The 53,958-nt window shown below is 65.6% G+C and carries 55 protein-coding genes (1 of these 55 cut by a window edge); 29 read left to right on the forward strand and 26 right to left on the reverse strand.

The window, feature by feature from the left end; genetic code table 11:
- Positions 1 to 919: the final stretch of a sensor domain-containing protein gene (locus tag ACFFJK_RS08270; protein ID WP_379678703.1), read on the forward strand. Its footprint begins 1,517 nt before the window's first position; only the last 919 of its 2,436 coding nucleotides appear in the window; its start codon lies off the left edge, out of view; its stop codon occupies positions 917 to 919.
- 24 nt (positions 920 to 943) lie between these two features.
- Here ACFFJK_RS08270 and ACFFJK_RS08275 read toward each other — a convergent pair whose 3' ends face one another.
- Positions 944 to 1,183: a hypothetical protein gene (locus ACFFJK_RS08275; protein WP_379678704.1), complete on the reverse strand. Its 240-nt coding sequence runs from the start codon at positions 1,181 to 1,183 to the stop codon at positions 944 to 946.
- 251 nt (positions 1,184 to 1,434) lie between these two features.
- On the opposite strand from ACFFJK_RS08275, the gene ACFFJK_RS08280 reads away from it, so the two are divergent.
- Positions 1,435 to 1,704: a hypothetical protein gene (locus ACFFJK_RS08280; protein WP_379678705.1), complete on the forward strand. Its 270-nt coding sequence runs from the start codon at positions 1,435 to 1,437 to the stop codon at positions 1,702 to 1,704.
- 74 nt (positions 1,705 to 1,778) lie between these two features.
- Here the strand turns inward: ACFFJK_RS08280 and ACFFJK_RS08285 are convergent, their stop codons facing one another.
- Positions 1,779 to 3,443, reverse strand: a complete 1,665-nt coding sequence (locus tag ACFFJK_RS08285; protein ID WP_379678706.1) for a tetratricopeptide repeat protein — start codon at positions 3,441 to 3,443, stop codon at positions 1,779 to 1,781.
- Positions 3,444 to 3,647: 204 nt separating this feature from the next.
- Here ACFFJK_RS08285 and purL point away from each other — a divergent pair, with 204 nt between their 5' ends.
- Positions 3,648 to 7,673 carry a phosphoribosylformylglycinamidine synthase gene (gene purL, locus ACFFJK_RS08290; protein WP_379678707.1) on the forward strand — a complete coding sequence of 1,342 codons (4,026 nt, stop codon included), beginning with the start codon at positions 3,648 to 3,650 and terminating at the stop codon, positions 7,671 to 7,673.
- Between the two features lie 256 nt (positions 7,674 to 7,929).
- Here purL and ACFFJK_RS08295 read toward each other — a convergent pair whose 3' ends face one another.
- The 8 genes from ACFFJK_RS08295 to ACFFJK_RS08330 all read right to left on the reverse strand — a co-directional run bounded on the left by ACFFJK_RS08295 (position 7,930) and on the right by ACFFJK_RS08330 (position 13,599).
- Positions 7,930 to 8,187, reverse strand: coding sequence for a hypothetical protein (locus tag ACFFJK_RS08295; protein WP_379678708.1), 258 nt, complete (start codon positions 8,185 to 8,187; stop codon positions 7,930 to 7,932).
- 34 nt (positions 8,188 to 8,221) lie between these two features.
- Complete coding sequence (locus ACFFJK_RS08300; protein ID WP_379678709.1) at positions 8,222 to 8,701, reverse strand: hypothetical protein; 480 nt, start codon at positions 8,699 to 8,701, stop codon at positions 8,222 to 8,224.
- Positions 8,702 to 8,874: 173 nt separating this feature from the next.
- Complete coding sequence (locus ACFFJK_RS08305; protein WP_379678710.1) at positions 8,875 to 9,663, reverse strand: peptidylprolyl isomerase; 789 nt, start codon at positions 9,661 to 9,663, stop codon at positions 8,875 to 8,877.
- 84 nt (positions 9,664 to 9,747) lie between these two features.
- Positions 9,748 to 10,527 carry a peptidylprolyl isomerase gene (locus tag ACFFJK_RS08310; RefSeq protein WP_379678711.1) on the reverse strand — a complete coding sequence of 260 codons (780 nt, stop codon included), beginning with the start codon at positions 10,525 to 10,527 and terminating at the stop codon, positions 9,748 to 9,750.
- Positions 10,528 to 10,712: 185 nt separating this feature from the next.
- A complete protein-coding gene (locus tag ACFFJK_RS08315) occupies positions 10,713 to 11,003 on the reverse strand; it encodes a BolA family protein (RefSeq protein ID WP_379678712.1) in 291 nt (96 codons plus the stop codon).
- On the reverse strand, positions 10,984 to 11,637 hold the full coding sequence (locus ACFFJK_RS08320; RefSeq protein WP_379678996.1) for a septation protein A: 654 nt from the start codon (positions 11,635 to 11,637) through the stop codon (positions 10,984 to 10,986). Before ACFFJK_RS08320 ends, ACFFJK_RS08315 begins: the two co-directional genes overlap by 20 nt.
- A gap of 22 nt (positions 11,638 to 11,659) precedes the next feature.
- On the reverse strand, positions 11,660 to 12,055 hold the full coding sequence (msrB, locus tag ACFFJK_RS08325) for a peptide-methionine (R)-S-oxide reductase MsrB (protein ID WP_379678713.1): 396 nt from the start codon (positions 12,053 to 12,055) through the stop codon (positions 11,660 to 11,662).
- Between the two features lie 35 nt (positions 12,056 to 12,090).
- Positions 12,091 to 13,599 (reverse strand): protein adenylyltransferase SelO, encoded by a 1,509-nt coding sequence (locus ACFFJK_RS08330; protein WP_379678714.1) that lies wholly within the window; start codon positions 13,597 to 13,599, stop codon positions 12,091 to 12,093.
- A gap of 211 nt (positions 13,600 to 13,810) precedes the next feature.
- Between ACFFJK_RS08330 and ACFFJK_RS08335 the strand changes: the two genes are divergently transcribed.
- Complete coding sequence (locus ACFFJK_RS08335) at positions 13,811 to 15,463, forward strand: 3-(methylthio)propionyl-CoA ligase (protein WP_379678715.1); 1,653 nt, start codon at positions 13,811 to 13,813, stop codon at positions 15,461 to 15,463.
- 2 nt (positions 15,464 to 15,465) lie between these two features.
- Here ACFFJK_RS08335 and ACFFJK_RS08340 read toward each other — a convergent pair whose 3' ends face one another.
- Positions 15,466 to 15,861 carry an EAL domain-containing protein gene (locus ACFFJK_RS08340; RefSeq protein ID WP_379678716.1) on the reverse strand — a complete coding sequence of 132 codons (396 nt, stop codon included), beginning with the start codon at positions 15,859 to 15,861 and terminating at the stop codon, positions 15,466 to 15,468.
- 103 nt (positions 15,862 to 15,964) lie between these two features.
- Here ACFFJK_RS08340 and ACFFJK_RS08345 point away from each other — a divergent pair, with 103 nt between their 5' ends.
- Complete coding sequence (locus tag ACFFJK_RS08345; protein ID WP_379678717.1) at positions 15,965 to 16,870, forward strand: mechanosensitive ion channel domain-containing protein; 906 nt, start codon at positions 15,965 to 15,967, stop codon at positions 16,868 to 16,870.
- A 343-nt stretch (positions 16,871 to 17,213) separates the two neighbouring features.
- On the opposite strand, the gene ACFFJK_RS08350 is transcribed toward ACFFJK_RS08345, so the two are convergent.
- Positions 17,214 to 17,978 (reverse strand): hypothetical protein, encoded by a 765-nt coding sequence (locus tag ACFFJK_RS08350; protein WP_379678718.1) that lies wholly within the window; start codon positions 17,976 to 17,978, stop codon positions 17,214 to 17,216.
- 150 nt (positions 17,979 to 18,128) lie between these two features.
- On the opposite strand from ACFFJK_RS08350, the gene ACFFJK_RS08355 reads away from it, so the two are divergent.
- From ACFFJK_RS08355 to ACFFJK_RS08365, 3 genes are all read left to right on the forward strand, one after another.
- Complete coding sequence (locus ACFFJK_RS08355; protein ID WP_379678719.1) at positions 18,129 to 20,216, forward strand: 3-hydroxyacyl-CoA dehydrogenase NAD-binding domain-containing protein; 2,088 nt, start codon at positions 18,129 to 18,131, stop codon at positions 20,214 to 20,216.
- 16 nt (positions 20,217 to 20,232) lie between these two features.
- On the forward strand, positions 20,233 to 20,784 hold the full coding sequence (locus tag ACFFJK_RS08360; protein ID WP_379678720.1) for a DUF2939 domain-containing protein: 552 nt from the start codon (positions 20,233 to 20,235) through the stop codon (positions 20,782 to 20,784).
- A 126-nt stretch (positions 20,785 to 20,910) separates the two neighbouring features.
- Positions 20,911 to 21,168, forward strand: a complete 258-nt coding sequence (locus ACFFJK_RS08365; protein WP_379678721.1) for a hypothetical protein — start codon at positions 20,911 to 20,913, stop codon at positions 21,166 to 21,168.
- A 9-nt stretch (positions 21,169 to 21,177) separates the two neighbouring features.
- Here ACFFJK_RS08365 and ACFFJK_RS08370 read toward each other — a convergent pair whose 3' ends face one another.
- Complete coding sequence (locus ACFFJK_RS08370) at positions 21,178 to 21,399, reverse strand: hypothetical protein (RefSeq protein ID WP_379678722.1); 222 nt, start codon at positions 21,397 to 21,399, stop codon at positions 21,178 to 21,180.
- 254 nt (positions 21,400 to 21,653) lie between these two features.
- Positions 21,654 to 23,354 carry an MFS transporter gene (locus ACFFJK_RS08375; RefSeq protein WP_379678723.1) on the reverse strand — a complete coding sequence of 567 codons (1,701 nt, stop codon included), beginning with the start codon at positions 23,352 to 23,354 and terminating at the stop codon, positions 21,654 to 21,656.
- 318 nt (positions 23,355 to 23,672) lie between these two features.
- Between ACFFJK_RS08375 and ACFFJK_RS08380 the strand changes: the two genes are divergently transcribed.
- From ACFFJK_RS08380 to ACFFJK_RS08390, 3 genes are all read left to right on the forward strand, one after another.
- Positions 23,673 to 23,975 (forward strand): Dabb family protein, encoded by a 303-nt coding sequence (locus tag ACFFJK_RS08380; RefSeq protein WP_379678724.1) that lies wholly within the window; start codon positions 23,673 to 23,675, stop codon positions 23,973 to 23,975.
- A 188-nt stretch (positions 23,976 to 24,163) separates the two neighbouring features.
- Complete coding sequence (locus tag ACFFJK_RS08385; protein WP_379678725.1) at positions 24,164 to 24,946, forward strand: SDR family oxidoreductase; 783 nt, start codon at positions 24,164 to 24,166, stop codon at positions 24,944 to 24,946.
- A gap of 21 nt (positions 24,947 to 24,967) precedes the next feature.
- Positions 24,968 to 25,876, forward strand: coding sequence for an SDR family oxidoreductase (locus tag ACFFJK_RS08390; protein WP_379678726.1), 909 nt, complete (start codon positions 24,968 to 24,970; stop codon positions 25,874 to 25,876).
- Between the two features lie 27 nt (positions 25,877 to 25,903).
- On the opposite strand, the gene ACFFJK_RS08395 is transcribed toward ACFFJK_RS08390, so the two are convergent.
- From ACFFJK_RS08395 to ygfZ, 3 genes are read right to left on the reverse strand one after another with little or no spacing between them, the layout of a single operon-like run.
- Entirely contained in the window at positions 25,904 to 26,665 is a 762-nt protein-coding gene (locus ACFFJK_RS08395; protein ID WP_379678727.1) for an NRDE family protein, read from the reverse strand.
- Positions 26,656 to 26,949: a DUF4936 family protein gene (locus tag ACFFJK_RS08400; RefSeq protein WP_379678997.1), complete on the reverse strand. Its 294-nt coding sequence runs from the start codon at positions 26,947 to 26,949 to the stop codon at positions 26,656 to 26,658. The genes ACFFJK_RS08395 and ACFFJK_RS08400 overlap by 10 nt, the downstream gene beginning before the upstream one ends.
- A 2-nt stretch (positions 26,950 to 26,951) precedes the next feature.
- On the reverse strand, positions 26,952 to 28,022 hold the full coding sequence (ygfZ, locus tag ACFFJK_RS08405; RefSeq protein WP_379678728.1) for a CAF17-like 4Fe-4S cluster assembly/insertion protein YgfZ: 1,071 nt from the start codon (positions 28,020 to 28,022) through the stop codon (positions 26,952 to 26,954).
- A 136-nt stretch (positions 28,023 to 28,158) separates the two neighbouring features.
- Between ygfZ and mltG the strand changes: the two genes are divergently transcribed.
- The 6 genes from mltG (at position 28,159) to ACFFJK_RS08435 (ending at position 32,878) form a co-directional block, all read left to right on the forward strand.
- Positions 28,159 to 29,184, forward strand: a complete 1,026-nt coding sequence (gene mltG, locus ACFFJK_RS08410; protein WP_379678729.1) for an endolytic transglycosylase MltG — start codon at positions 28,159 to 28,161, stop codon at positions 29,182 to 29,184.
- Positions 29,184 to 29,807 (forward strand): dTMP kinase, encoded by a 624-nt coding sequence (tmk, locus tag ACFFJK_RS08415; RefSeq protein ID WP_379678998.1) that lies wholly within the window; start codon positions 29,184 to 29,186, stop codon positions 29,805 to 29,807. The genes mltG and tmk overlap by 1 nt, the downstream gene beginning before the upstream one ends.
- Positions 29,808 to 29,809: 2 nt before the next feature.
- Positions 29,810 to 30,829 (forward strand): DNA polymerase III subunit delta', encoded by a 1,020-nt coding sequence (locus ACFFJK_RS08420; protein ID WP_379678999.1) that lies wholly within the window; start codon positions 29,810 to 29,812, stop codon positions 30,827 to 30,829.
- Between the two features lie 10 nt (positions 30,830 to 30,839).
- On the forward strand, positions 30,840 to 31,217 hold the full coding sequence (locus tag ACFFJK_RS08425) for a PilZ domain-containing protein (RefSeq protein WP_379678730.1): 378 nt from the start codon (positions 30,840 to 30,842) through the stop codon (positions 31,215 to 31,217).
- Positions 31,218 to 31,284: 67 nt separating this feature from the next.
- On the forward strand, positions 31,285 to 31,803 hold the full coding sequence (locus tag ACFFJK_RS08430) for a GNAT family N-acetyltransferase (RefSeq protein ID WP_379678731.1): 519 nt from the start codon (positions 31,285 to 31,287) through the stop codon (positions 31,801 to 31,803).
- Between the two features lie 556 nt (positions 31,804 to 32,359).
- Positions 32,360 to 32,878 (forward strand): hypothetical protein, encoded by a 519-nt coding sequence (locus ACFFJK_RS08435; protein WP_379678732.1) that lies wholly within the window; start codon positions 32,360 to 32,362, stop codon positions 32,876 to 32,878.
- A gap of 330 nt (positions 32,879 to 33,208) precedes the next feature.
- Here ACFFJK_RS08435 and ACFFJK_RS08440 read toward each other — a convergent pair whose 3' ends face one another.
- Complete coding sequence (locus ACFFJK_RS08440; RefSeq protein ID WP_379678733.1) at positions 33,209 to 33,511, reverse strand: hypothetical protein; 303 nt, start codon at positions 33,509 to 33,511, stop codon at positions 33,209 to 33,211.
- 68 nt (positions 33,512 to 33,579) lie between these two features.
- Between ACFFJK_RS08440 and ACFFJK_RS08445 the strand changes: the two genes are divergently transcribed.
- Positions 33,580 to 34,980 carry an aminotransferase-like domain-containing protein gene (locus ACFFJK_RS08445; RefSeq protein WP_379678734.1) on the forward strand — a complete coding sequence of 467 codons (1,401 nt, stop codon included), beginning with the start codon at positions 33,580 to 33,582 and terminating at the stop codon, positions 34,978 to 34,980.
- A 291-nt stretch (positions 34,981 to 35,271) separates the two neighbouring features.
- Positions 35,272 to 36,573 (forward strand): YihY/virulence factor BrkB family protein, encoded by a 1,302-nt coding sequence (locus ACFFJK_RS08450; RefSeq protein WP_379678735.1) that lies wholly within the window; start codon positions 35,272 to 35,274, stop codon positions 36,571 to 36,573.
- 96 nt (positions 36,574 to 36,669) lie between these two features.
- Here the strand turns inward: ACFFJK_RS08450 and ACFFJK_RS08455 are convergent, their stop codons facing one another.
- Both ACFFJK_RS08455 and ACFFJK_RS08460 read right to left on the reverse strand, forming a co-directional pair.
- Positions 36,670 to 37,467: a ferritin-like domain-containing protein gene (locus ACFFJK_RS08455; protein ID WP_379678736.1), complete on the reverse strand. Its 798-nt coding sequence runs from the start codon at positions 37,465 to 37,467 to the stop codon at positions 36,670 to 36,672.
- A 30-nt stretch (positions 37,468 to 37,497) separates the two neighbouring features.
- The gene (locus tag ACFFJK_RS08460; RefSeq protein WP_379678737.1) at positions 37,498 to 38,736 is read right to left on the reverse strand and encodes a hypothetical protein; all 1,239 of its coding nucleotides are present in this window, start codon (positions 38,734 to 38,736) and stop codon (positions 37,498 to 37,500) included.
- A gap of 166 nt (positions 38,737 to 38,902) precedes the next feature.
- Between ACFFJK_RS08460 and ACFFJK_RS08465 the strand changes: the two genes are divergently transcribed.
- The 3 genes from ACFFJK_RS08465 (at position 38,903) to ACFFJK_RS08475 (ending at position 41,416) form a co-directional block, all read left to right on the forward strand.
- Entirely contained in the window at positions 38,903 to 39,685 is a 783-nt protein-coding gene (locus tag ACFFJK_RS08465; RefSeq protein ID WP_379678738.1) for a TatD family hydrolase, read from the forward strand.
- Positions 39,686 to 39,688: 3 nt separating this feature from the next.
- Entirely contained in the window at positions 39,689 to 40,378 is a 690-nt protein-coding gene (locus tag ACFFJK_RS08470) for an ankyrin repeat domain-containing protein (RefSeq protein ID WP_379678739.1), read from the forward strand.
- Positions 40,379 to 40,501: 123 nt separating this feature from the next.
- Positions 40,502 to 41,416 carry a class I SAM-dependent methyltransferase gene (locus ACFFJK_RS08475; protein WP_379678740.1) on the forward strand — a complete coding sequence of 305 codons (915 nt, stop codon included), beginning with the start codon at positions 40,502 to 40,504 and terminating at the stop codon, positions 41,414 to 41,416.
- A 70-nt stretch (positions 41,417 to 41,486) separates the two neighbouring features.
- On the opposite strand, the gene ACFFJK_RS08480 is transcribed toward ACFFJK_RS08475, so the two are convergent.
- Positions 41,487 to 42,074 (reverse strand): hypothetical protein, encoded by a 588-nt coding sequence (locus ACFFJK_RS08480; RefSeq protein WP_379678741.1) that lies wholly within the window; start codon positions 42,072 to 42,074, stop codon positions 41,487 to 41,489.
- 341 nt (positions 42,075 to 42,415) lie between these two features.
- On the opposite strand from ACFFJK_RS08480, the gene ACFFJK_RS08485 reads away from it, so the two are divergent.
- From ACFFJK_RS08485 to wrbA, 5 genes are all read left to right on the forward strand, one after another.
- Complete coding sequence (locus ACFFJK_RS08485) at positions 42,416 to 42,616, forward strand: hypothetical protein (protein ID WP_379678742.1); 201 nt, start codon at positions 42,416 to 42,418, stop codon at positions 42,614 to 42,616.
- 123 nt (positions 42,617 to 42,739) lie between these two features.
- Positions 42,740 to 42,967 (forward strand): DUF6139 family protein, encoded by a 228-nt coding sequence (locus tag ACFFJK_RS08490; RefSeq protein ID WP_379678743.1) that lies wholly within the window; start codon positions 42,740 to 42,742, stop codon positions 42,965 to 42,967.
- Between the two features lie 185 nt (positions 42,968 to 43,152).
- On the forward strand, positions 43,153 to 44,052 hold the full coding sequence (gene lpxO / locus ACFFJK_RS08495) for a lipid A hydroxylase LpxO (protein ID WP_379678744.1): 900 nt from the start codon (positions 43,153 to 43,155) through the stop codon (positions 44,050 to 44,052).
- Positions 44,053 to 44,136: 84 nt separating this feature from the next.
- On the forward strand, positions 44,137 to 44,817 hold the full coding sequence (locus ACFFJK_RS08500) for an alpha/beta hydrolase (RefSeq protein WP_379678745.1): 681 nt from the start codon (positions 44,137 to 44,139) through the stop codon (positions 44,815 to 44,817).
- Positions 44,818 to 44,919: 102 nt separating this feature from the next.
- Positions 44,920 to 45,519, forward strand: coding sequence for an NAD(P)H:quinone oxidoreductase (wrbA, locus tag ACFFJK_RS08505; protein WP_379678746.1), 600 nt, complete (start codon positions 44,920 to 44,922; stop codon positions 45,517 to 45,519).
- A 16-nt stretch (positions 45,520 to 45,535) separates the two neighbouring features.
- Here the strand turns inward: wrbA and ACFFJK_RS08510 are convergent, their stop codons facing one another.
- Positions 45,536 to 46,783, reverse strand: a complete 1,248-nt coding sequence (locus ACFFJK_RS08510; RefSeq protein ID WP_379678747.1) for a hypothetical protein — start codon at positions 46,781 to 46,783, stop codon at positions 45,536 to 45,538.
- Between the two features lie 232 nt (positions 46,784 to 47,015).
- On the opposite strand from ACFFJK_RS08510, the gene ACFFJK_RS08515 reads away from it, so the two are divergent.
- Positions 47,016 to 47,996 carry a Bug family tripartite tricarboxylate transporter substrate binding protein gene (locus ACFFJK_RS08515; protein ID WP_379678748.1) on the forward strand — a complete coding sequence of 327 codons (981 nt, stop codon included), beginning with the start codon at positions 47,016 to 47,018 and terminating at the stop codon, positions 47,994 to 47,996.
- 115 nt (positions 47,997 to 48,111) lie between these two features.
- Here the strand turns inward: ACFFJK_RS08515 and ACFFJK_RS08520 are convergent, their stop codons facing one another.
- Both ACFFJK_RS08520 and ACFFJK_RS08525 read right to left on the reverse strand, forming a co-directional pair.
- Positions 48,112 to 50,082, reverse strand: coding sequence for a peptidase U32 family protein (locus ACFFJK_RS08520; RefSeq protein WP_379678749.1), 1,971 nt, complete (start codon positions 50,080 to 50,082; stop codon positions 48,112 to 48,114).
- A gap of 133 nt (positions 50,083 to 50,215) precedes the next feature.
- A complete protein-coding gene (locus ACFFJK_RS08525; RefSeq protein ID WP_379678750.1) occupies positions 50,216 to 50,875 on the reverse strand; it encodes a siderophore-interacting protein in 660 nt (219 codons plus the stop codon).
- Here ACFFJK_RS08525 and ACFFJK_RS08530 point away from each other — a divergent pair.
- Positions 50,874 to 51,200 carry a MarR family winged helix-turn-helix transcriptional regulator gene (locus ACFFJK_RS08530; protein WP_379678751.1) on the forward strand — a complete coding sequence of 109 codons (327 nt, stop codon included), beginning with the start codon at positions 50,874 to 50,876 and terminating at the stop codon, positions 51,198 to 51,200. The genes ACFFJK_RS08525 and ACFFJK_RS08530 overlap by 2 nt on opposite strands.
- Before the next feature lie 7 nt (positions 51,201 to 51,207).
- On the opposite strand, the gene ACFFJK_RS08535 is transcribed toward ACFFJK_RS08530, so the two are convergent.
- Together ACFFJK_RS08535 and ACFFJK_RS08540 are read right to left on the reverse strand one after the other, a co-directional pair.
- A complete protein-coding gene (locus ACFFJK_RS08535) occupies positions 51,208 to 51,759 on the reverse strand; it encodes a putative glycolipid-binding domain-containing protein (RefSeq protein WP_379678752.1) in 552 nt (183 codons plus the stop codon).
- A gap of 119 nt (positions 51,760 to 51,878) precedes the next feature.
- Entirely contained in the window at positions 51,879 to 53,852 is a 1,974-nt protein-coding gene (locus tag ACFFJK_RS08540; protein ID WP_379678753.1) for a metallophosphoesterase family protein, read from the reverse strand.
- Between the last annotated feature and the right edge of the window lie 106 nt (positions 53,853 to 53,958).

The following is a 53,958-nucleotide window of genomic DNA, read 5'->3' on the forward strand; positions in this document are numbered from 1 at the left end:
CGAAGACTCCGCCACCCTCCTGAAGAACGCCGATATCGCGATGTACCAGGCCAAGAAAGCCGGGGGGAACGGACTGCGCTTCTTCGACCATGTGATGAACGCGCAGGCGATGCGCCGGATGCTCATCGAGAGCAACTTGCGCAGGGCGCTCGATTCGGGGAGCAGCCAGGTCGGCCTGCACTACCAGCCCATCGTCGACCTGACGTCCGGGCGCCTGATCGGGATGGAGGCGCTGGCCCGTGGCAATTTCCCCGACCGCTCGATCTCGACGCCCGACTGCTTCATACCGGTCGCGGAGGAGACAGGCCTGATCGTGCCGCTCGGGGAGAAGCTGCTGCGCCAGGCCTGCGGGCAATTCGCGCGCTGGCAGCGGGAAGCGGACACCGATGTGGCCTTGTCCGTGAACCTCTCGGTGCGCCAGCTCGGCGCATCCGGCCTGGTCGCCATGGTGCGTTCGGCGCTCGGGGATACCGGCATGGATCCGGCGCTGCTGCAGCTGGAAATCACGGAGACCGGCCTGATGCACAACATCGACCACGCCCGCCGCATCCTGCACGAACTCGCGCAGATGGGAATCCGCCTGTCGATCGACGACTTCGGCACCGGCTACTCGAGCCTGAGTTACCTGAAGACCTTACCCATCCACAAGCTCAAGATCGACCGGTCCTTCGTGCGCGACGTCGTCGAGGACAATGATGACGCATCGATCGTCAATGCGATCATCGGCCTCGCACACAACCTGGGGCTGAAAGTGATCTCCGAAGGGGTGGAAACCAGGGAGCAGATGGATTTCCTCAGGAACCACGGGTGCGACGAGGGACAGGGCTACTACTTCAGCCGGGCGCTGGACAGCGGCAGCATGGAAGCCTTGCTGGTCCGCTCCCGGAATCCTTCCAGCGATGTACGCGGACGGCATTGAGGGCGATTGTCCCGGCAGCCCGGGTCACACGACCGCTCCAGCGGGCCGTGCATCGCCTTCCACGCGTACGAACCCGTCCGAGAGTACCCGGTGAATGACGCGGCTCGCGACGTCGTGCGCTTTCAGGTACTCGACAGCGCCGAGGGTCCCGCAGCAGGTTTGTAGCAAGACGCCTTGTCGAATGGCATCCGGCATCGCTTCCGTAACGCGGTCGGCGACGCACGGGGCGCGTCTGGTCCGGCGCCCGGTTTCGAAGGTTTTCATCGCGACCCTTTGCACGTAGTAAGGACAGGACGCACGATAAACCCCGATCATGACCATGCGATGACAGTGTGTATGCATCGGCGGCGTGGTCCCTTGCCGAACCGATGCAATCCGGAACTAACTTCCATCCGGAATGCACGCAATATCAAACTAATAATCTTCCTGAAGAAACCACAAAAACAGGATGTTAGGGAGAGATCCCAAGAAATCACTTTAAGTGTATTTATTGCTCTGCTAGCATCGTCGCTCGCATGGAGGAAGACATGGCTGAGCAAGGCAACAACGATGCGCGTCGCGACGTTGCGACGGCAAATTATGTCGATGAAGGGGTAAAGCTGTGCCGGCGCTACGGACTGCATCCGGCTTTGCTGTTCATGGAACAGGTCGGCGTGCCGCGACCGGTCGCCCTCAGGGTCCTCTGCTCGCCCAGCCATTTCCGCCAGCATGACCGCCGCCGCGCGCCCAGGCCGAGAAGGTATCACACGGAATGCGGCGCCATCGATTTCACGGCGCAAGGCTGAGCCGACGGGAGCGAGGCGCCGGCGACGTGCGGCGTGCCCCAGCGCTGCGGCCGTGCCTGGGTGGGCGACACCGCCTAGCCGGAAATACCGTACTTGCGTTTGGCCTGCTGGAGCTCCGCGATCAGCGCCGTCAGCCGCGGATGCCCCGGGTCCATCGCCCGCAGCCGCTCGATCTGCTCGCTGGCCACTTCGCCCAGCGCATGGTCCCAGCCGAGCTCGTGCACCTGGCGCAGGATGCCGCCCGCCACCGCCACGATCACCTGCAGGTTGCCCGGCGCGATATGCAGCGCCTCGAGCAGGGTCTGCACGGCGCCGCGCACGTCGCCCATGTTGCGTTTTTCGTCGGCCACGCCCAGCAGGATCTGCGCCTGCGCGCGCAACTGCTGGCCCATGCCGTCGGCCAGGTCAGGGCGGCCGGCGCGCACGAACACGTTCATGGCCTGGTCCACCGTGACCGGGCTGGCGACGTCGTGCGCCACGCTCAGCATCACGTTCGAAGCCTGCTCGTCCATCCGGTGCGCGAGGCAGGCCTGGGCCAGCCCGATGCGCAGGTTCGACGACAGGCCGCTGCCCGCGCGCGCCGCGCCGGCAGCGTTCGCGAGCTCGGCGATGGCGGCGCTGGTGTTGCCCATCCTGTCGTGCAGCAGGGCGCTCGAATAGGCCTTGCAGGCATCCGCGTTGGCGCTGCCGCGCAGCGAACGCTCCAGGTCGCGGATCACGCCGCTTGCCTGGGCCACGTCGCCGCGCGTCACCAGGGCCCTGACCAGGTTGACGTGGTCTTCCGGATTGCGGAACTCCGAGTATCTCGCCTTGGTGACGACCTGCCTGAACGATTTCTCGGCCGCCTCGGCGTCGCCGTTCTCGAGCGCGACCTCGCCCAGCTTGCGCAGGCGGCGCACCATGTGCGGCGAGATCGACACCGCTTCTTCCAGCACTTTCTGCGCGTCCGCGGTCGCGCCGAGCTGCTCGTGGCAGCGCGCCAGCAGGTCGTAGGCGGCCATCAGGCGCGGGTTGGCCTGCACCAGCTGTTCCAGGGTGGCGCGCGCCTCCTCGACCTGGCCCTGCGCGAGCATGGTGCGCGCCAGGCCCAGGCCCGCCCAGCCGAGCGGGCGCTCGGCCAGCACCTTGCGGTAGATCGCGGCCGCGTCCCCATGCTCGCCGACCGAGACATGCAGCTCCGCCTTCAGTCGCAGGAAATCCAGCGCATAACGCGGGCTGGCGATCGCCGCGGTGGTGCAGGCACGGATGGCGTCGAATTGCTTGCCCTGGGCGGCCAGTTGCCAGACCGGGAGCAGGGCGGTGCGGCGCTCCAGCGCGCGCTTGATGCGCCCGCCCAGCATCTCCGTGGTGAACGGCTTGAGCACGTAGTCGGTCGGGGTCAGCTCGGCCGCGCTCACGACCTTGTCGTAGACGCCTTCCGAGGTGAGCATGATGAAGATGGTGGACGCGGTGATCAGGCGGTGGTGGCGCAGGTCTTCCAGCAACTGCTGGCCGTCCTGGCCGTCGCCGGCGGGGCCGCCCAGGTCGTACTCGCACAGGATGACGTCGTAGGCGCGCTTGCCCAGCTGCTTGATCGCGGTGCCGGCGTTGACCGCATACTCGACCTTGCCGATGCCTGCCTGGTTGAGCATGTTCTGCAGGCTGGTGCGCATGCCCGGATTCGGGTCCACCACCAGTACGCTCAGGTTCGCGGCCAGGTTCGCGCCGAGGTTCGCGCTGCGGTTCGCGTAATCTTGCATCGTCGTTCTCGTTTTCCGTGGGTACGCGCATCCGGATCGACGGCGCACATTCTGTCATTATGTAGCGCTCACAATACCGATAAGTTTCACCGGGATCAAGAAATGTCCGTTCTACAACCTCAGCACTGAGCAGAATGCAACGCTGTATAATAGCGGGCTATCTTCCACCCTAGCAGCGACGCTGCATCAACCAACTTCTCAGCCATGTTGATTCTGCCGGGTTCCAACGCCCTGTCCGCCTTCCGTAGCCAACGCCTCCTGTCGCAACTCCAAGCCGTCGCACCATCGATTGCTGCAGTCCAGGCCCGCTTCTTCCACTTCATCGACGCTACTTCCGCACTCTCCGTCGACGACACCGAGCGCCTCACTGCCATGCTCACCTACGGCGAGCCTGCAGCGCAGACGCTGTACGAAGGCGTGACCGAGGAGTTCTTCGTCATCCCGCGCCTGGGCACGATCTCGCCGTGGGCCTCGAAGGCCACCGACATCGCGCACAACTGCGGCATGGCGCACGTGCACCGTATCGAGCGCGGCGTCGGTTACACCGTCGTGCTCAAGGGCGGCATCCTGGGCACCGGTATCGGCGCGCCGAAAAAGCTGGGCGAGCAGGAAGTGCAGGCCGTGGCCGCACTGCTGCATGACCGCATGACCGAGACCGTGCTGCGCAATGCCGACGAGGCATCGCGCCTGTTCGACGAACTCGAAGGCAAGCCGCTCGAGACCGTCGACGTGATCGGGCGGGGGCGCGAGGCGCTGCTGCGCGCCAACACCGAACTCGGCCTGGCCATGTCGGCTGACGAGATCGACTACCTGCACGACGCGTTCACGAAGGCGCAGCGCAACCCGACCGACGTCGAGCTGATGATGTTCGCGCAGGCCAACAGCGAACACTGCCGCCACAAGATCTTCAACGCGGACTGGATCATCGACGGCGTGAAGCAGGACAAGTCGCTGTTCCAGATGATCAAGAACACGCACCAGCTGAACCCGCGCGGCACCGTGGTCGCCTACAGCGACAACTCGTCGATCATCGAAGGCGCGAGCGTGACCCGCTTCTTCCCGCGTCAAGGCCAGGAATACGCGCCGTCGAACGAACTGACCCACATCCTGATGAAGGTCGAAACCCACAACCACCCGACCGCGATTTCCCCGTTCCCGGGCGCCTCGACCGGCGCCGGCGGCGAGATCCGCGACGAGGGCGCGACCGGCCGCGGCGCCAAGCCGAAGGCCGGCCTGACCGGCTTCACGGTGTCGAACCTGCTGCTCCCGGATGCGCAGCGTCCATGGGAAAACGCGTCGGACGTCACCAGGGGTGAAGCGGGGCGCGTGGATGCCGTCTACGGCAAGCCGGAGCGCATCGCCTCGCCGCTGCAGATCATGATCGACGGCCCGCTCGGCGGCGCGGCCTTCAGCAACGAGTTCGGCCGTCCGGTACTGGGCGGCTACTTCCGCACCTACGAGCAGAACGTCGGCGCGGCGAATGCGGTCTTCGGCTACCACAAGCCGATCATGATCGCCGGCGGCATCGGCAACATTTCAAGCGAGCACACCCACAAGGACGAGATCCCGGTCGGCAGCCTCCTGATCCAGCTGGGCGGCCCGGGCATGCGCATCGGCATGGGCGGCTCGGCCGCTTCCTCGATGGCGACCGGCACCAACACCGCTGACCTGGACTTCGACTCGGTCCAGCGCGGCAACCCGGAGATGGAGCGCCGCGCGCAGGAAGTCATCAACGGTTGCTGGCAGATGGGCGCGGACAACCCGATCATCTCGATCCACGACGTCGGGGCGGGCGGCCTGTCGAACGCCTTCCCGGAAATCGTCAACGACGCCAAACGCGGCGCGCTGTTCGACCTGCGCAAGGTGCCGCTCGAAGAGTCGGGTATGGCGCCGAAGGAAATTTGGTCCAATGAGTCGCAAGAGCGATATGTGTTGGCGATTGCGCCAATAGACCTCGATAAATTTGCATCGCTGTGCGAGCGCGAGCGCTGCCCGTATGCGGTGGTGGGCACCGCCACCGAAGAGCGCCAGCTGCGCGTGATCGACCCGCAAGCGGACAACTCCCCGGTCGACATGCCGATGGACGTCCTGCTCGGCAAGCCGCCGAAGATGCTGCGCGACGTCGAGCACGTCAACTACACCTTCCCGGCGATCGACCTGACCGGCATCGCGCTCGAGGAAGCGGCGCGCCGGGTACTGTTGCTGCCGGCCGTCGCCGACAAATCCTTCCTGATCACCATCGGCGACCGCACCGTGGGCGGCATGACCGTGCGCGACCAGATGGTCGGTCCGTGGCAGGTGCCGGTCGCCGACTGCGCCGTCACCGCCATGTCGTACGAGGGATTCGTGGGCGAGGCGATGGCGATGGGCGAGCGCACCCCGCTGGCCGTGATCGATGCCGCAGCATCGGGCCGCATGGCCGTGGGCGAGGCGATTACCAACATCGCCGCCGCCGCCATCGACGACATCTCGGACATCAAGCTGTCGGCGAACTGGATGGCGGCCTGCGGCCAGCCGGGCCAGGACGCCGCCCTGTTCGACACCGTGAAGGCGGTCGGTATGGAACTGTGCCCGGCACTGGGCGTGTCGATCCCGGTCGGCAAGGATTCGCTGTCGATGCGCACCACATGGAACGACGATGGCGCCGACAAGTCCGTGATGTCGCCGGTGTCGCTGATCGTCTCGAGCTTCGCGCCGGTGTCGGACGTGCGCCGTTCGCTGACCCCGCAGCTGCGCACGGACCTGGGCGAGACCGCCCTGGTCCTGATCGACCTGGGCCGCGGCAAGAACCGCCTCGGCGCATCGAGCCTGGCGCAGGTGACCCAGCAGCTGGGCGACAGCGTGCCGGACGTCGATTCGCCGGAAGACCTGAAGGCGTTCTTCAACGCGATCCAGCGCCTCAACAAGGAAGGCAAGCTGCTGGCCTACCACGACCGCTCGGACGGCGGCTTGTATGCCACCTTGTGCGAAATGGCCTTCGCCGGCCGCGCCGGCGTGTCGGTCAACCTCGACATCCTGGCGATGGAAGGCGAGCATTCGTCCGACTGGGGCGACGCCAAGAACTGGGCGAGCCAGGTCGGCGAGCGCCGCAACGAGATGACGCTGCGCGCCCTGTTCAACGAAGAGCTGGGCGCCGTGGTGCAGGTGCGTGCGCAGGACAAGCAGGCCGTGATGGCCGTGCTGCGCGAGCTGGGCCTGGGCGCCTGCAGCCACATCATCGGCAAGCACAACGACCGCGGGGCGATCGAGTTTACCCGCGACGCCAAGGTGATCTACGCTGCGCCCCGCAGCGAACTGCACCGCCTGTGGAGCGAAACCAGCTGGCGCATCGCGCGCCTGCGCGACAACCCGGCCTGCGCCGACCAGGAATACGACCGCCTGCTGGACGAGAGCGATCCGGGCATGTCGCCGATCCTCACTTTCGATCCGAACGAGAACGTCGCCGCGCCGTTCATCGCGACGGGTGTGCGTCCGCGGGTGGCGATCCTGCGCGAGCAGGGCGTGAACTCGCACGTCGAGACCGCATGGTCGATGCACCAGGCCGGCTTCACGGCGGTCGACGTGCACATGAGCGACCTGATCGCGGGCCGCGCCAGCCTGGACGACTTCCACGGCATCATCGCCGTGGGCGGCTTCTCCTACGGCGACGTGCTGGGCGCGGGCGAGGGCTGGGCCAAGACCATCCTGTTCAACCCGCAATTGTCGGATGCCTTCGCCAGGTTCTTCGCGCGCCAGGATACCTTCGGCCTGGGCGTGTGCAACGGCTGCCAGATGCTGAGCAACCTGAAATCGATCATCCCGGGTGCGCATGCGTGGCCGAAGTTCACGCGCAACAAGTCGGAGCAGTTCGAAGCGCGCTTCGGCATGGTCGAGGTGCTCGATTCGCCGTCGATCTTCCTGGCGGGCATGGCCGGCACCCACGCGCCGATCGCCATCGCCCACGGCGAAGGCTTCGCCGACTTCTCGCTGACCGGAAATATCGACCAGGCGGTCAAGGCGATGCGTTACGTGGACAACCGCGGCCAGGCCACGGAGACCTATCCGTTCAACCCGAACGGCTCGCCGGGCGGCCTGACCGCCGTGACGACCGAAGACGGCCGCTTCACCGCGATGATGCCGCACGCCGAACGCGTATTCCGCACCGTCGTGCATTCGTGGGCGCCGGACTCCTGGAGCGACGCGGGCCCCTGGGCGCGCATGTTCCAGAACGCACGCAAGTGGGTCGGTTGAGTCTTTTTTTGCGCACCCATCCGGCAAGCGACCGGTTGCTGTAACGCGCCCCTGTGGAGGTGATGGTTTTCAGTTAGCGTATGAGTGGTGGGTGGCCGGCCTGGCCGGCCACCCTGCGCTTAACTGAAAGGCATTACCCCTGCGCAGGCGCATTTTTGGGCCTGCTCGCTCGCAGCAAGCCAGGAGCGAGGCGGCCGCGCGCTGCCCTGGAAGCGTCCCGATCGAAGCGCTTCTGCGTTGCGCTGCTCGTGGCGCTTCAGCTGCCCCAGATCGGCTCGTCCTTGCTACCGTTACCGCCCGGCGTTCCCGGCGGGATACCCGCCCCGGCGCCCGCCACCGCGCCGCTGTCGGCTCCGGGCGAGGCGCCGCCGCCGGCGCCGGCCGGTTGCGCGTCCGGCTTGCGCTGGCCCGCGCCACCGGGTTGATCCTGCCCCTGCGGCATCCCACCGGCACCTCCGGCCCCTCCGGCCCCCTGGTCGACGGCAGGAGCCTGCTTCTCTTCATTGTCCATCATGTCCTCCCATGAATGGATGACGTTCGGATGCGCCTCATGCGCGGTCGCTCCCGCCCGAGCCGCTCAGGTTGCTGTCGGCGTTCGAAGCATCGGTGCCCGGGTTGCCGCCGCCGGCCGCACCGCCCATGGCGCCGGCGCGACCTTCACTCGACATGGCTCCCGCAGTGCCGCCTGCGATCGGTTCGGTTGCGCTGCCATGGCCGCTTTGTGGGCGTCCAGGCGCGTTGACATTGCTTTCGGGCGGAGCGCTCACAATGCCGCCGCCGTGACCGGCCGCATTGGCCGTGTAGTGCCCGGCATTCGATTCGGATGCGCTGGTGTCGCCTCCCTGGGGCGGCACCTGGTAGCGCCACACCGGCTCGCCCGCCTGGTCGCCGCCTGCGCCGCCGGCCGCCCCGCCGCCGGCGCCCGGCATCGGCATGGCGTCGCCCGGCCCTTCGCGCCCGCCATCCAGGGCGGGGCCACCGGGTCGGCCAGTATTGCCGGCCGGATCATTGCGTTTTTCGTCGCTCATCGTGTCCTCCTGTCGCTGGGTAGTCTTCCCTCCATGGTAGCCGCTTGGGCCTATTGCTCAATAGGAGCAGGGACCGGGGCGCCGTAGGAGCGGTCGCACGGCCGTGGTTGAGCGTGCTCCCGGAACGAAAAAAGCGCCCCGCAGGGCGCTTTCTCGGTCAGGAGAAGCAGCAATTACTGGATCTTGGCCTTCTTGACCAGGCTTTCGCGGTACTGCGCCAGCTGGCGCTGCTGCAGCTGTTCCGCGACCTGCTGCTTGACTTCGTCCAGGGCAGGGATCTTGGCCTGGCGCACGTCTTCCAGCTTGATCACGTGGAAGCCATACTCGCTCTTGACCGGGGTGTCGGTGATGGCGCCTTTTTGCAGGGCAACCATGGCCTTCGAGAATTCCGGCACGTAGTTGGCCGGGCTTGCCCAGCCCAGGTCGCCGCCGTTGGCTGCCGAGCCGTCCTTCGACTGTTTGGCCAGTTCTTCGAACTTGGCGCCGCCCTTCAGCTTGGCGATGATGGCCTTGGCTTCGTCTTCGGTGCCCACCAGGATGTGGCGTGCATGGTATTCCTTGTCGCCCACCTGTGCCTTGTACTTGTCGTACTCGGCCTTGATCTCGGCATCCTTGATCGGGTTCTTCTTGACGTAGTCGGCGAGCATCGCGTTGATGATGATGCTCTGGCGTGCGTTGTCGATTGCTGCCTTGACGTCGGCGCGGCCGCCGATGCCTTGCTTGTCGGCTTCCTGGATCAGGACTTCACGGCCGATCAGGTCCCGCTTGATCGCTTCGCGCAGCTGCGGCGAATCGGTGGCGCGGCCCTGGGCAACAACTTGCTTGACCAGCTGGTCAACCTTCGCCGCCGGGATGGGCTTGCCATTGACGGTCGCAACGTTTTGCGCGAACGCAGGCGCGGCAACCATTGCGGTCATGGCTAAGCTGACGACCAAGGACAGGCGGGCTTGCTTCAAAATCATTGTTAAGGTCCTATCTAAACACGGTAAGGTTCGCCGCAGGCGGCAACAGAACCGGCGCGTTCCGCGCGCCGGCGGTGGTACATCTTACTGCACCTTTGCTTTTTTGACCATTTGCTCTTGGTAGTCCTGCAGCTTCTTCTGCGCCAGGGCATCGGCGATCTGCGGCTTGACTTCCTCCAGCGACGGCAGCTTGGCAGGGCGGGTGTCGTCCAGCTTGACGACGTGGAAACCGTTGGCGGTCTTCACCGGATTCTCGTTGACGGCGCCTTTCTGCAGGCCGGTGAACCCGGCGGCAAACTCAGGCGGGAAGGACGACGGCGAAGCCCAGTCCAGGTCGCCGCCGTTGCTGGCGGTGCCGGTGTCCTTCGACTGCTTGGCCAGCTCTTCGAACTTGGCGCCGCCCTTGATCTTGGCGATCACGGCCTTGGCTTCGGCCTCGGTGTCCAGCAGGATGTGGCGCACATGGTATTCCTTGTCGCCCATTTGCTTGGTGAAGCGGTCGTACTCGGCCTTGATCTCGGCGTCGGTTACCGGGTTCTTGGCGATGTAGTCGCGGGCCAGCTGGTTGACGACGATGGCCTGGCGCGCGTTGTCGAGCGCGGCCCTGACTTCCGGCTTCTTGTCGTAGCCCTGCTTGATCGCTTCCTGCATGAGCACTTCGCGTGCGATCAGGTCGTTCTTGATTACCTGGCGCAGTTGCGGAGAATCCTGACCCTGGCCGGCCGCCTCCACCTGCTTCACCACGGCGTCGACACGCGACGACGGGATCGGCTTGCCGTTCACGACGGCGAGGTTTTGCGCGAAGGCCGGTGCGGCGCTCATGGCGATCAGGGCTAACAGCAGGCGAGCTGGCTTAAAAGTCATTCTGGAAATTCCTGTGGGGGGTTGCTTGGACGAGATTCGATTAGTTTTTATTACTTCGTTACTTCAGCTACTTCGCCGCTACTTCGATCGGCTACTTCGCGTCAATATTGTCTGCCACGATTCTTAAAGTTGACTGAAAGCGGTTGACCGAAAGCGGCTGGCCGGCAGCCGCCAACGGCAAGCCTTCAAGCTGCTTCCGACGGTGCGAGGGCCGTGATGGCCAGCGCATGGATCTCCGCCTTGTTGATCATTTCGTGAACGGCATCATACACAAGACGATGGCGCATGACCAGCGTGAGGCCGGCGAACTTCTCGGAGGCGATCTTGATGCTGTAGTGGCTGCCGCCCGAGGCCGCGCCCGCATGGCCGGCGTGCAGGTGCGAATCGTCGGCGATCTCGAGCAGGGTGGGCGCCAGTTCGGCCTGCAGGCGCGCGCGCAGGCGTTCGGTGCGGTCCTCAGCCTTGTTGTTGTCCATCTTTGACCTCCTCTTCTTGGATATGTTTTGAAAGTAGCAGCGATTGGATGACGATGAAGGCGAACAGGATGCCCGTGATGCCGAACAGCTTGAAGCTGACCCAGGCGCCGGTATCGGTACGGAAGACAACGAAGGCCATCAAAAGGTTCAGCAGTCCCAGTCCGACGAAGAACGCCACCCAGGCGTACAGGACGCGGTTCCATACCGGCTCCGGCAGGTTCATGGCCGCCCCGAGCGCCGAACGCATCAGGTTCTTGCGGTATACCAGCTGGGCCACCAGCAGCGCGGCGCCGAACGCCCAGTACAGGATCGTCGGCTTCCACTTGATGAAGGTCTCGTCGTGGAAGTAGATCGTGGCGCCGCCGGCCACGACGACGACACCGAGCGACATCCACAGCATGCCGTCGACCTTGCGCCGGCGCGCCAGCAGGTACAGGATCTGCAGCACGGTGGCGACGATCGTGACGGCGGTGGCCAGCAGGATCGCCGACTGCGAGGCCGGCACCTGGCCGCCCGAGATCATGAAGCCGAGGTAGTCCGTCACGAGCCCGTGGGCCCAGTCCTGGTGGTTCTCGCCGTATTTGTAGATGCCGAAGAACAGGATCACCGGCAGCATGTCGAACAAAAACTTGATCATTGCGTTTCCTGGTCCTTCTTCAACGTGGTTCGAAGCGCAGCGCGGCCGAATTGATGCAGTAGCGCAGGCCGGTCGGCGGCGGACCGTCCGGGAACACGTGGCCCAGGTGTGCGTCGCACACGGCGCAGATGATCTCGGTGCGCACCATGCCGTGGCTGCGGTCGGTCTTCTCGACGACATTGTCGGGGTCGAGCGCGCGGAAATAGCTGGGCCAGCCGCAGCCGGAATCGAACTTGGCGTCCGACTCGAACAGCGGGGTGTCGCAGCACACGCAGGTATAGATGCCGTGCTCGTGGTGGTCCCAGAACTTGCCGGTGAAGGCGCGTTCGGTCGCGGCGTGCCGCGTCACCTGGTATTCCATCGGGTCGAGCCGGGCACGCCATTCGGCGTCGCTCTTGATTACTTTCTCGGTCATGGTCGTTCTCTCGTACGTGAATCGGTCGTGCTGCGTCAGGAAGAGCAGCTCACCTCGAGGTGGGCTGCCCAATCGGGCGGCAGGGCCGCATAGGCCTCGTTCTCCGGCTGCTCGTCGTAGGGGCGCTCGAGCACGGCCAGCAGCTTGTGCACGCCGCTGAAATCGCCGTTCTGGGCCTGTTCGATGGCCGTCTGGGCCAGGTAGTTGCGCAGCACATACTTGGGGTTGGTGCGGTGCATGGCTTCGCGGCGCCGGGCATCGATGCTGTCCTCGGCACGCAGGCGCGCACGGTATTGCGCGGCCCAGGCATCGAAGGCTTTGCGGTCGATGAACAGGTCGCGCAGCGGCGCATCCGATGCCAGGTCGCCGTCGCGCTCCAGGTCTCCCAGGCGGCGGAAGAACAGCGTGAAGTCGGCGTGGCTGGCCTGCAGCAGCTTGAACATGTCGTCGAACAGCGCTTCGTCGTCCTCGCGCGCGCCCAGCAGGCCGAGCTTGGCGTGCAGGAGCTCGTCGAGCCTCGCGCCGAAGGCCGGGCGGTAGGCGTCGAGCGCTTCCTCGGCTTCCTCGGGCGTGCCGATCAGCGGCAGCAGGGCATTGCCGAGCGCGTAGCAGTTCCAGTGCCCCACCGGCACCTGGTTGGCATAGGAATAGCGCCCGCCCTGGTCGGTGTGATTGCAGATGTGGTTGGCGTCGAATGCTTCCATGAAGCCGAAGGGGCCGTAGTCGAGCGTCAGGCCGAGGATCGACATGTTGTCGGTGTTCATGACGCCGTGCATGAAGCCTACCGCCTGCCAGCCGGCGATCATGCGCGCGGTGCGGCGGGTGACTTCGGCCAGCAGTTCCTTGTACGGGTTGGCCGCGCCGGTGAATTCCGGATACCAGTTCTTGATGACGTAGTCGGCCAGGAGGCGCAGCTCGTCCTGCTTGCCGCGGTAGTGCCAGTGCTCGAAGGAACCGAAGCGGATGAAGGTCGGGGCCATGCGTGTCACCACCGCGGCGGTCTCGACGGTTTCGCGCATGACGCGCTGGTGCGAACCGGTCAGCACCAGGGCGCGGGTGGTCGGGATGCCGAGCGCGGCCATCGCTTCGGAACACAGGAATTCGCGGATCGAGGAGCGCAGCACGGCGCGGCCGTCGCCCATGCGCGAGTAGGGCGTCAGGCCGGCACCCTTGAGCTGGAGCTCCATCGGACCATTCGGCGTGGCGATGTCGCCGAGCGTGATGGCCCGGCCGTCGCCGAGCTGGCCGGCCCAGACGCCGAACTGGTGCCCCGAGTACACCGCCGAGAGCGGCTGCGAGCGCACCGCCACCTTGTTGCCGGTGAAGACGTCGACGAAGTCCTCGCGGGCCAGGTCTTGCGGGTCGAGCCCGACCAGCGCCGCCGCGGGTGCGCTGGCAGCGATGAAATAGGGCGACGGCAGGGGCGTCGGCATCAACCGCGTATAGAACGCGGGCGGCAACTCGGCAAACGAGTTGTTGAACGGCAGTTCGTCGGCAGTAATGGCAGCTCCAGTACGGGTAGCAGGTTGCAGATTGAAAAACATCCAGGGTGTTAGCAGGATTCTACCGTACCCGGGCGGATTCTATGGGCGCAGGCGTGCGCCCGCCAACCCCGTTACATCCGGTAACGACGTGGGGCCGGCCCGGGGGGGGAGGATGCTGCGTCGCGTCATCGAATTGCGTTGACGCACTTTCATGGCAGGGACGACACTCGATGCTGAGCCGTAAATCGCCAACCTGCCACATGGAGCGCCCATGACCGCATACCCGAGCAGCCCCCTGATGGGCCAGATGATGGACCAGCCCCTCCTGGTGTCGAGCATTATCGCATTCGCCGCGCGCCATCATGGCGACACCGAAATCGTCTCGCGCCGCGTGGAGGGCGACATCCACCGGTATACCTACCGTGACTGCGAGCGGCGCGCCCGGCGCATGGCCGGCGCGCTGCAGGCGCTGGGCGTGGGCATGGGCGACCGGGTGGCGACCCTGGCCTGGAACGGCTACCGCCACATGGAGCTCTACTATGCCGTGTCGGGTTCCGGCGCCGTGCTGCACACCATCAACCCGCGCCTGCATCCGGAACAGATTGCGTACATCCTCAACCACGCCGAGGGCCAGTACCTGTTCTTCGACCTGAGCTTCCTGCCGGCGATCGAGGCGATGGCGCACCACTGCACGACGATCAAGGGCTATGTCGCGATGTGCGAACGCGCCGCCATGCCGGCCGACAGCAAGATCCCGCTGCTGCTGTGCTACGAAGACCTGGTCGACGCTTCCTCGGACGAGTACGCGTGGCCGCAGTTCGACGAACGCTCGGCGGCAGCCCTGTGCTATACCTCGGGCACGACCGGCAATCCGAAGGGCGCGCTGTACTCGCACCGCTCGACCGTGCTGCACGCCTATGCCTCGGCGATGCCGAACGCGCTCAACGTCTCGAGCGCCGATACCGTGTTGCCGGTGGTGCCGATGTTCCATGTGAACGCCTGGGGCCTGCCGTACTCGGTGCCGCTGTCCGGTGCCAGGATGGTGTTCCCGGGCCCGGCCCTGGACGGCAAGTCGCTCTACGAGCTGTTCGAGAGCGAAGGCGTGACCTTCTCGGCGGGCGTGCCGACCGTGTGGCTCGGGCTGGTCAATCACGTGAAGCAGAACGGACTGCGCTTCTCGACCTTCCGCCGCACCGTGATCGGCGGCTCGGCCTGCCCGCCGGCCATGATGGACACCCTGGTCGACGAACTGGGCGTCGAGGTCGTGCACGCCTGGGGCATGACCGAGATGTCGCCGCTCGGCACCGCCTGCACCTTGACGGCCAAGCACCGTTCGCTGCCCGCGGCGGCGCAGCGCGCCGTGCTGCGCAAGCAGGGCCACGCGATCTACGGCGTGGACATGAAGATCGTGGACGACGACGGCAGCGAATTGCCGTGGGACGGCACGACCTACGGGCACCTGCTCGTGAAAGGGCCGTGGGTGGTGTCCGGCTACTTCCGGGGCGAAGGCGGCGAGGTGCTGCAGGACGGCTGGTTCCCGACCGGCGACGTGGCCACCATCGACCCTGACGGCTACCTCCAGATCACCGACCGCAGCAAGGACGTGATCAAGTCGGGCGGCGAGTGGATCGGCTCGATCGACCTGGAGAACATCGCCATGGCCCACCCGGCCGTGCTGCAGGCGGCCTGCATCGGGGTGCAGCACCCGAAATGGGCCGAGCGGCCGCTGCTGGTGGTGGTGAGGCGCCCGGGTATGGCGCTCACGGGCGAGGAGCTGCTTGGCTTTTTCGAGGGGAAGGTCGCGAAGTGGTGGATTCCGGACGATGTCGTGTTTACCGAGGCGCTGCCGGTCGGAGGCACCGGCAAGATCCAGAAGAACAAGCTGCGTGACGCGTACCGGGAACACCGGCTGCCGACCGCCTGAACTCAGGGCGCCGGGGTGTCCCACCGCGGCGCACCGTCCTGCCGGAACAGCGCCTCCAGCGCATCGGCCGGCAGCGGGCGCGCCAGCAGGCAGCCCTGGATTTCGTCGCAGCCGTGCCTTTGCAGGAATTGCGCCTGGCCGGCCGTCTCCACGCCCTCGGCATTGACGCGCATGCCGAGCGTCCTGCCAAACGAGATGACGGCCAGCGCCACCGCGGCCGCGCTCGGCGCGGTCTCGATCTCGTGCACGAAGGAACGGTCGATCTTCAGCTTGGCGGCCGGGAAGTTGCGCAGTGCGCTCAGGCTCGAATAGCCGGTGCCGAAATCGTCGATGGAACTCGACACCCCCAGGGTTTTCAACTCGCGCAGCAGTGTCGCTGCGTGATCGATGTCATGCATGATCGAGCCGCGCCCGGCGACCCGGTCCCGGGTGCTGACGACCGCATCGACCAGGTCGACATCCTGTTAAGATCGCTACTTACCATCCTTCTCAGTACCAACGATGCTCGATCTGGCAAGTAGCACAACCGTATTACAATTCACAGCCCTCGCAAAATCAGAAATTGGCCGCATCCTTGCCACCTTGATCGTGTTCTGGCTGTCAGCTGCCAGCATCGGCTTCCTGCAGCGGCGCGCCGTGACACGCTGCCTCGACGAGCAAGAATTCGCTCGCCGGCGTGGCAACTTTGTTTTGGTCAAGAACCTGATTCTTGCCGGCGCCATCGTGGCGCTAAGTATCATCTGGGCATCGAAAATTGCCGGCGTGGCGCTGTCGGTTGCTGCGGTCGCCGGCGCGATGCTAATCGTCTCAAAGGATTTTCTTGCGAGCCTGCTAGGTACCGCCGTCTTCGCGATCACGCGGCCATACCGCGTGGGAGACTTTATCGAGATCAACGGCGTATCTGGACGGGTGGTCGACACCAGCATGCTCAACACGACGGTGGCCGATACATCGGAGGGCAACCTGATTACTGGCGCGAACGTAATTTTGCCCCATGCAATGCTACTTTCGATGCCTGTGAAGAACCTGACGGCCACAGGACAATATGTGCTTCGCCTGCTTCCGGTATCGGTGTTGCATCGCGACCTCATGCACTGCGAACCTTTGCTTCTGAAGGCCGCCCAGGAGGTTTGCGGGGAATGGATCGACGAAGCAAGCCGGCACCTCAAACGGATGGAGTCGCGCGAAATGATCGACCTGCCCTCCGGCAGCCCCAAGGTCATCATGGACCTGAGCAGGCACGAGCATGCGATCTTGACTCTGCGATACGCTTGCCGGCCGGATGAGCGCATCAATATCGAGCAGGCGATTTTGCGCCGCTATCTCACTCTGATAGGACAGGGGCCACACGATGCCGGCAGTGCTTCCAAGCCATCGGTCAGCAGAATCGAGAGCGCCGCTCGCTGACACTGCCAGTCCTGGTGCCGTCCCGCCGCGATTTCGCGTGCGGCCATCGTCATTCGCGACGATAAAGTACGCGATGGCTGCAGCGATGGCAGGCGCCTGACGTCTTGAGCGAGCAGACGTGCGTGAGCGTCCGGTCACGGGCTGCAGAGTTTGAACGGCAGCTTTGGGTCGAGGCTGTGTAGAAACACGATGTTCGCGTGTTTTCGGGGTTTTTTGCCATTCCCGACCTCGAGACGACACCGTGGTGGCGGTTCTAAGAGGCCGGAGACCGCCAAAGTGTTGTTCGATGGGCGTTTTTACATAGCCTGGCCGGGAGCGGCCGTTCAGGCAAGCTCACAAGGTTTTAGTTGCGGCCCGGTAGCAGGTGACGGAAGGTCGGCTCGATGTTCAGCGCATGCAGGTGGCGGACGATGTCTTCCAGGGTGGCGTCCTTCAGCAGCAGCCCCTCGGTGGCGGCCGGCGCCGGGGGCGGAGCGTCCGCCGCTGGCCGGGCCGGCAGCTCCGGCTGCGCCGGCGCTGCGGTATCGGCCTGCTTCATCGACACCAATGCGTCGAAGAACTGCGCCCTGCCGATGCTTTCCAGGCCCTCGATGAAGGCGACCTGCGCGGCCATCGGCGGGGCCATTTCCAGCCCGGCTTCCTCGCCGAACGAGGCGCCCATTCCCGGATGGATGAAGGCTGCCCACTTGCCGCTGGCGCCGTTCAGGCAAGGCGGCAGTTCGACCGCGTCGCGCAGTTCCAGCTCGCGTTCCGGCCAATAGTGCTCGCGCAGCATCGACAGGAAACGGCGCGCGTCGCCGACCGGCACCGGCTCGGCCAGGGACAGCCAGAGGCGATAGCCGCTGTCTCCCGTGATGCTGACCGCGGGCGCCGGAAAGCCGAACGTCTCCTGCAGGGTGTTGGCGACCGCGCACAGGGCGGTCCAGTGGCCGAGCGCATCGCGTTCCCTGGGAAAGTCGATGACGATGGCGCGCGTCAGGTCGTCTCCGGAGGCCAGCGGGACGGGCACGGCGCGCACTCCCCGGAAATGCTCGCCGAGCTCGGCGGGTAGGGCAGGGCCGGGCATGAGATAGAGACGGTTCAGTTGTGCGATCAGTTTTTCCATCATGGTCATCGGGTCGTGGAGGCGCTTTGGCGAATCGGGGCGGGGACGCTATTCTGGCACAGGCGCAGGCCGCAGAAAATAATACGGCCGTTCTTTTAGTTGAGGTATAGTTAAGTAGTCCGTCAGTACCACTTACAAGGAGAAGGAAGAGACATGAGCGCCGACTACACTGTCCAGGGCAGCGTTGCCGTAGTGACCCTCAACAATCCGCCGGTCAACGGCCTCGGGCTGGCCACGCGCAGCGCCGCCGTCGACGCGATCCGCCGCGCCGAAAGCGACGATGCGGTGAAGGCGATCGTCCTCACCGGCGCCGGCAAGGCCTTCTCGGGCGGCGCCGACATCCGCGAGTTCAATTCGCCCAAGGCGCTGACCGAGCCGACCCTGCACACCCTGATCCGCGTGGTCGAGGACTGCAGCAAGCCGGTGGTCGCCGCCATCCACACCGTCTGCATGGGCGGCGGGCTGGAACTCGCCCTCGGCTGTAACTACCGCGTGGCCTTGCCGGGCGCCCAGATCGCGCTGCCGGAAGTCAAGCTCGGCCTGCTGCCGGGCGCCGGCGGCACCCAGCGCCTGCCGCGCGTGCTGGGCCTGGAGATGGCGCTGAACATGGTCGTCACGGGCACCCCGGTGCTGTCCGAGAAGCTGGCCGGCACCGCGCTGTTCGATGAAGTCTTTCCGCCCGGGACCGACCTGGTGGCCGCCGCGGTGGCCTTCGCCGGCAGGGTCGCCGACGTCCGCCCCTTGCCCAGGGTGCGCGACCGCCAGGTCGGCTACCCGAACCCTGAAGGCTTCCTGCAGGCTTCGCGCGAGCAGGTCAAGGCAATGGCCGGCCCGTTCCCGGCGCCGCTCGCATGCGTCGAGACCGTCGCCGCATCGTGCACGATGCCTTTCGAGGATGGCCTGAAGTTCGAGCGCGAACGCTTCCTGCACCTGATGCAGACGCCGGAATCGAAAGCGCTGCGCCATGCCTTCATGGCCGAGCGCGCCGCGAGCAAGGTACCGGATGTGCCCTCGGACACGCCGACTCGCAGCATCGCCAGCGCGGCCGTGGTCGGCGCCGGCACCATGGGCGGCGGCATCGCAATGAACTTCGCGAACGCCGGCATCCCGGTGACCATCCTCGAAACCACGCAGGAAGCCCTCGACAAGGGCATGGCCACGATCCGCAAGAACTACGAGAACACGGTCAAGAAGGGCAAGCTGGCGCCGGAGAAGGCCGAGCAGCGCATCGGCCTGGTCACGGGCACGCTGTCCTACCAGGACATCGCGCGGGCCGACATCGTCGTCGAGGCCGTGTTCGAGGACCTGCAGGTCAAGGAGAGCGTGTTCCGCCAGCTCGACGCCGTCATGAAGCCGGGCGCGATCCTGGCCTCGAACACGTCCACGCTCGACCTGAACCGCATCGCCGCGTTCACCGGGCGCCCCCACGACGTGATCGGCCTGCATTTCTTCAGCCCGGCCAACGTCATGAAGCTGCTGGAGATCGTGCGCGGCGGGGAAACCGGCAAGGACGTGCTGGCCACGGCCCTGGCGCTGGCGAAGAAGATCAGGAAGACCGGCGTGGTGTCGGGTGTGTGCGACGGTTTCATCGGCAACCGGATGCTGGAGCAGTACCTGCGCCAGGCTTACTTCCTGCTCGACGAGGGTGCGCTGCCGCAGCAGGTGGATGCGGCCATCGAGCGCTTCGGCTTCGCCATGGGGCCGTTCCGGATGAGCGACCTGGCCGGCAACGACGTGGGCTGGTACATCCGCAAGCGCCGCGCCGTCGAATCGCCGCATATCGCGTACTCGAAGACCGCCGATCTGCTGTGCGAGCAGGGCCGCTTCGGCCAGAAGACCGGCGCCGGCTGGTACGACTACCGGGCGGGCGAGCGCAAGGCGCACCCGTCGCAGCTGGTGAACGACATGATCGTGCAGCATTCGAAGGACATCGGCGTGGAGCGCCGGGCCATCGCGGACGTGGAGATCGTCGAGCGCCTGGTGTTTGCGCTCGTGAACGAAGGCGCGAAGATCCTCGAGGAAGGCATCGCGCTGCGCGCCTCCGACATCGACATGGTGTACCTGACCGGCTACGGCTTCCCGCTGCACCGCGGCGGCCCGATGTTCTACGCCGATACGGTCGGGCTGCCGAAGGTGCTGGAGGCGATCCGCAGCTATGCGCGCGGCCGCCACGGCGAAGCCTGGACGCCGGCGCCGCTGCTCGAGCGCCTTGCCGCCGAGGGGAAGGGCTTCAATGGCTGAACGGCGCACGGGCACGATGCCATCGGGCCGCAAGCGCGCGCTGGCGGCCGCCGCCGTCGTGGCCGGGCTGTTGGCGGTGTCGAGCTACGCCAGCCCGTACTGGCGCCTCTACCAGCTGCGCACGGCGGTGGCCGAGCGCGATGCCGCGAAGGTCGCGCAACACGTCGACTTTCCGGCCCTGCGCGAGAGCGTGAAGGCGGAACTGGTCGCGCAGCTCGGCGCGGGTTCGCTCGTGCCGCAGGCCCGCGACAACCCATTCGCGGCGTTCGGCAAGGCGATGGCGCTGGCAGTGATCGATCCGGTGGTCGACGCGGTGGTGTCGCCTGCAGGGGTGACGGCCATGCTCGAGGCCGGGGAGGTGCGCATCCGGCGCGAGCCGGACCCCGCGCCGGCGCCGGGACGGGCTTCCACGGACGGGGAAGGAGACAAGGTCCGCTACGACCTGGCCTACCGCAGCTGGGACCGGGTTGCCATGACCAGGGAGGGCGGCGGTAGTGGGGCGTTCATCCTGCACCGCCACGGGCTGTGGAGCTGGAAGCTCGGCGGGATCGAGCTGCCGCGCGACTGACTGATCGTTCGTTCGTGCTCCACGTGGCTGGCGCGGCTGCATGGTGACCGTTCGTGACTTTTCAGGCTTGCCGAAGTGCCAGCATGGGCGCGCATGGCCGATCGATCCGGCCAGACAGGGGCAAGGATGAGCAATCTCGAGAGAAAATGGTGGTTCGTGGCGGCGATGGCAGGGGGCAGCACCTTTTGTTCGCTGCTGTTGCTGGGAATGGCAGGCATCGGGGCACTGCGCGGGCCGGCGCAGTGGATGCTGCATTTCTTTTGCCTGATCGGCTTCTGGCGCTGCTTTTCCTTTCTTGCCTGGTTTGCAGTCTTGCTGGTCGCGCCTTCGAGCCCGCTGCTGGACCGGTACCAGGGGCCGGGACGGCGCCGCACTGCGCCGTGAACGGACGCCCTAGCGCCCTATCCCGATCCCGATGCCGACGCCGGAACCGCGGCCCCAGCTGCCCCAGTTGCCGAAAACCGAGGTCGATACCCCGCCGCGCCTGGCGTCGTTCTTTGCCGCCAGCTGGACGACGCAGTTGCGCCACGGATCCGAGTTCGCCGCAAAGCCTAGCTGGGTGCAGGCCGGCCCGTACTCGGCCATCATGCGGTCCATCTCGGCTTGTTGCTTCATTGCCTTTTCCTGAGGCGTCGCGCAGCCAAGCAGGCACAGCGCGCTCGCTGCCGTCACGATCAACGCACGCATAACAGTTCTCCTTTAGCAATAAGTTCGCACTCCTGTGGCCTCGCTGGCCATGGACGATCATACCTCCCAATTGAGTCCGCTAACTGATCGTTTCCGCGCTGCATGAAGGCAGGCTGCCGCCCGATGCAGATAAAACGATGCCGCTGTCTCCAGCGGCATCGTTCATGCGACCGTCCCGCGGCTCAGTCGTTGGCGTAGATATTGTTGTCCTTGGTCTCGCGGACGAACAGGCCGCCGATGACCACCGTGATCAGCGCGATGATGATCGGGTACCACAAGCCGTAATAGATGTCGCCCTTGAAGGCCACCAGGGCGAAGCTGATGGTCGGCAGCATGCCGCCGAACCAGCCGTTGCCGATGTGGTAGGGCAGGGACATCGAGGTGTAGCGGATCCGCGTCGGGAACATCTCGACCAGCATCGCCGCGATCGGGCCGTAGACCATGGTCACGTAGAGCACCAGGATGAACAGCAGCAGCACCAGCATCGGCTTGTTGATCGCCGCCGGGTCGGCCTTTTCCGGATAGCCCGCGGTCTGCAGGGCGGTGGTCACGTCCTTCTTGAGGGCGGTTTCCCGGGCCTTCGAGCTGTCGTCGAAGTTCAGATTATCCGGCGTCATGGTGGCGTTGAACGAAGGATAAACGGCGTCGCCGACCTTGATCGAGGCCACGGTGCCGGCCGGCGCCTCCTGGATCGTGTAGCTCACCGACGCGCCGGTCAGCATGCGGGTGGCGATGTCGCACGAGGACGGGAATTTCTTGGTGCCGGTAGGGTCGACCTGGAAGTGGCAGGTGGCCGGATCGGCAACCACCACCACCGGCGAGGTCTGGATGGCGCGTTCCAGGGCCGGGTTGCCGTAGTGCGTGATGGCCTTGAAGATCGGGAAGTAGGTGGCCGCGGCGAGCACGCAGCCGCCCAGGATGATCCACTTGCGTCCGATCTTGTCGGACAGGACGCCGAAGACGATGAAGAACGGGGTCGCCAGCAGCAGCGCGATGGCGATCAGGATGTTGGCGGTGGCGCCGTCGATCTTCAGGGTCTGGGTCAGGAAGAACAGCGCGTAGAACTGGCCGGTGTACCACACCACGGCCTGGCCCATCGTCAGGCCGATCAGCGCCAGCAGGACGATCTTGGCATTCTTCGCCTTCAGGAAGGATTCGGTGAGCGGCGCCTTCGAGGTCTTGCCCTCGGCCTTCATCCTGGCGAAAGCCGGCGACTCGTTCATCGCCAGGCGGATCCAGACCGAGATGCCGAGCAGGACGACCGAGATCAGGAACGGAATGCGCCAGCCCCAGGCCTGGAACTCTTCTTCCCCGACCAGCGTGCGGGTGCCCAGGATCACCAGCAGCGACAGGAACAGGCCCAGGGTCGCGGTGGTCTGGATGAACGAGGTGAAGTAGCCGCGCTTGCCTTCCGGCGCGTGCTCGGCCACGTAAGTGGCCGCGCCGCCGTACTCGCCGCCCAGCGCCAGACCCTGCAGGATACGCAGCGTGACGAGGATGATCGGGGCCGCGATACCGATCTGCGCGTAGCTCGGCAGCAAGCCGACCAGGAAGGTGGAGGCGCCCATGATCAGGATGGTCACCAGGAAGGTGTACTTGCGGCCGATCATGTCGCCCAGGCGGCCGAACACCAGCGCGCCGAACGGGCGCACGATGAAGCCGGCGGCAAAGGCCATCAGGGCAAAGATGAAGGTGGTGGTGGGGTCGCCGATGAAGAACTGCTTGGCGATGATCGCAGCGAGCGAGCCGTACAGGTAGAAGTCGTACCACTCGAACACGGTGCCGAGGGAAGAAGCGAAAATGACCTTCCGTTCTTCCTTGGTGAGTCCGGCGGAGGAAGGTGCAGCTTTCCCTCCGGCGGTCATGCCGGGCGTGATTGCCATGTGTGTCTCCGTATGGTATTTGGTTTAACCGGAATGCTGATTGTTGGTCAGCTGTCGCGGAGTGTGTTCCGGTTTCCTTACACGGTGCTGTCTCCAAACTTACGCGGACCTGACGGATGACAGGTCTTGACGACTGCCGGCGTGCGTACATACGCGTTTTCGCTCTGGTGCAGATATGGACCACAGCGTCCTATGACTTGCCGAATAATTTACGAACGACCGTACTATTGTGCTATTCTCAAGCGACCCCGGTTGCCGGGGAGAGACACGCGGGTGCCGTCGCAGTTGCAGCGGGCGTTCAACATGAAAAGGACAGGAATGATCAAGCATATCGTGATGTGGAAGCTCAAGGACGAGGCCGAGGGCGCCGACCGCGCGACGAACGCGCGTGAAATGAAACGCCGCCTCGACGCCTGCGCCGGCATCGTGCCGGGGATCCTCACCTTCGAGGTGACGCTGGCGCAACCGGGGCTGGAAGCGACCTACGATGTGGTGCTGTATTCGGAATTCGCGGACCGGGCGGCGCTGCAGGCGTATATCGACCACCCGACGCACAAGGCGGTGGTGCCGTTCATCGGCGCGGTGCGCGAAGCGCGGCAGTGCATGGATTACGAGGTGTAATCCGGCGCAGGCCCCCGCCCATCAACATTGGGTTCCCGCCTACGCGGGAACGACGTTCAGCCGCTGCAGGCCAAAGATGTATCCCGCATTGGCGCCTTGAATTGCGTCATTCCCGCGCAGGCGGGAATCCAGGTTCTTGTCCGAAGCAGACAACACCGGTTCACTATAGGAATAAACGGAGACAACCCATGCGCACCACCCAGGAACTGTTTTCCCTCAACGGCAAGACCGCCATCGTCACCGGCGGCTCGCGCGGCCTCGGCCTGCAGCTGGCCGAGGCGCTCGGCGAGCAGGGCGCGCGCCTCGTGATCACCTCGCGCAAGCAGGAAGAACTCGACGCGGCCGTTGCCCACCTGAAAGGACGCGGCATCGATGCCAGCGCCATCGCCGCCGACCTGTCGATCGAGGACGGGGTACAGGCCTTCGTGCAGGAAGCCATTGCCCGGCTCGGCCACGTCGACATCCTGGTCAACAATGCCGGCGCCAGCTGGGGCGCGCCGGCCGAGGATTATCCGCTCGAGGCCTGGGACAAGGTGATGGACCTGAACGTGCGCAGCATTTTCCTGGTCACGCAGGCGGTCGGCAAACTGTCCATGATCCCGCGCCGCTACGGGCGTATCATCAGCATCTCGTCGATCGCCGGCCTGGCCGGCAACCCGCCGGGCACGATGCAGACCATTGCCTACAATACGTCCAAGGGCGCCGTGGTCAATTTCACGCGCGCGCTGGCGGGCGAATGGGGCCGCTACGGCATCACGGTGAACTCGATCGCGCCGGGTTTCTTCCCGTCGAAGATGACCAAGGGCGTGCTGGCCGCGTTCGGCGCCGAGAAGCTGGCGGCGGATGCGCCGCTGAACCGCCTGGGCGACGACGAGGACCTGAAAGGCGCGGTGGTGCTGTTCGCGTCAAGCGCCGGCAAGCACATCACCGGGCAGACGCTGGCCGTCGATGGAGGCGTGTCCGCCGTCTGACCTGGCTCACAAGGGGGAAGCATGAAGGATTTTCACGGCAAGGTCGCAGTGATCACCGGCGCCGCCAGCGGACTGGGGCGCGCGTTCGCCGACACCGCGGCGGGCCTGGGCATGAAACTGGTGCTGGCCGACGTGCAGGCCAAGGCGCTCGAGCACACGGCCGAGGAACTGCTCGACGGCGGTGCCGAGGTGCTGGCCATGGTATGCGACGTCAGCAAGGGCGCGCACGTGCAGGAGCTCGCCGACGCGGCGGTCGCACGCTTCGGCAGCGTGCACCTGGTCTTCAATAACGCCGGCGTCGGTTGCGGCGGCCTGGTCTGGGAGAACTCGGAGCAGGACTGGGAATGGGTGCTCGGCGTGAACCTGTGGGGCGTGATCCACGGCGTGCGCATGTTTACGCGCGTGATGCTCGAATGCGCACAGCGCGATGCCGACTATGAAGGCCACATCGTCAACACCGCCTCGATGGCCGGCCTGCTCACGCCGCCGGCCATGGGTATCTACAACGTGTCGAAGCACGCGGTGGTGGCGCTCACCGAGACCCTGCACCACGACCTGGAACTGGTGGAGGCGCCCATCAGGACGTCGGTGCTGTGCCCGTACTTCGTGCCGACCGGGATCGCGCACTCGCAGCGCAACCGGCCGGACGAACTGGCCAGCCACGAGCGCGCCACCGCCAGCCAGGTGGCGGCGCAGCTGATGACCGAAAAGGCGGTCGAGGCAGGCAAGGTGACGGCCCAGGATGTCGCCCGCATCACCTTCGATGCGGTGCGCGAAGGGCGCTTCTACATCTATTCGCATCCGCAGGCCCTGGGCGCGGTGGGCGAGCGCTTCGATGCGATCGTGCAGGGCAGGCCGCCGGCGGATCCGTATGCGGCAACGCCGCAGGTGCGCGACATGCTGAAGGCGGGGGTCAGGGGACGGCGATAGGGCGCCAGGGCTGCACGATCCCTTGAGTCAGGCCGCATCCTGCCCGTGCGGGCACATCAGGCGCTCGTGCAGTTCCGGCTCGCCCTCGCGGTAGAGCTTCACGACGGTGGAGGTGCGGGTGCCGTAGCCGTCGGATTCGATGCAGACCGGCGACAGCATGCGTTCGACCTCGATCGGCATGCCGGTTTCGGGCAGGCGCAGGTCGGGCGCGCGGGTGGTGTCGGCCAGCATCTCGAAATAGGCGTCCTCGGGCGCGCCCTGGCACAGCAGGCTGGCAAATTGGGCCTTGGTGCGCAGCACCTTCGGCCACGGGGCGTCGAGCAGGCCGTTCGAGATGCCGTAGATGCGGCCCGGTTCGAGCGGCTTGCCGTTGCGCGGATCGTCGCCCCCGCGGTTCGAATACCAGTACAGGGTATCGCGGTCGCCCAGCACCAGGTTGTAGCCGTTGTAGACGTCGCCGCGCGCGATCACCTGTTCCAGGTAGGCGGCCGCGTCCAGTTCCCCGGTAAGGAAGCCGGCCACCAGGTCGCCGCGCGTGGGCGCGTTCTCGCGCCGTTCGGCGGGGCCGCGGATGTTGGTCAGGGCGGCGAACCTGGGGCCGTTCGGGCCGCCCGTGGTCACGCCCATCCAGCTGCCGCCTCCCTGCAGATCGCGTCCGGCGATCACGTGAGGATGCTCGGGCCAGGGCGCCGCCGGGGTGGCCGGGCGGTCGTAGAATTCGTCGCGGTTGGCCGCGGCAATGATGGGGACGCCCGGCACCACGTGCCAGGCAAAGACGATCAGGCACATGGTGTGAAGTCCGTGAAAACCTCGGACCGGCGCGGGCCCTGGATGAATTCGGCAAGGCCGGCCTCGCGCGCGGCCGCTTCGAGCACCTCGCCGAATCCTTCGCTTGCGGCCGGATAGACTTCCATCCAGGTCTGCAGGCCGTCGCGCGCCTCCGGGCGCCGCTTGAGCTGGGCTGCGGCCGCGGAGCCGGCGGCGGCAAGCCGCGCCTGCATGGCGTGCACGCGCGGCGCCAGGCGGGCGGCGTCTTCCTCGCGCACCTTGTAGTAGACGTACAGGTCGATCATCGTCACACGTCGAGGGCGTCGAGGTGGTAGGGCATGTGCTGGAAGCGCAGCTGCGGGCCTGCTGCGGAACCCTGGCGCACGTCCTGCTCGAGCGCGTCGAGCTTGATCTCGACCAGCACGTCGGCGCCGCCCAGGCCGTTGGCCGCGGCGTTCACGATCATGCCGCAGGGCTGGCCGGGGTCGGCCGTGGAAAACACTTCGTCGCCGGCACGTGCCGCCGCGTTCTCGACCGTGGCGAGCGCCGTCCTGCGCTTGAGTTTGCCAAGATACTGGCTGCGCGCGACGATTTCCTGGCCGGGGTAGCAGCCTTTCTTGAAGTTGACGCCGCCCAGCAGTTCGAGGTTGATCATCTGCGGCACGAACTGTTCCTGGGTGGCAAGCGTCACCTGGGGCACGCCGGCGTGGATCGCAGCGAGGTGCCAGGCCTGGTTGCCGCCCAGCGCCAGGTCGCCGCCGAGGGCGGGCAGGGCGTTGGCGGCGGCCTCGGCGCTGGCCAGCCAGAGGTAGCGCGGCGCGCCGAAGGCATCGGCGAGGCGAACTACGGTGCCGAGCGGATGGTCTATTTTGCCGTACGGCGCATCGGGCAGCGTGTCGATGTGGCGGCGCAGCGCGCTTTCGGCCCGGGCCCCGCCCAGTCCGAGCACGGCCGCGAATGGGGCCTCATCGGTGGCGTCGCGCAACTTGGCCTTGGCGCGCAGCACGAACATCGCCAGGCGCTTCTGCAGCGGCGGCTGGATCGCGCGCGGCAGCTGCAGGTAGACGGTATCGGGGTCCGCGGAGGGGCTGCGCCAGTACAGGAAGGTCGCCTGCAGGCGGCCCTTCGGCGTACAGTAACCGGCCAGCCGGGCTTGCGCGCGGCCGAGGTGCTCGACGTCGTTGGTCAGCTGGTTGTGCAGGAAACTGGCGGCGTCGTCACCGGTAACGGCGATCAGGCCGAGGTCGGTGACCGGCGCGACGAAGCCATCGGCGAGCTCGGCGGCGGTAAGCGGCCGGCCGAAATCTTCGACCTGGGAAGCTTCATCCTGGTGAAAGCGGGCGCCGAGCGAGGAGAGTGTTTCTGTCCAGTTAGGCATAAATCCAGTTAGTATTAGCAATTAGGCTTTATCATTACGGGCTCATTATAAAGATGTCGGCACGATCGCGCCGAGAGCGGCGCGAGTTCAGGTAAATGCATAAGCAAAACCGCAGGCAAACCCCCAAGCAAAACACATGGCATTCATAAAAAAAATTCTGGTTACCGGCGTCATCGTTTCCGTGGCCGCAGTCGCAGGCTTTTCCTGGTGGTCGAAGGCCCCATTGACGACAAGCGAGCCCGCCATCGAATTCACCATCACCCCGGGCAGCGGCATCGCCTCGGCCGCCCAGCAGATGGCCGGCGCCGGCGTGCCGGTCAACCCGACCCTGTTCACCATCCTGGCGCGCGTGACCGGCGAAGCCCCGAAGATCAAGGCCGGCAGCTACGAGCTCAAGCCGAACACCTCGCCGCGCCGGCTGCTGACGCAGCTGGTGCGCGGCGAGTTCGCGCAGGAATCCGTTACCATCGTCGAAGGCTGGACCTTCCGCCAGATGCGGGCCGCGCTGGCCGCCCACAAGCGCCTGCGCCACGATACCGTGAAGCTGACGGACCAGGAACTGATGGCGAAGATCTCGACCGAGTACAAGGAGCCGGAAGGCCTGTTCTTCCCCGACACCTACCTGTTCGCCAAGGGCTCGTCCGAGCTCGACATCTACAAGCAGGCGCACCAGGCGATGCTGAAGCACCTGAAGGCGGCATGGGAAGGCCGCGACCCGAGCCTGCCGTACAAGACGCCGTACGAGGCCCTGATCATGGCATCGATCATCGAGAAGGAAACCGGCCAGAAAAGCGAGCGCGGGATGATCGCGGGCGTGTTCGTCAACCGCCTGCGCACCGGCATGCTGCTGCAGACCGACCCGACCGTCATCTACGGCATGGGCGAGCGCTACGTGGGCGACATCCGCAAGAAAGACCTGCAGACCGACACCCCCTACAACACCTATACGCGCGCCGGCCTGCCGCCGACGCCGATCTCCCTGCCGGGCCTGCAGTCGCTGTCGGCGGCGCTGGACCCGGCCGAGACCCAGGCGCTGTATTTCGTCGCCCGCGGCGACGGCACCAGCCAGTTCTCGGACAACCTGAACGACCATAACCGGGCGGTCAACCTGTACCAGCGGCAGGGGCGCCAGCCCCAGCCACAGCAGCGCACCGGCCAATGATGCAAGGCGGTAGCGTGAAAGGCAAATTCATCAGCTTCGAAGGCATCGACGGCGCCGGCAAGTCGACCCACATCGGATTCGTCGCCGATTTCCTGGCCTCGCGCGGCAAGACGGTGGTTTCCTCGCGCGAGCCGGGCGGCACGCCGCTGGGCGAAAAGCTGCGCGACCTGCTGCTGCACGAGAAGATGCACCTCGAGACCGAGGCGCTCCTGATGTTCGCCAGCCGGCGCGAGCACCTGGCCCAGCTGATCGAACCGGCGCTCGGCAAGGGCGACTGGGTGCTGTCCGACCGCTTCACCGACGCCAGCTTCGCCTACCAGAGCGGCGGGCGCGGCCTGGCGCGCGCCAAGATGGAAGCGCTGGAGCAATGGGTGCACCCGGACCTGCAGCCGGACCTGACCCTGCTGTTCGACGTCCCGCTGGCGGTCGCGCGGCAGCGCCTGGACGCGACCCGCACGCTCGACAAGTTCGAGCGCGAACAGGCGGACTTTTTCGAGAAGTGCCGCAGCGAATACCTGCGCCGCGCCGCGCAATTTCCCGAGCGGATCGTGGTGATCGATTCGACCCAGGCGATCGAAGCGATCCAGGTGCGCCTGGCTGACGTGTTGGAGAAACTGTTGTGACGATGTACCCCTGGCAGCAATCGGCATGGAGCCGGTTGCAGCAGATGCGCGAGCGCCTGCCGCACGCGATCCTGTTCCACGGTCCGGCCGGGGTCGGCAAGGCCGATTTCATGGAAACCTTCGCCCAGGCCCTGCTGTGCGAGAACGTACGCGCGGACGGCCACGCCTGCGAGGCTTGCGCCTCCTGCGGCTGGTTTGCCCAGAACAACCACCCCGACTACCGCCGCGTGCGCCCCGAAGCCCTCGAGGACGAGCCGGCAACCGAGGGCGACGAGGGCGCCGAGACCGGGTCGAAATCCAAGTCGGCCAAGGCGCCCTCGAAAGAGATCAAGATCGAGCAGATCCGCGCCCTGGCGGACTTCATGAACATCTCCACCCACCGCCAGGGCCTGCGGGTGGTGGTGCTGTACCCGGCAGAAGCGCTCAACATGCCGGCCTCGAATGCGCTGCTCAAGACGCTGGAAGAGCCGCCCCCGGGCACCGTGTTCCTGCTGGCCTCCAACAGCCTGGACCGCCTGCTGCCGACGATCCTGTCGCGCTGCCGCAAGTTCGCGCTGCCGATGCCCTCGCACGCGGAGGCGCTGGCCTGGCTGAAGGAGCAGGGCGTGGCGGATGCCGACAGCTGGCTGCGCGAGCAGGGCGGGGCGCCGCTGGCCGCGCTGATGGAAGCCGAGGGGGGCAATCGCGAAGACATGGAGGCGCTGCTGCATTTCCTGGCCGCCCCGAGCGTGGACGGCGCCCTGCGCACCGCCGAAAAACTCGCCAAGGCCTCGCTGCCGGCGCTGGTGGCCTGGCAGCAGCGCTGGCTGTACGACGTCTTTTCGATGAAACTGTCGGGCAAGGTCCGCTACTATCCGCGCTACCAGAAGGAACTTGCGGCCTTGTCCGGCCGGGTGCACACTGCCAGCTTGAACCGCGCCATCAAGGCCGCCAACGAGCGCCGGGCGGTGGCCGACCACCCGCTGTCGGCAAAATTGTTTGTCGAAGACATGTTGCTTGAGTACACTTCGTGCTGCGCATGAAAGGAATCCGATGACCGCCACGCCCCAAGAACCGACCGCCCCGCAAGCACCGCGGCCGTCCGTCCTGTCGCTGGCGATCAAGGAGAAGGCGGCGCTGTACGCCGCCTACATGCCCTTCCTGAAGAACGGCGGGATGTTCGTGCCGACCACCAAGCCCTACAGGATCGGCGACGAGATCTACCTGATCCTGGCCCTGATGGACGACCCGAACAAGTACCCGATCGCCGGCAAGGTGGCCTGGATCACCCCGGCAGGCGCCAACAACAGCAAGGCGCAGGGCATCGGCGTGCATTTCCCCTCCGACGAAGCCGGGCAGCGCGCCAAGCAGCGCATCGAGGAAATCCTGGGCGCGGCGCTGCGCTCGTCGCGCGCCACCCATACCCTATAAATTCAATTTTTCTGATCCTGGCTGAAAATAGTTCAGCTGCGCTTAACCTGTAACGCTCCTCGCTCCTATGCCGTCCTACGTCCACCGCCTGGCCACCCGCGACGATTTGCCCGTCATCGTCGACATCTACAATTCGACCATCGCCTCGCGCGAAGTCACCGCCGACACCGAACCGATCACCGTCCAATCGCGCGAACAATGGTTCGCAGACCATACGCCGGAACGCCGCCCGCTGTGGGTGATCCACGCTGCGGACGATACCGGCGAACACCCGGAAGTGCTGGGCTGGCTGTCCTATTCGAATTTCTACGGCCGCCCGGCCTACTCGGGCACGGCCGAGGTGTCGATCTACATCGCGGAAGCGGCGCGCGGCAAGGGCATCGGGCGCTACTGCCTGGAACTGGCGATCGCCTTCGCGCCGAACGTCAAGGTGCACACCCTGCTGGGCTTCATCTTCGGCCACAACGCCGCCAGCCTGGCGCTGTTCGGCAAGTACGGTTTCGAGAAGTGGGCGCATTTCCCGCGCGTTGCGAACCTGGACGGCATCGAGCGCGACCTGATCATCCTGGGCAAGCGCGTCGCCTGATCCATGGGCCGGTGGCGCGGCGCGCAGCTGCTCTGGATCGCGGCTGTCGCGGCCGCGCTGTGCCTCACCTGCCTGTTCGCCGCGTCGGTCGCGTCCGGGTTTGCTGCCGGCCTTCCGTGGCGCGCCTGGTCCCAGCCGTACCACGTCGGACTGGGTCTGACGATGTTCGGGATGTACCCCATCACCGCGAGCACGCTCCTGTGCGGCGCGCTCGCGGCGGCGGCCTGCCTGCTGTTTCGAGATCGTACCGCCGCACGAAGTCCATCTCCTGTGGCCCGTTGGGGGTGTCGCGGGCGCGGTCATCGGTTATTCTGGGCTGGGCTGGCTTGCGTTCCTTGGCGACTGACCAATGCTGTGGTGACGTCCTTGGTGCCAGGTACGGAAGACCGTAGCGCCTGCGCTCGATCGACGCCTGCGCGACAGGTCAATCTGACTCGACAAAATGGGATCGGCAGGATCGTGCAGCAATGAACCGGACCGCTCATGGTCGGTACCGGAAGTGCGCTGCAGGCCGTCTTCGGACAGGAGCGGATAAATCGCAATATTCGAGGTAACCATGCAGACTACCCATATGATTAAATCCCTTGTCGTTTTCGCCCTTGCTCTTGTTTTTTCAAGTCAAGACGCGGTCGCTTGCACGCCATTGCCTGGAGATCGGTATGCCATGACCGAAAAAAGAGTGAAGGAACGGTTCGCCAGCGTCGACTCGGTCGAACTGGTAACGCTTCAACGCGTCGATATCGTGAAAGTGAAAAGCGGCGGAATCGATTTTGAAATGGATGCAGAACGTGCTGTCTTCCGCGTTGACCGCGTATATAAAGGGAAGTCAAAGCCCGGCGATATCCTGGTGTTCACGTCTTACAGCTCGTGTGCCTTCAGTGTCGTCGGCAACCCACGATTCGAAACTATCTTCGACCCATCAACGAATAAACCATTCGTCCCTTCGAAACAGTGGTTGATCTATCGAGATGCGGCACGGAAAACCGAGATCACGGGGTCGGACCTCACGCGCCCCGTCAATCTCGCCTGGTTCGATGTCGAAGTCCTGGATCGTATCGCCAGAAGGCCTCGCTGACTGTGTAACCAGCACTTCGACGAGGCCTGATCTTCTGCTTCGGGTTCATGATGTCGAAAAACTCGGCCAGACTAACAGCAGGACACAAAAATTTGTTACCTCGACTGTTCAAAACAGGGGTATTGAACGTTCGATGATAGGTTGAGGTTGGATACTTCTCGGAACCTTCGCAACGTGTTGTCTGGCGATTTTTTCCACACAATAGGTCGTCCCGCAGCACTGCCGGGGCTGTCTGCCGAAGCGAACTCCGACCCGCTTGGCGAAGCTGCCGATAGCCGCATTGGGCAATTGCTGCCGCATCACCGGCTATCGGCCGACTATTCTTGGCCGTCATGGCAGGGTCAAGTCCAAACGGAGCATCCGGATAAGGCCGAAGGTGACGAGACCAAGAACCATGAGCGACAGCACGAAGACCGCGGCCACCTTGGCGGCCGCGCGTAGCACCGCGCGCTTGTCCATCGCCTTCTCCTGCTGCCCTCGATCGAAATGCCACTTGATCGCGAAGAACATGCCCGTGCATAAGGCGAGAACCTTGAACGTACCGGCGACGATAGGGAACCAATCCATGATTTTGAATATTTCCAGGCGATGTGCCGAAGGCAGATGAGAGGAGAAAACGTCGGCGACTGCCATGCAAGTATGGTGTTGTTGCGCGCTCTGAGGCATTCTACGCAAAAGCAATCTCCATACATTGAGACAAAATGTCCCAGTTGAAAACCATACAAGATGTACATCCGCCAATCTGGTTGCCGCGATTGGCCGTGCATGGCGGGCCCCGTTTTTTGCAGATTGCGGATGCGTTGCAGGCGGCGGTGGTAGACGGATCGCTGAAACCGGGTGACCGACTACCCCCACAGCGCCAGTTGGCAGCACGGCTGGAGGTCGACCTGACGACGGTCACGCGCGCGTATGACGAAGCCAGGCGCCGCAACCTGCTGGAGGGCCGCGGCGCGCGCGGCACTTATGTCGCAGCGCCGAAAGTCGAATTGACGTCGGTCCTCGACCTGAGCATGAATACCCCGCCACCGCCGGATGGGGTGGACTTCGACGACATGTTGAAACAGGGCCTGTCTCAAGTACTGATGAGCGCAGATAATGCATTGCTGATGACTTACCACTTGGGCGGGGGAAGCGACTCCGACCGCAAGGCCGGAGCCAGATGGCTCGAACCGATGTTCGGACATCTGGATTCCCGTCAGCTTGTCGTCTGTCCGGGTGCGCAGGCGGCGATCGCCGCACTGATCCTCGCGCTGACGGAGCCTGGCGATGTGATCCTGGCCGAGCCGATGGCTTATCCCGGCTTGCGTGCCGCAGCGACCCACTTCGGCCGGCACATCATTGCGGTGGAAGCGGACGAGCAGGGGATGGTCCCTGGGATGTTCGAGCAAGCGTGCCGCCGGTACAAGCCCGCGCTGGTCTACCTCAATCCGACATTACAGAACCCGACCGCCATCACCATGCCGCAGCGCCGGCGCCAGGAGCTCGCCGCCATCGCGAAGCGCTGCAACGTACGCATCGTCGAGGACGACCCCTACTGGCTCCTTGCCGATGGCCCGCCGCCACCGATTGCCACGTTTGCCCCGGAACAGGTGGTTTACATCTCGACCCTGTCGAAATGCCTCACGCCCGGCTTGCGCGTCGCCTTCGTGCTCGTACGTGACCCGAACGAACGGGAGCGCTTCCTGGCCGCGCTGAGATCGTTCGCGCTGATGGTCGCTCCCTTGAGCGCCGCACTGGCCACGCAGTGGATCCTCGACGGATCGGCACAGGGATTATTGGAAGGCGTACGCAAGGAGGCGCGCCTGCGCCACGGGATGGCGCGGGATATCCTGGCCGGGCGGTATAGCGGGGCCGGAGACGGCCTGCATGTATGGCTCGCGTTGCCGGCGTATTGGAACTCCTCGCAGCTTGCGCGTGCAGCCGAGAGCGAGGGTATCGCAGTCACGCCGGCAGAGGCATTCGCAACCAACAGCGGATCCCTGAATGCGATTCGGATCTCCTTGGGTAGCATCAAGGACCGTGGACGCTTGCAGGCGGGTCTGCAACGGCTGTCTCGTCTGCTTGCGCGGCGGCCCGGGCCGTTCAGCGCTGCTGTGGTTTGACTGCAGACGGTGAGTCACCGTACTGAAGCTTCCTCACAGAAGGCTTACGGTAACGTTTTCCAAGGAGCCCGCGTGTCGGATGACCTTGAAAAACCGCGGCGAGCAGGATCGGCTTGGTACCGATGTGCATAAAGAAGGTTCGCCAATGAACCAACAAGCAAAACATTGCATGTAGGCAAATTAAATACGCAGTCAAGGACGCTGGCCTACTGGCTGCCGACATACGAATCGCCCAGGTACATACCGTCACGCCAAGGCGGCCCGGCACGAGTGCAGACACAAGAGGACAATATGACCGCTACCGCCCACGAAAAGCATGAAGTCGAAACCGGCATCGCTGCCGCCGAGTCGAGAACGAATGAGCAACTCGAAGCGTTCAAATCGAAGGCTTCAGGCGTGCTTTCCTCTCCGTATGTCCTTGGCGCCGCTGTGCTGGGAATCGCAGCGGCGGGCTATGCGCTCGTCACGCGCAAAAGAACGCCTGTATCCAGCAGGGCACCGGCGCGCAGCGAGGACACTGGCGATATGCTAAAGACGGGCAGTTTTCTCGTACCTCTAGCAGCATTTTTTGCCTCGGCCATGAACAATGCTGGTGTCCCCGCATCCGCCGCGGTCCAGGAGGGAACAGAATATGCGCCGACGCGGTCAGAGGACTGCAGGCCCGACGCAAAGGATCCGGAAACAGCCACAAGCACTCCCCCGCGACCAATGTTCGAGCAAACCTCAACGAGCTGGATTGGCAGGCAGTGGCAAATAGTCTCGGCGGCAGCAAATGCATGGATGGACGATTACGCGCCGAGTATGGGGGCAGCGCTGTCGTATTACACACTTTTCTCCCTGGCACCGCTACTGGTCCTCATCATTGCGATTGCAGGGATGGTATTTGGACAGGACGCTGCACAAGGAGCAATTATCGCGCAGCTTCAAGGCATCATGGGTAAAGAAGGCGCGACGGCGGTGCAGGGCTTGCTTCAAGCTGCGCGTGAACCGTCCACCGGGATTGTCGCCAGTATCGTTGGCGGTGTTCTTCTGCTGCTGGGCGCCACTGCCATTTTCGCCGAGCTGCAAACTGATTTGGACCGCATTTGGCGGGTGCCAGCGAAAGAAAAACCGTCAGGCGTTTGGGGTTGGTTGCGCAGCCGCGTATTATCCTTCGGACTGGTTCTCGGGCTCGCTTTCATGCTGATGATTTCACTTGTCGTCAGCGCTGCGCTCGCGGCGACGAGCGAATGGTTGGGCGGGGGGAATGCAGCGGAAAGCGTTCTGGCAAGTGTACTGAACTTCACCGCGTCGTTTGCCCTCTTCGCAGTTCTGTTTGCGATGATCTACAAGATCATGCCAACCGCGAAGATATCCTGGCACGATGTTTGGATGGGGGCCGCAGTAACAGCCTTGCTCTTCAACGTAGGCAAATCATTGATCGCGTTGTACCTTGCGGAATCGAGCGTGGCTTCGGGCTTTGGCGCAGCCGGCTCTTTTGTGATTCTTGTCGCCTGGTTCTACTATTCCGCGCAGATTTTCCTGTTTGGCGCTGAATACACGTGGGTGTACGCGAACAGCAAAGTACGGAACGGTAGTTCGGGCAGCCACTAGCCGACTGGATCAGGGCAGGTGACGATGGCCAGGTGGAGCACGTGACCAGCCAGCCGGTTGCCGCCCGCAGGCGGCAACCGGACAGGCCTTCATGCCTCAGTGCCGCGAGCCCGGCATGCCGGCGCCGGCCTGGCGTCCCGGGACGACCGCGGTTGCGCCATTGGTCAGCCCGACGGCCTCGTCATACCAGGTCTGGATCATCACCTGGTGCTTGCGCTCCTGGGTCAGGGCTGCGCTGAACTCGCGGACCAGTTCGTCCTGCTTGTTCTCGTTGGCCAGCGCAATGAGCGTCTCCCAGCCGACGCCATCGCTCAGTTCGGCCGTGAGGATCGCGTGCAGCGACTGGGCCAGGCTCGTCCTCGGGTCGTTCAGCACCTGCACCAGGCCCATGGCCTCGACGCCAACCAGGTCGGCGCTCGGGGTCATCGCGGTCGGGTCGCCGCCCATCGACTCGATCGCATCGCGCAGGATCAAGGCATGGCGCGCCTCGTCGCCGCGGATGCTGGCGACGTCGTCGCGTGTGATCGACAGCTTGCCTGTAGTGACCTCCTGGGCGACGACGTCGAGCTTGGTGAGCAGCGCGTCGTACAGGCGGGTCGCAGTGCGCTCCATGGCCAAGCGCTCGGCCATCTTGTCGAGCAGGACCTGCGGCTGGTCACCCATCAGCATGTGGGCGCCCATGCTCACCATGCCCTTCATCGTGCCCGGCACCGGGATCGAGCCGAGTCCCTCGCCTTCGGCGATGTAGGATGCGCGCAATTGCGCCATCTGGGTTTCGTCGCCCGGATGGGCGCGGGTGATGATCTTGTCGTCGTCGAGCATGGCCTTGGTCTGGAGCGGCGCCATCTGCACGCCAGTCTTGTTCATGCCCACGTGTTCTTTCTGTTCAGCCATATATCCTCCTGAATTGGTCGATGTGGCCGCTCAGTGCGGCATGCCGCCCGGGCTGGCGGGGCGCTGGGCCGCAGCCGCGGCGCCGGTCGCGATGGTGGCGCCGCTGGCCGGGCCGCGGTGCATCAGCTCGGTGCCCGGCGTCCACAGGTAGCCGGCCGAGACCGGGCCGCTCGGCTCGCCTTCGCTGTGCAGCATGGCGCGGTAGTCGCGCGTGAGCTGGCTTTCCTGCTCCTTCGGCACGAACTGGGTGCCCAACGCGCGCAGGTCGACCTCGTTGACCAGCACATCGCGGTAGAAGTCGCGCTGGCTCACCAAGGGGATCGGGTCGGCGAAGGGTGCGGTGATGAGCTCGGCCGGATCGCGCCGCTCGTAGGTCTGGAAGGCTTCGCAGGCGGCGTGGAAGTGGCCCAGCTCGTAATCCAGGAAGCGCTCCCAGATCGCCTTGATGCGCGGGTTGGTCTCGGAGGCAACGCAGCTGTAGTAGTTGTAGCATTCGTTCGCTTCGTGCAGCACCCATTGCTCCAGCCAGGTTTCGCTCGGGTCGAGCAGCGATTCGTACTGCGTCACGTGCTGCTCCTCGACCGAGGCGATCTCGGCGTACAGCTGGCGCGCGATCGGGTCGGAGAACTTCGGCCCGACGTTCATGTAGTAGTTGTGCGTCTGCTGTTCGGCGGCCGTGATCGTCAGCGCGTGCAGCTTGCTGAGCATGTGCGAGCCGGCGCGGTCGTAGGGGTTGCGCAGGTCGTCGGACGGGTGGCGGTGGTGCTCCCAGGTCGGGCGCGCAGGGACGATGTCGGTATAGCTTTGCGTGATGTTGTTCGGGTCCTTGCCCTCGAGGCGGTCGAGCAGGGCGGAATAGCGGTAGAGGTGGTCGAAGTCTACCAGCAGGCCGAAACGGTAGACCTGCGCCAGGTAGGGATCGGGTTCGCGCTGGGCCACGGCCGCCGTGAGCTCGATGGCCACCTGCTCGTAGGCGATGGTGATCTCGAGCGGCGAGTGGTCCGGCGACAGCAGCCAGTTGATCATCGTCGCCTGGTGCTGCTCGGAACGCCGGATCAGCGCGAGCGGCAGGCGCAGGTCGCGGTTGAAGCGCGCGGCCATGTGCGAGAAGCGCAAGGCTTCGATTTCGATGCCGTTCATCATGATGACGCGGATGCGCGTAAACGCATCGTCATCGAGCTTGCTGAGGGGTTGCCGCACCATGTCGCGCCACGTGTAGCGCTGGTTCTCGATCGGGGTGCCTTTTGAATCGAATAGGCTGAACGCCATGTGTTCCTCCCTGGGCTGTGGGTTTGGCGGCGGGCGCCGCGAATTCAATACGATATCGAGCTGGCACCAAACTTCAACCGGCGCTTCGATAGGTTTGGGAAACACTGTCCGGGCCGTCCGGCGCCTGTCCGTGGCAAGGCGCGCGCGCTGGCCTTACAATGACGGGATGTTTATCGATTCCCATTGCCATATCAATTTTCCGGAGCTGGCTGCCCGGATGCCCGAGATCCTCGCCAAGATGGCCGAGAACAAGGTAACCCACGCACTGTGCGTCTCGGTGGACCTGCCGGACTTCCCGCAGGTGCTGGCCCTGGCCGAACAGCATCCCCACATCTTCGCCTCGGTCGGTGTGCATCCCGACTACGAAGACACGCCGGAGCCCACCGTGCAGCAGCTGGTCGACCTGGCCGACCACCCGAAGATCGTCGCCATCGGCGAGACCGGCCTCGATTACTACCGCCTCCAGGGCGACCTCGAGTGGCAGCGCGAGCGCTTCCGCACCCACATCCGCGCCTCGCGCGAGACGCGCAAGCCCCTCATCATCCACACCCGCGCGGCAAGCGGCGACACCATCCGCCTGATGAAGGAAGAGGGCGCCGGCCTTGATGCAGGCGGGGTGGCGGGCGTGATGCACTGCTTCACCGAGTCGCTGGACGTGGCCAGGGCCGCGATGGAGCAGGGGTTCTATATTTCCTTCTCCGGCATCGTGACCTTCAAGAGCGCGAAGGAGCTGCAGGAAGTGGCGAAGGCGGTACCGCTCGAACGCATGCTGATCGAGACCGACTCGCCGTATCTGGCCCCGGTGCCTTTCCGCGGCAAGATGAACGAGCCGGGCTATGTGGCGCACGTGGGCGAATTCATCGCCGACCTCAAGGGCGTGTCGCTGCGCGAGGTCGCGGCGCAGACCAGCGAGAACTTCTTCAACCTGTTCCAGACCGCGAAGGCCTGATCGATGATCCTCACTCGCCGTACCATCCGCCGCACCATCCTGCGCAGCTGCCTCCTGGCGGCGACCCTGGGCGCCGGACTGGCCGCGGGTCCGGCATGGGCGGCGACGCCCGGGCAGATCGCCGCCTTCTTCCGCGCCGTCCAGCTCGACGACGCCCGGACCGTGAGCCGGATGGTGGGCAAGGAGGTCAACGCCAACGAGATCAACCCGATCGGCGGCGAGCCGGCGCTGGTGCTGGCCGTGCGCGAGGATGCGATGAACGTGTTCAGGGCGCTGCTGGCCCATCCCGGCACCGACCTGGAAGCCCGGGCGATGAACGGCAACACGGCCCTGATGATGGCCGCCTTCAAGCGCAACACGCCGGCCGCGGTGGCCCTGCTGGAGAAGGGCGCGAAGGTGAACCGGGCGGGCTGGACGCCGCTGCACTATGCGGCCGCCAGCGGCAGCGACGAGATCGCGCGCCTGCTCATCGCGCGCAAGGCAAAGCTCGACGCGACCTCGCCGCGCGCGAGCGGCGCCTACACGCCCCTGATGATGGCGGCGCGCGAAGGCCAGCCGTCCGTGGCGCAGTTGCTGCTGGAGGCGGGCGCCGATCCGCGCCGGAAGAACACCGAAGGCCTGACGGCTGCGCAGATCGCCGAGCGCGCCGGTCAGACCACGATCGCCGCGGCCATCTCCGGCTTCAAACGCTAGGGTCTTGGTATTTCCGTTGGGAACTAGGCGGTAAACACCCCGCAGCTCGGCGCATGGGCCGCATGCATCCTTGTCCATAATGGCTTCACGCTATATCACGGCCACCGTGCGACAAGGAACAACATGCTGAACGAACGCGAAATCGAAAGCTGCTACCTGGGGCAGTTCATTCCAGTCCATTACCATCACAATATGCTGATGGACCAGAACCGGATGCACAGCTTCAAGTCCGCCATCCATTATGCGGTCCGCCCCGGTGCCAAGGTGCTGGAACTGGGCGGCGGCACGGGCGTGCTGTCCTTCTTCGCAGCCCAGCAGGCGGAGCGGGTCTATTGCGTCGAGTTCAATCCGGACATGGTGCGCGAGGCGCGCAAGTTCCTTGCCATGAACCCGAACGGCCACAAGGTCGAGGTCATCCATGCCGACGCCTTCGAGTACCTGCCGCCCGAGCCGGTGGACGTCGTCATCTGCGAGATGATCCACGTCGCCATGCTGCGCGAGAAGCAGGTGGAGGTGATCGAATCCTTCAAGCGCCGCTACCTGGCGAAATTCGGCGGCCCGCTGCCGGTGTTCCTGCCGGAGGCGGTGATCATGGCGGCCCAGCCGATCTCGCAGGAGTACGATTTCGAAGGCTTCCATGCGCCGATCGTGCAATTCCAGGAAACCGGGGTGGTCTACCCGGGTACCGTCGAGCTGGCCCAGCCCGCGGTGTACAGCCTGATCGACTTCAGCCAGCCGGTCGACACGGTGTTTGCCTGGGAAGGCGCGATCATGGTCGAGAAGAGCGGCATGCTCAATGCGATGCGCTTCATTACCAAGAATGTGCTGGCGATCGTGCAGGAAGAATCGAACACGATCGACTGGCTCAACCACTACATGACCCTGCCGCTGGCCCAGCCGGTCCGGGTGCAGGCGGGCGACCTGCTGCATGTGGCCTTCCAGTACCGGGCGGGCGGGTCGATTCCCTCCTTGCAGGCCTCGCTCAGGGCGCAGGTGGTGGGGCAGCGGGTCGAGCACGACGTGCCCGCGTTCGCCTGACACGCGGCGGGAACCGGATCGCTTGTCGTGCCGGGCTACCGCGGCGACCAGGCGCGGCAGCCGCGCGTCGTCAAACCTTGCTGGCGCCCAGCATCTTGCGGATCTCGTCCTTCAACTCACGGAACACGTGCCGCGGGCTGACCTCGTCGAGCATCTCGACGATCAGCCTGGTCTGGGCAGTCGTCAGCGCGCTGTTGCCGGTGATCGACTGCAGTTTCGCCATCACGATATGGTCGACAATATCGTCGACCGAAGCACGCTGCGCGACCATGTCGGCGACGAACCGGTTCGACTTGGCAAACTGGATGAAGTCCTTGTTGATCAGCTCGTAGGACAGGTCTCCCTTCTTGCTCGTATATGCGCTGACAATGGCCGCATACTCGGCACTGCTCACGGTGGCAACCGCATCGGGGGTGTCTTGCTCGGCATCCGGCTCCCCTTGCGCGCCGCCGTCCGTGGCGGACGCCGGGGGCTGCGCTCCCAGCTTGACCGGGCCCCGGCGCGCGTAGGGCATCCCGGACGTGAGTTCCAGTGCTTCCCTGAACACGTCCATCGGAAACAGCTCCGCATTCACGTTCGCGGCCGGATCGGGCTCGCCGGTGCGCTTGTTCAGTGAGGCCAGGCCGGGTTGCGCCGTGTCGTAACGCATGACGACCACGCCGGAGTGTCCTCAGCCCAGTTTGCGGCGATAGGCCACCGCCTCGATGGTCGACAGTTCCACCAGCTTCGTTCGGATCATCGTTTTCTCCATTTCAATTGTGAAAGATGCAACCCGAGGCTAACACATGCGTTAGGAGGGGGGGCGTCCGGTATGCGGATGGCATGCGGGTGCGACGGACGGTGCCGGCCGCCAACTGCCGGGCAGCCCATTTCTCCCATTCACCCCATCTTTTGCGCCGTCTGTCGCACACCGGTTGTCCAGCCGACCCCGCTAACCTAGAGTGTTCCTGCCCGTCATTGCCGCCACCGCCGGCAATGACCTCTCAAAGGAGCGAGACAATGTTAGGTTTCCTGCTATGGTTGCTGCTGCTGTTCCTGTGTTGGCCCATTGCCCTGCTGGCCCTGGTGCTGTATCCGCTGGTCTGGCTGCTGCTGCTGCCGCTGAGGCTGCTCGGTATCGGCGTGGAGGCGGTCTTCGCGCTGCTGCGCGCCATCGTGATGCTGCCGGCGCGCATCCTCGGGGCGTTGCCCGGCCGTTGAACGGGGCTGCGCCCAGCCCGGCGGCCGAGTGTGGGCCAATTAACAGACGACAGCGCTTCGATCTTCTACTGTGGAACTGCCCGCTTTCATCGGGAAAGCGGGCTTTGACTTGAGGAAACGACTATGCGCTTGGATATTTACCGCCGACCCGAGAATGAGGGCAAGCTGTCCTACCTGGCAGTGCCGGAAGCCCGCAACATCCCTGAAGAAGCCACCAACACCGACTGGGAGATCGAAGCACGCGCGATCGAGGTCGACGACAACGCCGATTCCCTGCCGGACTACGACCTCGAGAACGTGGCCGGCCAGATCAGCGAAAAAGGCTACGCGATCACCTCCGTCCAGCACTGAGTTTCCCTGGCCGGTGCCCTGGCCCGGCCCATGCTGCACGCGCCGGCGCGGTTGGCAACGCGATTGCCGGCGCGTCCTGCTCCTGTGGCATAACGGCCCGGCCGCCAACGGCTGGCCGACCGTTATGGTATCCTGCGTCCCTTATCAAGCAAGCCAGCCGCATCCAGGCTGTGACGGAGGACGCAATGAAGTGGGTAGTGGTCGGTTTTTATTTCCTTTCGATCCTGCACATTCATTTCCGCGGCCGCGTACGCCTGCCGTTCCGTCGCCAGCTGTTCGACCACTCGTCGTTCATGGCGCCGATTAACGTTTTCATGCACAAATTCTCGCGGGTGCCGAGCACGCCCTTCATTCCGGTAAGCGAATTTCCGGAGCTTGGCAGGCTGCAGGAGAACTGGCCCATCATCCGCGCCGAAGCGGAAAACCTGCTGGCGCTCAAGAAGATCAAGGCCGCCGAGCAGAACGACGATGCCGGCTTCAATTCCTTTTTCAAGAACGGCTGGAAGCGCTTCTACCTGAAGTGGTACGACGCCACCCACCCGTCGGCCGAGCGCCTGTGCCCGCAGACCTATGCGCTGCTGCAATCGATCCCCTCGGTGAAGGCGGCCATGTTCGCCGAGTTGCCGCCGGGCGGCAAACTCAACCCCCACCGCGACCCGTTTGCCGGCTCCATGCGTTACCACCTGGGCCTGGCCACGCCGAACGACGACCGCTGCTTCATCGAAGTGGACGGCGAGCGCCACAGCTGGCGCGACGGGCAGGGCGTGGTCTTCGACGAGACTTATATCCACTGGGCCATCAATGGCAGCGAAAGCAATCGGGTGATCCTGTTCTGCGACGTCGAGCGCCCGATGCGCTACCGCTGGATGCAGGCCGTTAATCGCTTGCTCGGCCGCACCATGATGACCGCGGCCGCGTCGCCCAACGAGCTGGGGGACCAGGTGGGCCTGGTGAGCAAGCTGTTCCGCATCTCCTACACCATGGGCCAGTACCGCCGCCGCTTCAAGGCCTGGAACAAGACCGCCTACAATATCACCCGGGTGGCACTGGTGATCGGCCTGGCCGCCTTCATCTGGTGGGTCTGAGCGGGCGGAGGCCCGGCACCCTGTACCGGGGCCCAGCATAGGCTGCGACCTCCGCCCGGATGAACGCATTCCGGAGGAGGAGCCATGGCAGCCGATGCCCACCTGGCGGCGCGTCCCGCGCCGGTATCCGCAGCTTGCACGAACGGCCCGACCGGCCTGCACAAGCTCGATGTCGGTGGCGCCCGCGACAGCTATGTGTTCGTCCCGAGCCGCTACGACCCCGCCGTCCCCACGCCGCTGGTCCTGCTGCTGCACGGGGCCGGCGGCCACGCGCATGACGGGCTGCGCGTGCTGCTGCACCTGGCCGACCACGCCGGGCTGATCCTCGTCGCGCCCGCTTCGCACCGCCATACGTGGGACATCATCGCCGGCCGTAGCTACGGACCGGACCGTGACCTGGCCGACCGCGCCCTGGCCGAGGTGTTCGCCCGTTACCATGTCGATCCGGCGCGCCTGGGCATCGGCGGCTTCTCGGACGGCGCCTCGTATGCCTTGTCGCTGGGCCTGGCAAACGGCGACCTGTTTACGCATGTGCTGGCGTTCTCGCCCGGATTCGTCGGTCCGATGTCCCCGCGCGGCAAGCCGTCGGTCTTCATCTCGCACGGCACCGGGGATCACATCCTGCCGATCGATGCCTGCAGCCGCCGCATCGTGCGGGCCTTGCGCGCGGCCGGGTATCCGCTCCGGTACGAGGAATTCGAGGGCGAGCACGTCATTCCTCCCGACATCGCCCAGGCCGCGCTGGTGTGGTTCAGCCCGGCTTGAGCACAGCTGGAGCGCTGGCGCGTGCCGCGGAAATCCGCTTCGCCGCAGAATAGCATGCGCCGCTCGGGGAGCAGGCGATCAACCACTTCAGGGAGGAAAGCAATGTCGAAAGTCCTGGTGCTGTACTACTCGACCTATGGCCACATCGAAACGATGGCACACGCAGTTGCCGAAGGTGCGCGCGCGACCGGCGCGACCGTCGACGTGAAACGTGTGCCGGAAACGGTGCCCGAGGATATCGCCGCCGGCGCCCACTTCAAGCTGCAGCAGGATGCGCCGATCGCCACGCCCAATGAGCTGGCCGACTACGATGCGATCATCATCGGCGCGCCGACGCGCTATGGGCGCATGCCGGCGCAGATGGCGGCCTTCCTCGACCAGACCGGCGGCCTGTGGGCGCGCGGCGCCCTCAACGGCAAGGTCGGCGGCGCGTTCACCTCCACGGCGACCCAGCACGGCGGGCAGGAATCGACACTGTTCTCGATCATCACCAACCTGCTGCACTTCGGCATGACGGTGGTGGGGCTGCCGTACAGCTACCAGCCGCAGATGACGCTCGACGAGATCGTCGGCGGCAGCCCCTACGGCGCCTCGACCATCGCCGGCGGCCAGGGGCAGCGCCAGCCGAGCGAGCTCGAACTTGGCGGCGCGCGCCACCAGGGCGAGCTGATCGCGCGCACCGCAAACAAGCTGTTCGGCTGACGGGGCTGCCGGCCGTTCAGCGCCGGCGGCGCGGGCGCCGCCGGTGTATTGCGGTCATGGCGGCGAGCGCCGCACAGGCCAGCCACAGGCTGCCGGGTTCGGGAATGGGGGCCGGCACCGGCTTGTCCGGGATCGGTGTGTCCGGCCGGGGGACGGGGGACAGATCGGGCGGCGGCACGAAGAAGCCCGGAGGAGGCGTCACTTCCGGCACCGGCTGTGCAGGGATGGGGCCGGTGGGCAGGGGCGGCACGGCATCGCCACCGTTGCCCGGCTCGGGGACGATCGTGGAGGGGCCGCCGCTCCCGCCGGGCGTGCCGTCGCTGCCTGGTCCGGACGCGCTTGCATTGCCACCGCCAGGCGCACCGGGCACGCCAGGCAAGACGGCCTCGGGCAGTGCGGGCGCGGCGTCGAGCGTGGGCGGCGCCGTGCCTGTCCTGTCCGGCGTGCCGTTGACGGGCAGGCTGCTGATACCGGTAGACGACACGGACCGCGGCAGACTCATGCTGGGGAACGCCGGCGCATTGCCCGCGCCGTTGCTGCCGGCGGCGCCGCCGCCGGTCATGCGCAGGCCCCCGCCGGGCAGGAATGCGGCCTGTTGCTGGCCCGTATGGCGCGGGATGCCGCCGTCCGCGATGTAGGCAAAGTCGGCCGCGACGGCGCCGTCCGCCGTGTACGGCATCGCTTCCTCGTAGGACGCGTCGAGCACGTCGGCGCCGGGTCCGTCGATTTCGACCGGGAACTGGGCCACGTCCGAAATACGGTTGGCGCAACGCGCCCGCATCTCGTTCGTGCCGTCTGTCAGCAGGGTTTCGCCTTCGGCAAGCATGACTTTTTCCGCAGTCCAGTAGACCTGGTCTCCCTTGCGGTAGGAAACGTGGACCGCGCGTGGCTTGGTGACGGTGACGGCACGCGCCTTGCTGACGTCGAAGGTGGCGTAATGGGCGGCCACGACACGGTCGGTCCGCACCACGCGGGCCAGCTCGGCCGGGCCGGCAACGCCGCCCGGGACCACCGAATACGGATAGATGCGGCGGACCTGGCGGCCCGCTTCGTTCGCGGCCGGGCCGGCGCCTGCGGCCAGCGCAGGGGCGCCGGCCCCGGTTGCTAGGCCGGGTGCGAGCGGGTCCGGTTCCGGATCCACCAGGCTCAGTGCCGCATGGCCGGCGATCGCGAGGGCGGCAGCGAGCGCCGCAGCGAGCGCGGCACGCTTGCGCAGACGGGCCCGCGTGGCGATGCGCCGGGTGTAAAGGTAGCTTCGGTCCATAGGGAGCAGACGGTTATTTGCCGGTAGGATCAGTCCTACAGGGTAAGTGATTTCTGGCAATAAATCCAACTTTCTATGAATAAAATGATGCCCTTGTTGTAAGAAAACCCCGCGCGGCGCCAGGTTCCGTTGTCACGGACGTTCGCCGGCGTGTTGTACATACTGGAATCGGATACACTGTCCGCTCATGCCAATTCATTAATGTGAGGATGGGACTATGGGTGACGGGACTATGCGTTTATTTTCGGGCGCCGGTAAGAAGCTGGCATTCCTCGCGGCGGCATCGGTCGTATCGTTGAGCGCCCTGGCGCAGAACTGGCCCGCCTCGACGGTGACAGTGGTGGTGCCGTGGCCGCCGGGCGGCCCGTCCGACATTGCGGCGCGTCCGCTCGCCAAGGGATTGACGCAATCGCTCGGCCAGTCTTTCGTGATCGACAACCGCGCCGGCGGCGGCGGCAACATCGGCACCGCGGCCGTCACGCGCGCCAAGCCGGACGGCCAGACGCTCCTGGTCACCTCGAGCGCGCCGATCGTCATCAATCCGAGCCTGTACAAGAAGATGAGCTTCGATCCGCTCAAGGACCTGGCGCCGGTGACCAACCTGCTGCGGGTGCCGCTGGTGCTGGTGGTGCACCCGTCGATGCCTGCCAAGAACGTCAAGGAGCTGATGGCGCACATCCAGTCGAGGAAGGGCCAGTTCTCGTATGGTTCCTCGGGCAACGGCACGCCCCAGCACCTGACCAGCGAATTGTTCGCCAGCGTGACCAAGCTGCAGATGACCCACGTGCCGTACAAGGGTTCGGCGCCGGCCATCTCCGACCTGCTCGGCAACCACATCCCGATGATGTTCGACAGCACCATCGCGATCATGCCGCACATCAAGAGCGGCAAGGTGAAGGCGATCGCCATCACGAGCGCCAAGCGCTCGCCACTGCTGCCGGACGTGCCGACCTTCGCCGAGGCCGGCTTGCCAGCGATCGAGTCCTACGCCTGGTACGGCATGTTTGCGCCGGCCAAGACGCCGAAGAACGTGGTCGCGAAGATCAATGCCGAGGCGCAGAAGGTCATGAAGGGACCGGAATTCCAGAAGGTGCTGGCCGATACCGGCTCGGACTACGTGGGTGACACGCCGGAGAACTTCGGCAAGTTCGTGCAGGCCGAGTCGGCGCGCTGGTCGAAGGTCGTGAAGGAGAGCGGCGCGACGGTGGACTGAATCCGCGATCGATCGCATTCAAAAAACGCCGCCACGGGCAACCGGGCGGCGTTTTTTACGTGGGCAAAAGCGCCGTCGGGCGTTGTTTGCCGTTGTTTTTACCGGTTGGTAAAAATCAGGCGCGTGGACGCTGCTTGTGGAATACCAGCGGGCTGTACGGCACCGCCGACGGCGGCGGCTGCTTGAGGATGTTGTCCTTCATCGCGCCCACCACGTGCATCTCGCAGGGCTTGCAGTCGAAGCGCAGGGTGTAGCGCTCGTTGCCGCTTACCAGGGTCATTGGCTCGGCCTTGACCTGGCCCTGCACGCCTTGCACGCCCTTGGCCTGCTTCGGGCACAGGTTGAACGAGAAGCGCAGGCAATGCTTGGTGATCATCAGGGACACTTCGCCCGGCTCCTCGTGCGCCTCGTAGGCGGCGTCGATCAGCTGCACGCCATGCTTGTGGTAGAAGGCGCGCGCCTTCTCGTTGTACACGTTGGCCAGGTAGCTCAGCTGCTGTTCGGGGTAGACGGCGGGCGGCTCGGCCGGGGCCTTGCGCTCGGGACGGTCCCAGGCCGCCAGGCGGGCCGCTTCGTGGGCGGCGACGGCGTCGCGGCGCAGCGCATTGATGGCGCTCGCGGCGACGAACCAGGGCTGCGACAGTTCCAGCTCGACCGCGCCGGCGTCGAACATCGTGTTGCCGAGCTTGGCCAGGCTGGTGCGCAGCGCGCTGTCGGCCTGGGCCGCCTGCTGGGCCGGCTGCAGGACCAGCTCGGCGCTGGTTGCGGTTTCGATGCCGTCCTCGTCGCGGATGCTCAAGCGCAGGCCGCCCGGCTGCTCGGTCAGCTTCAGGTCGACGCGCACCTTGCGCTCGGACGACTTCTTCGTCAGCGCCGATTCCCAGTGGTGGTCGCGGTTACGGTGGATGACGGTGCCGACCTTCAGGCCGGCCAGGGCGCCCAGCACCTCGTTCGGGAACACGCGCCAGCGCTGGTTCTCGCCGTCCTCGCCCAGCTTTTCCGCCTTGTTGGCCTGGATGCCGACCGTGGTGCGCTTGTTCATGTAGTTCAGGCCGTCGCCGTTGGCCATCGCGGCATTGGTCGTCAGGTCGATGAAGTCCGGGCCGATGCGGGTGACCGTGCCGAGCTCCACGCCGATGTACTTGGGCGAATCGAAGGCGCCGATGTCGTCCTGGCGCCCCAGCGCGAAGTAGTCGGTGTGGCCGCGGTGGAAGTTCTTGTCCACGTCCGGGGTGAACAGCACGCGCGTCGTACCGCTGGAAGCGCGCGCGAATTCCGGGCGGCGTTCGAGCAGCTCGTCGAGCAGCAGGCGGTAGTGGGCCGTGATGTTCTTCACGTAGCCCATGTCCTTGTAGCGGCCCTCGATCTTGAACGAGCGGATACCGGCGTCCACCAGGGCTTCCAGGTTGCGGCTCTGGTCGTTGTCCTTCATCGACAGCAGGTGCTTTTCGTAGGCGACCACGCGGCCCTGGCCGTCGCTCAGGGTGTAGGGCAGGCGGCAGGCCTGCGAGCAGTCGCCGCGGTTGGCGCTGCGGCCGGTGTCGGCGTGCGAGATGTAGCACTGGCCGGAAAAAGCCACGCACAGGGCGCCGTGCACGAAGTATTCGAGCGGGGTGTTCACTGCGGCGCGGATCTTCCGGATCTGCTCGACCGTCAGCTCGCGCGCCAGCACCAGCTGCGAGAAGCCGACGTCGCCCAGGAATTTCGCCTTTTCCACAGTGCGGATGTCGCACTGGGTGCTGGCATGCAGCTGGATCGGCGGCAGGTCCATCTCCAGCAGGCCCATGTCCTGGATGATGAGCGCATCCACGCCGGCTTCGTACAGCTGCCAGATCTGCTTGCGCGCCAGCTCCAGTTCGCTGTCGTGCATGATCGTGTTCATGGTCACGAAGATGCGGGCGCGGTAGCGGTGCGCGAACTCGACCAGGGCCGCAATGTCTTCCAGCGGGTTGCTGGCGTTGTGGCGGGCGCCGAAGGCCGGGCCGCCGATGTACACCGCGTCGGCGCCATGGAGGATGGCTTCGCGGCCGATCTCGGCGGTTTTGGCGGGCGACAGCAGTTCAAGCTGGTGGTCGAGCAGTGACATGGCGAAATCCTGGGATGATGCGGCCGCTGGGCGGGGCCGGCGAATGGAGACTGACGGATGAAGGCCCGAATTATAGCCAAATCGGGCCCCCAAGTCATTCCCGGCCTGCCGGGTGCACGGCAGTGCCGGGGCGTCAGTCCAGGTGCTCATGGTGGTCGGCCACGCCCTGTTTCCAGTAGCTCGATACGCGCATGGCCTCCTTCGGCATGCCTTTCTCCTCGCGCAGGATGGCGCGCACGGCTTTCGCGGTGGCGGCTTCGCCTGCATACCAGGCGAAACCCTCGCCGTCCGGCAAGGCCAGCGCGCCCAGGGCAGCGAGCAGGGCGCCGTCGTCATCGACCCAGTGCAGGTCGAGCGCGGCCGCCGTCTCCAGCGGCAGGCGGTCGGCGCCCCTTGCCGCGATCACCGCAATGACACGGGCGCCGGCCGGCAGTTCGGCAAGGCGGCGGCGGATGGCCGGCAGTGCGCTGCGGTCTCCCGCCAGCAAGTGCCAGTCGTAATCTTGCGCAATGATCATCGAGCCGCGCGGACCTGCGATAATGGCGGGCTGACCGGCAACGGCCGCGCGCGCCCAATCGGAGGCTGCGCCATGCTCGTGCAGGGCGAATTCGAGCGTCAGTTCGCGGGCGCCGGCGTCGTAGTGCAGCGGGGTGAAGTCGCGCCGCACCTGTTCGCCGTCGGGGCCGTCGAACATGAACTTGACGTGGTCGTCGAAGGAGCTCGAGACGAACCGGGCCAGCCCGTCCAGGTCGCAGCGCTCGGGCGCCGGCGGGAGCCAGGACACGACCCACATGGAGCACAAGGTGCTCGGTTATTTCGCGCAGCGGCCGGGCGCGACCCAGCGCGACCTGGCGCAGCATTCCGGGCGCGACAAGGCGCAGGTGACGCGCCTGGTGCAGGGGCTGCGCGAGAAGGGCTTGATCGATGCGCGCCCCGACGAGGCCGACCGGCGCAGCACCCGCCTGTACCTGACGGCGACGGGCGAAGCCACCTATGCGGACATGCAGCGGCACGGCGAACTGCTGGCGGCCCAGGCATTGTCGGGCCTGAGCGATGACGAACGCCGGCAGTTGGGCGGCCTGCTGGCGCGGGTGCAGGCAAACCTGCTGAGGGAATAGCGGCGGCTCAGGCGCCGGGAAGGCGGTGGAACAGTGCCGGATAATGCACGACGACGCCGTTCGGATCGACCTCGAGCTCGGCCTCGAAGGCGCCGATCGGCCCTTCATAGAGGTAGCGTTCGGGCGCCAGCCAGGTGTACGCCTGCTCGGCACAATGCAGGTCGAGCTCCGGCACCGGGATATACACCACCCGGATGGGGGTGCGCTGGCGCAGCCGGGCGCCGAGGCGGCGGATCGGCAGGGTGTTGGTGAAGGGCGTGGCCGAGATGTCGACGTCGAGACAGCCGTCGAGCGCGGGCAGGGCGGCGCCGTCGCCGTCGCGCCAGGTGCCGGACCCGTCCGTGGTCAGCACGCGCGATTCGCCCCCGGCCGCGTGCACGTCGACCGAGCGCACGCGCCAGCAGGCATCGCAGCAGATGCGGTAGGTGCACCCGAATGGACCGTCGCCGCGGTCGCCGATGACGACGGCTTCGGCGACGATCACGTCGCCCATGACCCGCAGGATCAGGTGTTCGAGCCCGACGCCTTCGCTCGGGTGCCAACGGTACACGCGCTGCATGGCCACGCCTCCGGATCCAGCGTGCAAATAATGGTCCAACGAGAGCAAATTAGCACGCCGCGGGCCGTCCCGCCACGTGTTTGTGCGGCGCGTAGACGGGCTTACCCAGCGAAAAACCATCAGTGTTTCTTCAAAGGCTGCTCGGCAGCCACTGCAAGGGAGGATTGCTGCCCCGGCGCCAGGAAGCGGGTCGACGGCCGGCCATCGGCGTTGTGCTGCACGATGCGCAGGGGCCGCCCTTGTGCGTCGAGCCACACCTGGCCGATGCCGGCGCCGTTCCAGACGCGCTCGCCTTGCTGGCGCGCGTCGGGCAGGTATGGCGTGAGAACAAGGTCGCGGCGCTGGGTGAACCAGTTCAGCGGCGAGCGCGGAGCATACAGCCAGCGATTGAGGCGATCGAGCCAGTCGAGCAGGCGGCGCGGGAACTCGTTCTTGATCCCGCTGCTGGTGATCTGCCAGACATGCGGCGTGCAGTCCGACTCACACACCTCGCGCACCTCGCGCACCTCGATAGCGTACGCGAACGAGTAGTGTACATCGCCCGACAGGACGACGTAATTGGCCGGGGTGCGCGAATGGCGGAAGATATTGAGCATGCTGCTGGCCGCGCCGCGATGCGCCATCCAGTTCTCGGCGTCGACGGTCAAGGCCAGGCCGGCAGAGGTGGCGACCCTTTGCACCACCTCGATCAGCTTGACCCCGAACATGGGCGCCGGCGAGACGATGACGGCGGCCGTTTCATCCAGCAGTTCGTGTTGCAGCTCGCACAGCGATTCCCAATCCATCAGGCCCGACGGATGGCCGGGCCGGCGCCGGTTGCGCCAGCGCCGGGTGCGGGTATCGAGCACGATGATCGTGGGCTTCGTCCGTACGACGAAATCCCACTGGCGGAAAGACAGCAGGCGCCCGATCAGTGCGTCCTGCCTTGGCGCGTCCAGCCGCGCATCGGCAGCGGCATCGGCAGCGGCCGTGTCCGTCAACGCCGCCAGATCGTCCAGCACCGTCCCGAACACATCGGGGCGGTTGCCCCAGCCCTGGCACAGCATATAAGCGATCAGTGCGTTGCCGACGATGCGGCGCGAGAACGGGTGCTCGTAGGCGGTGGTTTCCCACTTGGCCGACAGGTTCCAGTCGTCGGTGATGTCGTGGTCGTCGAAGATCATCAGGGTCTGCACGTGCGCCAGCAGCCGCGCGCTCCTGGGAAGCTCGTGCCGAAAGCCCGCCAGCAATTCCGATTCGCGCCGCCAGCGTTCCAGATGCCTGGACGCCAGCCGAGGCGCCGGCGCATCCGCGACCAGGCGCCATGGCACGGGCGACCACACCAGCAGGTACATGGCCATCACCTCGGCCAGGGTGACCAGGTGGTTGTGCGCATTGGCCGTGGTGAAGATCGGCTTCTCGCTGCCGCCGAAGAAGCGGTCGCGCAGGGCATCGTTGGACCTGATCGCAGGCAGCAGCTCTTCGCGCCGGTAGTAACCGGCCGGATGGCGGTACAGCGCCTCGCTGTCGGCGACCACCGCGCCTTCCAGGCATTCGCCATACAGGCCGAGGCGCCGGATCAGCGCGTGGATCGCCGCCAGCATCGGACCCGCCACATCGTCGGCATACACCTGGTCACCGCACAGCATGAGCATGGCGGGCCGTTCGTCGGCGCGGTCGATGTGGTCGGCCAGCAAGGCGTCGGCGCGCGCCAGGCCGTCACGCGCGCGATGGTGCGGCTTGCGGCACGAGCCGAACAGGATATTGTCGCTGCGGCTGCGCAGCACCATGCTCGGCCGGGTCGCACCCGGATGCAGAAGGTGCGGCGCCCACCGTGCGATGCCGGCCTCATTGCCATCGCCCTGCGTGACGAGCAAGTCGTACTCGATGATCGTGTCTTGCGGCAGCGGCTCGGGCAGCACGACATCGATCAGGTGGACGCAGGCGTGGCGACCGACGCGCACCACGCGACAGCGGCGCGCGTCAAGCGCCAGGCGCCGGGACGCGCCGGTCCTGGGCGCCAGTTCCAGGGTCAGGTCGAGCGGCGCGCTGCCGACCAGCCATAGCACCACGCGGCCCGGCTCGAGGCGGCGCAGGAGTGGACCGGCAAGCACGGGCGGCAGGCCCTCAGGGGGGGAAGACGGGATCAATCGGATGCACTATGCTGGTTTGTCGAACAAACCAGTGTAGCAGACGCGCAGGATGGCTCGGGCAAGCAGA

Origin of the sequence: Massilia consociata (assembly GCF_042432755.1) — a bacterium.
Lineage (GTDB): Bacteria > Pseudomonadota > Gammaproteobacteria > Burkholderiales > Burkholderiaceae_D > Telluria > Telluria consociata.

What these genes read in the sequence shown, in the direction of transcription:
- ACFFJK_RS08275 (WP_379678704.1), bottom strand. Translation starts at nt 1,183, where the DNA reads ATGAAAACCTTCGAAACCGGGCGCCGGACCAGACGCGCCCCGTGCGTC.
- ACFFJK_RS08280 (WP_379678705.1), top strand. Translation starts at nt 1,435, where the DNA reads ATGGAGGAAGACATGGCTGAGCAAGGCAACAACGATGCGCGTCGCGAC.
- ACFFJK_RS08285 (WP_379678706.1), bottom strand. Translation starts at nt 3,443, where the DNA reads ATGCAAGATTACGCGAACCGCAGCGCGAACCTCGGCGCGAACCTGGCC.
- purL (WP_379678707.1), top strand. Translation starts at nt 3,648, where the DNA reads ATGTTGATTCTGCCGGGTTCCAACGCCCTGTCCGCCTTCCGTAGCCAA.
- ACFFJK_RS08295 (WP_379678708.1), bottom strand. Translation starts at nt 8,187, where the DNA reads ATGATGGACAATGAAGAGAAGCAGGCTCCTGCCGTCGACCAGGGGGCC.
- ACFFJK_RS08300 (WP_379678709.1), bottom strand. Translation starts at nt 8,701, where the DNA reads ATGAGCGACGAAAAACGCAATGATCCGGCCGGCAATACTGGCCGACCC.
- ACFFJK_RS08305 (WP_379678710.1), bottom strand. Translation starts at nt 9,663, where the DNA reads ATGATTTTGAAGCAAGCCCGCCTGTCCTTGGTCGTCAGCTTAGCCATG.
- ACFFJK_RS08310 (WP_379678711.1), bottom strand. Translation starts at nt 10,527, where the DNA reads ATGACTTTTAAGCCAGCTCGCCTGCTGTTAGCCCTGATCGCCATGAGC.
- ACFFJK_RS08315 (WP_379678712.1), bottom strand. Translation starts at nt 11,003, where the DNA reads ATGGACAACAACAAGGCTGAGGACCGCACCGAACGCCTGCGCGCGCGC.
- msrB (WP_379678713.1), bottom strand. Translation starts at nt 12,055, where the DNA reads ATGACCGAGAAAGTAATCAAGAGCGACGCCGAATGGCGTGCCCGGCTC.
- ACFFJK_RS08330 (WP_379678714.1), bottom strand. Translation starts at nt 13,599, where the DNA reads ATGTTTTTCAATCTGCAACCTGCTACCCGTACTGGAGCTGCCATTACT.
- ACFFJK_RS08335 (WP_379678715.1), top strand. Translation starts at nt 13,811, where the DNA reads ATGACCGCATACCCGAGCAGCCCCCTGATGGGCCAGATGATGGACCAG.
- ACFFJK_RS08340 (WP_379678716.1), bottom strand. Translation starts at nt 15,861, where the DNA reads ATGCATGACATCGATCACGCAGCGACACTGCTGCGCGAGTTGAAAACC.
- ACFFJK_RS08345 (WP_379678717.1), top strand. Translation starts at nt 15,965, where the DNA reads ATGCTCGATCTGGCAAGTAGCACAACCGTATTACAATTCACAGCCCTC.
- ACFFJK_RS08350 (WP_379678718.1), bottom strand. Translation starts at nt 17,978, where the DNA reads ATGATGGAAAAACTGATCGCACAACTGAACCGTCTCTATCTCATGCCC.
- ACFFJK_RS08355 (WP_379678719.1), top strand. Translation starts at nt 18,129, where the DNA reads ATGAGCGCCGACTACACTGTCCAGGGCAGCGTTGCCGTAGTGACCCTC.
- ACFFJK_RS08360 (WP_379678720.1), top strand. Translation starts at nt 20,233, where the DNA reads ATGCCATCGGGCCGCAAGCGCGCGCTGGCGGCCGCCGCCGTCGTGGCC.
- ACFFJK_RS08365 (WP_379678721.1), top strand. Translation starts at nt 20,911, where the DNA reads ATGAGCAATCTCGAGAGAAAATGGTGGTTCGTGGCGGCGATGGCAGGG.
- ACFFJK_RS08370 (WP_379678722.1), bottom strand. Translation starts at nt 21,399, where the DNA reads ATGAAGCAACAAGCCGAGATGGACCGCATGATGGCCGAGTACGGGCCG.
- ACFFJK_RS08375 (WP_379678723.1), bottom strand. Translation starts at nt 23,354, where the DNA reads ATGGCAATCACGCCCGGCATGACCGCCGGAGGGAAAGCTGCACCTTCC.
- ACFFJK_RS08380 (WP_379678724.1), top strand. Translation starts at nt 23,673, where the DNA reads ATGATCAAGCATATCGTGATGTGGAAGCTCAAGGACGAGGCCGAGGGC.
- ACFFJK_RS08385 (WP_379678725.1), top strand. Translation starts at nt 24,164, where the DNA reads ATGCGCACCACCCAGGAACTGTTTTCCCTCAACGGCAAGACCGCCATC.
- ACFFJK_RS08390 (WP_379678726.1), top strand. Translation starts at nt 24,968, where the DNA reads ATGAAGGATTTTCACGGCAAGGTCGCAGTGATCACCGGCGCCGCCAGC.
- ACFFJK_RS08395 (WP_379678727.1), bottom strand. Translation starts at nt 26,665, where the DNA reads ATGTGCCTGATCGTCTTTGCCTGGCACGTGGTGCCGGGCGTCCCCATC.
- ACFFJK_RS08400 (WP_379678997.1), bottom strand. Translation starts at nt 26,949, where the DNA reads ATGATCGACCTGTACGTCTACTACAAGGTGCGCGAGGAAGACGCCGCC.
- ygfZ (WP_379678728.1), bottom strand. Translation starts at nt 28,022, where the DNA reads ATGCCTAACTGGACAGAAACACTCTCCTCGCTCGGCGCCCGCTTTCAC.
- mltG (WP_379678729.1), top strand. Translation starts at nt 28,159, where the DNA reads ATGGCATTCATAAAAAAAATTCTGGTTACCGGCGTCATCGTTTCCGTG.
- tmk (WP_379678998.1), top strand. Translation starts at nt 29,184, where the DNA reads ATGCAAGGCGGTAGCGTGAAAGGCAAATTCATCAGCTTCGAAGGCATC.
- ACFFJK_RS08420 (WP_379678999.1), top strand. Translation starts at nt 29,810, where the DNA reads ATGTACCCCTGGCAGCAATCGGCATGGAGCCGGTTGCAGCAGATGCGC.
- ACFFJK_RS08425 (WP_379678730.1), top strand. Translation starts at nt 30,840, where the DNA reads ATGACCGCCACGCCCCAAGAACCGACCGCCCCGCAAGCACCGCGGCCG.
- ACFFJK_RS08430 (WP_379678731.1), top strand. Translation starts at nt 31,285, where the DNA reads ATGCCGTCCTACGTCCACCGCCTGGCCACCCGCGACGATTTGCCCGTC.
- ACFFJK_RS08435 (WP_379678732.1), top strand. Translation starts at nt 32,360, where the DNA reads ATGCAGACTACCCATATGATTAAATCCCTTGTCGTTTTCGCCCTTGCT.
- ACFFJK_RS08440 (WP_379678733.1), bottom strand. Translation starts at nt 33,511, where the DNA reads ATGGCAGTCGCCGACGTTTTCTCCTCTCATCTGCCTTCGGCACATCGC.
- ACFFJK_RS08445 (WP_379678734.1), top strand. Translation starts at nt 33,580, where the DNA reads ATGTCCCAGTTGAAAACCATACAAGATGTACATCCGCCAATCTGGTTG.
- ACFFJK_RS08450 (WP_379678735.1), top strand. Translation starts at nt 35,272, where the DNA reads ATGACCGCTACCGCCCACGAAAAGCATGAAGTCGAAACCGGCATCGCT.
- ACFFJK_RS08455 (WP_379678736.1), bottom strand. Translation starts at nt 37,467, where the DNA reads ATGGCTGAACAGAAAGAACACGTGGGCATGAACAAGACTGGCGTGCAG.
- ACFFJK_RS08460 (WP_379678737.1), bottom strand. Translation starts at nt 38,736, where the DNA reads ATGGCGTTCAGCCTATTCGATTCAAAAGGCACCCCGATCGAGAACCAG.
- ACFFJK_RS08465 (WP_379678738.1), top strand. Translation starts at nt 38,903, where the DNA reads ATGTTTATCGATTCCCATTGCCATATCAATTTTCCGGAGCTGGCTGCC.
- ACFFJK_RS08470 (WP_379678739.1), top strand. Translation starts at nt 39,689, where the DNA reads ATGATCCTCACTCGCCGTACCATCCGCCGCACCATCCTGCGCAGCTGC.
- ACFFJK_RS08475 (WP_379678740.1), top strand. Translation starts at nt 40,502, where the DNA reads ATGCTGAACGAACGCGAAATCGAAAGCTGCTACCTGGGGCAGTTCATT.
- ACFFJK_RS08485 (WP_379678742.1), top strand. Translation starts at nt 42,416, where the DNA reads ATGTTAGGTTTCCTGCTATGGTTGCTGCTGCTGTTCCTGTGTTGGCCC.
- ACFFJK_RS08490 (WP_379678743.1), top strand. Translation starts at nt 42,740, where the DNA reads ATGCGCTTGGATATTTACCGCCGACCCGAGAATGAGGGCAAGCTGTCC.
- lpxO (WP_379678744.1), top strand. Translation starts at nt 43,153, where the DNA reads ATGAAGTGGGTAGTGGTCGGTTTTTATTTCCTTTCGATCCTGCACATT.
- ACFFJK_RS08500 (WP_379678745.1), top strand. Translation starts at nt 44,137, where the DNA reads ATGGCAGCCGATGCCCACCTGGCGGCGCGTCCCGCGCCGGTATCCGCA.
- wrbA (WP_379678746.1), top strand. Translation starts at nt 44,920, where the DNA reads ATGTCGAAAGTCCTGGTGCTGTACTACTCGACCTATGGCCACATCGAA.
- ACFFJK_RS08510 (WP_379678747.1), bottom strand. Translation starts at nt 46,783, where the DNA reads ATGGACCGAAGCTACCTTTACACCCGGCGCATCGCCACGCGGGCCCGT.
- ACFFJK_RS08515 (WP_379678748.1), top strand. Translation starts at nt 47,016, where the DNA reads ATGCGTTTATTTTCGGGCGCCGGTAAGAAGCTGGCATTCCTCGCGGCG.
- ACFFJK_RS08520 (WP_379678749.1), bottom strand. Translation starts at nt 50,082, where the DNA reads ATGTCACTGCTCGACCACCAGCTTGAACTGCTGTCGCCCGCCAAAACC.
- ACFFJK_RS08530 (WP_379678751.1), top strand. Translation starts at nt 50,874, where the DNA reads ATGGAGCACAAGGTGCTCGGTTATTTCGCGCAGCGGCCGGGCGCGACC.
- ACFFJK_RS08525 (WP_379678750.1), bottom strand. Translation starts at nt 50,875, where the DNA reads ATGTGGGTCGTGTCCTGGCTCCCGCCGGCGCCCGAGCGCTGCGACCTG.
- ACFFJK_RS08535 (WP_379678752.1), bottom strand. Translation starts at nt 51,759, where the DNA reads ATGCAGCGCGTGTACCGTTGGCACCCGAGCGAAGGCGTCGGGCTCGAA.